The 57,671-nt window shown below is 59.5% G+C and carries 54 protein-coding genes and 2 pseudogenes; 18 read left to right on the top strand and 38 right to left on the bottom strand.

Features of this window, described 5'->3' with window-relative positions:
• The 5 genes from JKL45_RS18805 to JKL45_RS18785 form a co-directional block, all read right to left on the bottom strand.
• Positions 1-684 (bottom strand): DUF2848 domain-containing protein, encoded by a 684-nt coding sequence (locus JKL45_RS18805; protein ID WP_201863111.1) that lies wholly within the window; start codon positions 682-684, stop codon positions 1-3.
• Between the two features lie 47 nt (positions 685-731).
• Complete coding sequence (locus tag JKL45_RS18800; RefSeq protein ID WP_201863110.1) at positions 732-2,015, bottom strand: TRAP transporter large permease; 1,284 nt, start codon at positions 2,013-2,015, stop codon at positions 732-734.
• Between the two features lie 6 nt (positions 2,016-2,021).
• Entirely contained in the window at positions 2,022-2,633 is a 612-nt protein-coding gene (locus JKL45_RS18795; RefSeq protein ID WP_201863109.1) for a TRAP transporter small permease subunit, read from the bottom strand.
• Between the two features lie 111 nt (positions 2,634-2,744).
• Positions 2,745-3,794 carry a TRAP transporter substrate-binding protein gene (locus JKL45_RS18790; RefSeq protein WP_201863108.1) on the bottom strand — a complete coding sequence of 350 codons (1,050 nt, stop codon included), beginning with the start codon at positions 3,792-3,794 and terminating at the stop codon, positions 2,745-2,747.
• 234 nt (positions 3,795-4,028) lie between these two features.
• On the bottom strand, positions 4,029-4,964 hold the full coding sequence (locus JKL45_RS18785; RefSeq protein WP_312896988.1) for a LysR family transcriptional regulator: 936 nt from the start codon (positions 4,962-4,964) through the stop codon (positions 4,029-4,031).
• A gap of 257 nt (positions 4,965-5,221) precedes the next feature.
• Here JKL45_RS18785 and JKL45_RS18780 point away from each other — a divergent pair, with 257 nt between their 5' ends.
• Entirely contained in the window at positions 5,222-6,340 is a 1,119-nt protein-coding gene (locus tag JKL45_RS18780) for an NADH:flavin oxidoreductase/NADH oxidase (RefSeq protein ID WP_201863132.1), read from the top strand.
• A 39-nt stretch (positions 6,341-6,379) separates the two neighbouring features.
• Here JKL45_RS18780 and JKL45_RS18775 read toward each other — a convergent pair whose 3' ends face one another.
• The 6 genes and pseudogenes from JKL45_RS18775 to JKL45_RS18755 form a co-directional block, all read right to left on the bottom strand.
• Positions 6,380-7,192, bottom strand: coding sequence for a hypothetical protein (locus JKL45_RS18775; RefSeq protein ID WP_201863107.1), 813 nt, complete (start codon positions 7,190-7,192; stop codon positions 6,380-6,382).
• Positions 7,193-7,330: 138 nt separating this feature from the next.
• Complete coding sequence (locus tag JKL45_RS30025) at positions 7,331-7,798, bottom strand: ureidoglycolate lyase (protein WP_246498681.1); 468 nt, start codon at positions 7,796-7,798, stop codon at positions 7,331-7,333.
• Between the two features lie 258 nt (positions 7,799-8,056).
• Positions 8,057-8,743: pseudogene (locus tag JKL45_RS30020) on the bottom strand (IS6 family transposase); the annotation flags it as partial.
• 117 nt (positions 8,744-8,860) lie between these two features.
• A complete protein-coding gene (locus tag JKL45_RS18765) occupies positions 8,861-9,625 on the bottom strand; it encodes a creatininase family protein (RefSeq protein ID WP_201863105.1) in 765 nt (254 codons plus the stop codon).
• 102 nt (positions 9,626-9,727) lie between these two features.
• Positions 9,728-9,973, bottom strand: coding sequence for a pyridoxal-phosphate dependent enzyme (locus tag JKL45_RS18760; protein ID WP_201863104.1), 246 nt, complete (start codon positions 9,971-9,973; stop codon positions 9,728-9,730).
• Positions 9,974-10,074: 101 nt separating this feature from the next.
• Positions 10,075-11,484, bottom strand: a complete 1,410-nt coding sequence (locus JKL45_RS18755; protein ID WP_246498679.1) for an adenylate/guanylate cyclase domain-containing protein — start codon at positions 11,482-11,484, stop codon at positions 10,075-10,077.
• Positions 11,485-11,547: 63 nt separating this feature from the next.
• On the opposite strand from JKL45_RS18755, the gene JKL45_RS18750 reads away from it, so the two are divergent.
• Both JKL45_RS18750 and pcaD read left to right on the top strand, forming a co-directional pair.
• Positions 11,548-12,246: an IS6 family transposase gene (locus tag JKL45_RS18750; RefSeq protein WP_201863103.1), complete on the top strand. Its 699-nt coding sequence runs from the start codon at positions 11,548-11,550 to the stop codon at positions 12,244-12,246.
• A gap of 280 nt (positions 12,247-12,526) precedes the next feature.
• Positions 12,527-13,303, top strand: coding sequence for a 3-oxoadipate enol-lactonase (gene pcaD / locus JKL45_RS18745; RefSeq protein ID WP_201863102.1), 777 nt, complete (start codon positions 12,527-12,529; stop codon positions 13,301-13,303).
• An 81-nt stretch (positions 13,304-13,384) separates the two neighbouring features.
• Here pcaD and JKL45_RS18740 read toward each other — a convergent pair whose 3' ends face one another.
• The 16 genes from JKL45_RS18740 to JKL45_RS18665 all read right to left on the bottom strand — a co-directional run bounded on the left by JKL45_RS18740 (position 13,385) and on the right by JKL45_RS18665 (position 33,637).
• Complete coding sequence (locus tag JKL45_RS18740) at positions 13,385-14,095, bottom strand: ABC transporter ATP-binding protein (protein ID WP_201863101.1); 711 nt, start codon at positions 14,093-14,095, stop codon at positions 13,385-13,387.
• Entirely contained in the window at positions 14,092-14,850 is a 759-nt protein-coding gene (locus JKL45_RS18735; protein ID WP_201863100.1) for an ABC transporter ATP-binding protein, read from the bottom strand. Before JKL45_RS18735 ends, JKL45_RS18740 begins: the two co-directional genes overlap by 4 nt.
• Positions 14,847-15,731 (bottom strand): branched-chain amino acid ABC transporter permease, encoded by an 885-nt coding sequence (locus JKL45_RS18730; RefSeq protein WP_201863099.1) that lies wholly within the window; start codon positions 15,729-15,731, stop codon positions 14,847-14,849. Before JKL45_RS18730 ends, JKL45_RS18735 begins: the two co-directional genes overlap by 4 nt.
• Positions 15,731-16,594, bottom strand: a complete 864-nt coding sequence (locus JKL45_RS18725; RefSeq protein ID WP_201863130.1) for a branched-chain amino acid ABC transporter permease — start codon at positions 16,592-16,594, stop codon at positions 15,731-15,733. Before JKL45_RS18725 ends, JKL45_RS18730 begins: the two co-directional genes overlap by 1 nt.
• Positions 16,595-16,681: 87 nt before the next feature.
• Complete coding sequence (locus tag JKL45_RS18720; RefSeq protein WP_201863098.1) at positions 16,682-17,902, bottom strand: ABC transporter substrate-binding protein; 1,221 nt, start codon at positions 17,900-17,902, stop codon at positions 16,682-16,684.
• Between the two features lie 212 nt (positions 17,903-18,114).
• Complete coding sequence (locus tag JKL45_RS18715) at positions 18,115-18,834, bottom strand: haloacid dehalogenase type II (RefSeq protein WP_201863097.1); 720 nt, start codon at positions 18,832-18,834, stop codon at positions 18,115-18,117.
• A 139-nt stretch (positions 18,835-18,973) separates the two neighbouring features.
• A complete protein-coding gene (locus JKL45_RS18710; protein ID WP_201863096.1) occupies positions 18,974-20,212 on the bottom strand; it encodes a metal-dependent hydrolase family protein in 1,239 nt (412 codons plus the stop codon).
• Positions 20,213-20,238: 26 nt separating this feature from the next.
• A complete protein-coding gene (locus JKL45_RS18705; protein WP_246498678.1) occupies positions 20,239-20,733 on the bottom strand; it encodes a GAF domain-containing protein in 495 nt (164 codons plus the stop codon).
• Positions 20,730-21,629, bottom strand: a complete 900-nt coding sequence (locus JKL45_RS18700; RefSeq protein WP_201863095.1) for a branched-chain amino acid ABC transporter permease — start codon at positions 21,627-21,629, stop codon at positions 20,730-20,732. The genes JKL45_RS18705 and JKL45_RS18700 overlap by 4 nt, the downstream gene beginning before the upstream one ends.
• A 4-nt stretch (positions 21,630-21,633) precedes the next feature.
• Positions 21,634-22,500, bottom strand: a complete 867-nt coding sequence (locus JKL45_RS18695) for a branched-chain amino acid ABC transporter permease (RefSeq protein ID WP_201863094.1) — start codon at positions 22,498-22,500, stop codon at positions 21,634-21,636.
• Positions 22,500-23,696 (bottom strand): ABC transporter substrate-binding protein, encoded by a 1,197-nt coding sequence (locus JKL45_RS18690; protein ID WP_201863093.1) that lies wholly within the window; start codon positions 23,694-23,696, stop codon positions 22,500-22,502. Before JKL45_RS18690 ends, JKL45_RS18695 begins: the two co-directional genes overlap by 1 nt.
• A 13-nt stretch (positions 23,697-23,709) precedes the next feature.
• Entirely contained in the window at positions 23,710-24,468 is a 759-nt protein-coding gene (locus JKL45_RS18685; protein ID WP_201863092.1) for an ABC transporter ATP-binding protein, read from the bottom strand.
• Positions 24,465-25,250, bottom strand: a complete 786-nt coding sequence (locus JKL45_RS18680) for an ABC transporter ATP-binding protein (RefSeq protein WP_201863091.1) — start codon at positions 25,248-25,250, stop codon at positions 24,465-24,467. Before JKL45_RS18680 ends, JKL45_RS18685 begins: the two co-directional genes overlap by 4 nt.
• A gap of 26 nt (positions 25,251-25,276) precedes the next feature.
• The gene (locus JKL45_RS18675) at positions 25,277-25,990 is read right to left on the bottom strand and encodes a TetR/AcrR family transcriptional regulator (protein WP_201863090.1); all 714 of its coding nucleotides are present in this window, start codon (positions 25,988-25,990) and stop codon (positions 25,277-25,279) included.
• Positions 25,991-26,297: 307 nt separating this feature from the next.
• Entirely contained in the window at positions 26,298-28,400 is a 2,103-nt protein-coding gene (pbpC, locus tag JKL45_RS18670) for a penicillin-binding protein 1C (RefSeq protein ID WP_201863089.1), read from the bottom strand.
• Positions 28,397-33,637 carry an alpha-2-macroglobulin gene (locus JKL45_RS18665; RefSeq protein WP_201863088.1) on the bottom strand — a complete coding sequence of 1,747 codons (5,241 nt, stop codon included), beginning with the start codon at positions 33,635-33,637 and terminating at the stop codon, positions 28,397-28,399. Before JKL45_RS18665 ends, pbpC begins: the two co-directional genes overlap by 4 nt.
• Positions 33,638-33,758: 121 nt before the next feature.
• On the opposite strand from JKL45_RS18665, the gene JKL45_RS18660 reads away from it, so the two are divergent.
• Positions 33,759-35,147 carry a serine protease gene (locus JKL45_RS18660; RefSeq protein WP_201863087.1) on the top strand — a complete coding sequence of 463 codons (1,389 nt, stop codon included), beginning with the start codon at positions 33,759-33,761 and terminating at the stop codon, positions 35,145-35,147.
• A gap of 454 nt (positions 35,148-35,601) precedes the next feature.
• Here the strand turns inward: JKL45_RS18660 and JKL45_RS18655 are convergent.
• Positions 35,602-36,307 (bottom strand): annotated as a pseudogene (locus JKL45_RS18655) (IS6 family transposase).
• Positions 36,308-36,393: 86 nt separating this feature from the next.
• Between JKL45_RS18655 and JKL45_RS18650 the strand changes: the two are divergent.
• From JKL45_RS18650 to JKL45_RS18640, 3 genes are read left to right on the top strand one after another with little or no spacing between them, the layout of a single operon-like run.
• Positions 36,394-36,819: a hypothetical protein gene (locus JKL45_RS18650; protein ID WP_201863086.1), complete on the top strand. Its 426-nt coding sequence runs from the start codon at positions 36,394-36,396 to the stop codon at positions 36,817-36,819.
• Complete coding sequence (locus tag JKL45_RS18645) at positions 36,816-37,268, top strand: hypothetical protein (RefSeq protein ID WP_201863085.1); 453 nt, start codon at positions 36,816-36,818, stop codon at positions 37,266-37,268. The genes JKL45_RS18650 and JKL45_RS18645 overlap by 4 nt, the downstream gene beginning before the upstream one ends.
• Before the next feature lie 8 nt (positions 37,269-37,276).
• Positions 37,277-37,624: a hypothetical protein gene (locus tag JKL45_RS18640; RefSeq protein WP_201863084.1), complete on the top strand. Its 348-nt coding sequence runs from the start codon at positions 37,277-37,279 to the stop codon at positions 37,622-37,624.
• A gap of 45 nt (positions 37,625-37,669) precedes the next feature.
• Here JKL45_RS18640 and JKL45_RS18635 read toward each other — a convergent pair whose 3' ends face one another.
• Positions 37,670-38,152, bottom strand: coding sequence for a response regulator (locus JKL45_RS18635; protein ID WP_246498677.1), 483 nt, complete (start codon positions 38,150-38,152; stop codon positions 37,670-37,672).
• A 142-nt stretch (positions 38,153-38,294) separates the two neighbouring features.
• On the opposite strand from JKL45_RS18635, the gene JKL45_RS18630 reads away from it, so the two are divergent.
• From JKL45_RS18630 to JKL45_RS18600, 7 genes are all read left to right on the top strand, one after another.
• On the top strand, positions 38,295-38,669 hold the full coding sequence (locus tag JKL45_RS18630) for a hypothetical protein (protein ID WP_201863083.1): 375 nt from the start codon (positions 38,295-38,297) through the stop codon (positions 38,667-38,669).
• A 1-nt stretch (position 38,670) separates the two neighbouring features.
• Positions 38,671-39,162 (top strand): hypothetical protein, encoded by a 492-nt coding sequence (locus JKL45_RS18625; protein ID WP_201863082.1) that lies wholly within the window; start codon positions 38,671-38,673, stop codon positions 39,160-39,162.
• A 27-nt stretch (positions 39,163-39,189) separates the two neighbouring features.
• Positions 39,190-39,381: a hypothetical protein gene (locus JKL45_RS18620; protein ID WP_201863081.1), complete on the top strand. Its 192-nt coding sequence runs from the start codon at positions 39,190-39,192 to the stop codon at positions 39,379-39,381.
• A 121-nt stretch (positions 39,382-39,502) separates the two neighbouring features.
• Complete coding sequence (locus JKL45_RS18615; RefSeq protein ID WP_201863080.1) at positions 39,503-40,822, top strand: replication-associated recombination protein A; 1,320 nt, start codon at positions 39,503-39,505, stop codon at positions 40,820-40,822.
• Positions 40,823-40,949: 127 nt separating this feature from the next.
• Positions 40,950-41,159: a cold-shock protein gene (locus tag JKL45_RS18610; RefSeq protein ID WP_201863079.1), complete on the top strand. Its 210-nt coding sequence runs from the start codon at positions 40,950-40,952 to the stop codon at positions 41,157-41,159.
• 492 nt (positions 41,160-41,651) lie between these two features.
• The gene (locus JKL45_RS18605; protein WP_201863078.1) at positions 41,652-41,879 is read left to right on the top strand and encodes a hypothetical protein; all 228 of its coding nucleotides are present in this window, start codon (positions 41,652-41,654) and stop codon (positions 41,877-41,879) included.
• A gap of 123 nt (positions 41,880-42,002) precedes the next feature.
• Positions 42,003-42,794 carry a restriction endonuclease gene (locus JKL45_RS18600; RefSeq protein WP_201863077.1) on the top strand — a complete coding sequence of 264 codons (792 nt, stop codon included), beginning with the start codon at positions 42,003-42,005 and terminating at the stop codon, positions 42,792-42,794.
• A gap of 27 nt (positions 42,795-42,821) precedes the next feature.
• Here the strand turns inward: JKL45_RS18600 and JKL45_RS18595 are convergent, their stop codons facing one another.
• The 5 genes from JKL45_RS18595 to JKL45_RS18575 form a co-directional block, all read right to left on the bottom strand.
• Positions 42,822-43,280 carry a sigma factor-like helix-turn-helix DNA-binding protein gene (locus JKL45_RS18595; RefSeq protein ID WP_201863127.1) on the bottom strand — a complete coding sequence of 153 codons (459 nt, stop codon included), beginning with the start codon at positions 43,278-43,280 and terminating at the stop codon, positions 42,822-42,824.
• A gap of 450 nt (positions 43,281-43,730) precedes the next feature.
• Positions 43,731-46,172, bottom strand: coding sequence for a PAS domain S-box protein (locus JKL45_RS18590; protein WP_246498675.1), 2,442 nt, complete (start codon positions 46,170-46,172; stop codon positions 43,731-43,733).
• Between the two features lie 433 nt (positions 46,173-46,605).
• Complete coding sequence (locus JKL45_RS18585) at positions 46,606-46,902, bottom strand: integration host factor subunit alpha (RefSeq protein ID WP_201863076.1); 297 nt, start codon at positions 46,900-46,902, stop codon at positions 46,606-46,608.
• Positions 46,903-46,938: 36 nt separating this feature from the next.
• The gene (locus tag JKL45_RS18580) at positions 46,939-47,136 is read right to left on the bottom strand and encodes a NepR family anti-sigma factor (protein WP_201863075.1); all 198 of its coding nucleotides are present in this window, start codon (positions 47,134-47,136) and stop codon (positions 46,939-46,941) included.
• A 319-nt stretch (positions 47,137-47,455) separates the two neighbouring features.
• Entirely contained in the window at positions 47,456-48,169 is a 714-nt protein-coding gene (locus JKL45_RS18575) for a LuxR C-terminal-related transcriptional regulator (RefSeq protein ID WP_201863074.1), read from the bottom strand.
• A gap of 574 nt (positions 48,170-48,743) precedes the next feature.
• Here JKL45_RS18575 and JKL45_RS18570 point away from each other — a divergent pair.
• A complete protein-coding gene (locus JKL45_RS18570) occupies positions 48,744-49,070 on the top strand; it encodes a hypothetical protein (RefSeq protein WP_201863073.1) in 327 nt (108 codons plus the stop codon).
• Positions 49,071-49,078: 8 nt separating this feature from the next.
• Here JKL45_RS18570 and JKL45_RS18565 read toward each other — a convergent pair whose 3' ends face one another.
• Positions 49,079-49,930, bottom strand: a complete 852-nt coding sequence (locus JKL45_RS18565) for a GAF domain-containing protein (protein ID WP_201863072.1) — start codon at positions 49,928-49,930, stop codon at positions 49,079-49,081.
• Between the two features lie 348 nt (positions 49,931-50,278).
• Between JKL45_RS18565 and JKL45_RS18560 the strand changes: the two genes are divergently transcribed.
• On the top strand, positions 50,279-52,387 hold the full coding sequence (locus tag JKL45_RS18560) for an ATP-dependent helicase (RefSeq protein WP_201863071.1): 2,109 nt from the start codon (positions 50,279-50,281) through the stop codon (positions 52,385-52,387).
• Between the two features lie 124 nt (positions 52,388-52,511).
• Here JKL45_RS18560 and ligD read toward each other — a convergent pair whose 3' ends face one another.
• Both ligD and ku read right to left on the bottom strand, forming a co-directional pair.
• Entirely contained in the window at positions 52,512-55,094 is a 2,583-nt protein-coding gene (ligD, locus tag JKL45_RS18555) for a DNA ligase D (protein WP_201863070.1), read from the bottom strand.
• Between the two features lie 35 nt (positions 55,095-55,129).
• A complete protein-coding gene (gene ku, locus JKL45_RS18550) occupies positions 55,130-56,014 on the bottom strand; it encodes a non-homologous end joining protein Ku (RefSeq protein WP_201863069.1) in 885 nt (294 codons plus the stop codon).
• 196 nt (positions 56,015-56,210) lie between these two features.
• Here ku and JKL45_RS18545 point away from each other — a divergent pair, with 196 nt between their 5' ends.
• Both JKL45_RS18545 and JKL45_RS18540 read left to right on the top strand, forming a co-directional pair.
• Positions 56,211-56,399 (top strand): DUF3606 domain-containing protein, encoded by a 189-nt coding sequence (locus JKL45_RS18545; protein ID WP_201863068.1) that lies wholly within the window; start codon positions 56,211-56,213, stop codon positions 56,397-56,399.
• 52 nt (positions 56,400-56,451) lie between these two features.
• A complete protein-coding gene (locus JKL45_RS18540) occupies positions 56,452-57,186 on the top strand; it encodes a DUF72 domain-containing protein (protein ID WP_201863125.1) in 735 nt (244 codons plus the stop codon).
• A 112-nt stretch (positions 57,187-57,298) separates the two neighbouring features.
• On the opposite strand, the gene JKL45_RS18535 is transcribed toward JKL45_RS18540, so the two are convergent.
• On the bottom strand, positions 57,299-57,547 hold the full coding sequence (locus JKL45_RS18535; protein ID WP_201863067.1) for a hypothetical protein: 249 nt from the start codon (positions 57,545-57,547) through the stop codon (positions 57,299-57,301).
• Positions 57,548-57,671: the final 124 nt, after the last annotated feature.

Genomic DNA, 57,671 nt, shown 5'->3' with positions numbered 1-57,671 from the left:
TCAGGCAACCTCCGGCAAAATCTCGATGGCATAGCTATGGCTCAATGTACGCCCGCTCCGTGGGTCGAAGAGTTCCATCGTGAATGAGGGCGCAGGCCGGATGCCACCCTTTGCCCCAACCGTTCCGCAGATCATGCCTGTGCCTTCCGGGAGCTCGGCCTGTCCGGCGAACCCAGAGATCAACTCAGACGGCGGTCGGAGAGAGGCGAGCGTGCCCTCTTGATAGAGAACCCGTTCGCCGTCCTCCTGAATGTACGATCGGATGACAAGTTCATCCCAATATTCTGCAACGTCGGCGAAGAGCCATGCCTCGGCAGCGACCGGTTTTGCGCAGACCTGTTTCGATAGAGCGACACTGTGGGTCTCAAGCTTACGGTCGGTGTGGTCGGATGCGATGCTAACGTAGAGCTCACCGCCGGCCCGAAACACGAAGGTCTCCACCTCCCCCGATGACTGATCGCCCACAACCTGAATGCGCGAGGCCTGGGTCAGCTGATTTTCCGCAACACGATAGTAAAGTGGAACGGAACTCGGCCGTGGCACACCGATAGCGAAGAGTTCCTCAATGTGATGCTCGATGGCATGCTGATCGCGCCCAGCCCACCCGGCAACGACGAGCGAAGAGATATCAACGTCGATTGTGCGTGAACCTGAGAGGGCCTCTGCTTTGAAGGAAAGTTTCATTGTAGGAATCCATTTTAGAGTTGAACGAGGCCAGTTGATCCTAAGCCTTAGCTGAAGATGCTTGGGAGCCAGAGTGCGAGGCCTGGGAAGAACGCCAGAAGTGCTAGCAGAATGAACATTGCTAAGACGAAGGGCAGCGAACCAGTGATGACTGCACTCATCGACCCGCTCTTGCGAAGGCTTTGCACAACGAAGAGGTTAAGCCCTACAGGTGGCGTGATCAGAGCCGCTTCGACGAGAACGATAATAATGATGCCGAGCCAGATTGGGTCGTAACCGAGTGCGATCATGATTGGCGCAACGATCGGGATCGTGGTGATCATCATGGAGAGCGTCTCCATGAAGCAGCCGAGTACCAGATAGAAGAGGATGATGATCAGCAGCATCCATCCGGGCGAAAATCCGAGGCCTGTGATTGATCCGGTAATCGCGTCCGTCAGGCCCGTGGCCGACATGATGAAATTCAGGAAAGCCGCGCCGATCACGATCAGCATGATCATTGCGGTTGCCTTCATTGTGCCTTCGATAGATTCGCGCAGCATCGTCCAGGTTAGCCGGCGGAACCATGCTGCGAGGATAAAGGCGCCTGTCACGCCGAGAGCAGCAGCTTCCGTCGGAGTGGCAAGACCGGCATAGATCGAGCCTACAACGAGAAAGAAAATTCCAAGAGGTGGTGCAAGATGGATCAGGCTCTTGAAGCGCTCGCCCCAAGTGGCATGAATTTTGTGGCCGCCCCAGGATGGCTTCGCGATACAGCCGACCACAATCACCAGCATGAAGAGGCCAGCGAGCATAAAACCAGGGATGATCCCCGCGAGATAGAGCCTAGGAACGGAAGAGTTGGTGAGAACGCCGTAGATCACGAGATTGATTGACGGCGGAATGAGGATTCCGAGCGTACCGCCTGCTGCGAGACTGCCGAGGAAGAGCGGCTCATTGTAGCCATACCGCTTGATCTGCGGAATCGCGACGGTGCCAACCGTGGCTGCAGTAGCAACGCTCGATCCAGATGTTGCCGAAAACAAGGTTGAGGCGCCGATATTCGCATGCATGAGCCCGCCGGGCAGCCATGAGAGCCAGAGGCTCATGGCACTGTACATTCGCTCAGCAAATCCGGCCCGCAGCAGAATCTCTCCCAACAGAATGAAGAGAGGCACCGCTACCAACAAGAATTCATTGTTCGTGCTCCATGCCAACTCGCCAACAGCGCGTGTTAGGGGCAGCATGGAGTACAGTGGGTCTAGAACTAGCCCGAGCACGCCGAGCGCGGCACCGACAGGAATGCTCAGCCCGATCAGAACGAGGAGAAGGATGAGTGCAGTGGCAACCATATCGCCTTACCCCTTAACCATTCGCTCGCCCGCGGCGGCTTCTTCTTCGGCTTCTTCTTGGGTCGAGCGAACACCTGCGATGGCTTTAACGTCGTCAAATCTACCCGTGACGAGCGCAACAGACGACCGCACCAGCATGAGAGCCAGGACCAGGCACATCCAGATCAGACCCAATAGCCAGAGACCCTGCGGAATATAGAGAGGGGTTGCGAGGGGGGTATTAGCAGCGGAGTTCTGAGTCCACGAGGTGGCGGCAACGTCATAGGCATAATAGGTTAGCATCACCATAAAGACGCCAAGTGCCACGACGGAGAGCCAATCCAGCACGGCCGACAGCCGAACAGGCAGATACTGATAAAGCACGTCGACGCGCACATTTGCCCGTTGGAGGGTCGCAAAGGCGAATGCCCATGACGTGCTGATCGCGAAAGCATAGCTCGACAGCTCATCGGCGCCGCCGGTTGTGAAGCCAAAGAACTTACGAGCGAGAACGTCAAAGGTGATCAGCAGCACGCTGCCGATCGTGAGAGCACCGCCGAACCAGACGGCCCAGCGTGACAAATGCTCGGCTGCGCGGCTCAAGCTGCCCAAAAAAGAAGGGTATATGGTCGGCGCCATGAAAATACCTGTGTCGGCGCATGAGCGCACCGCATTGGATCAGAGGATGTTCGGCCAAAAGGCACGAAACGACGCGTCGGTCTCGCAACTGGTCCGACGCGTCGCATTAGACTATTTGGAGGCTGTGACGTTCACCGTCTTACCAATCGTGTCGTTGAAGCTCTTCACACAGTCAGCCGAGCAGCGCGCTGCCCATTTCGGCAGAACCGATTCCTGAAGAACCTTCTTCAGAAGTTCACGATCAGCAGCACTCGGTTCGACCAGCTTCATTTTTCCCTTCACAGGCAGCGTACAAGTTGCAGCGCCCGTGTTGCAGTCATACCCCTGCTTGGTCTGCTCGTCGGCGGCCTTCCAGATATCGTCCATCAAGGTCTTGATGTTGGTTTGGAGGAACTGTTGAACCTTTGGGTCGAGCTTGTCCCAAGTAGCCTGGTTGACGGCGTGGATCTGCTGGTTCCAGTTGATCGGGAGCGCGTAGAGGTGGGTCGAGACTTCGTACCACTTGGCGGAGTAGCCAGAGAGCGAGCCAGTGATGGCGCAATCAACGACCTTGTTCTGCAGGGCCGGAACCACCTCGCCGAATGCCATCGTTACGCTCGCGCCGCCGAAGGCTTCAACGAACTCGGCTTGGGTGCGGCTGCTGGTGCGGACTTTCTTGCCCTTCAAATCAGCAAGGCTATTCACCTCAGCATTGCAGAACAAAACCTGCGCTGGATAGGTGGAGATCCCCAGAAGCTTTACCTTTGAGCCTTCCCCGTAAAACTTGCCGTAAACCGGCTCAAAAGCCTCCGTAACCTTGCGGGCAGTCTGCACATCAGGCGCGAGACCGGCCAGATCGATCGCCTCGTTGATTGGATTGTCGCTGGCGAAGTAGGAAAGCGTCGCCGTACCGAACGGGATCACACCCTGCGACATGAGGCGGAGGATCTCAGGACCCTTGAGGCCCATCTCATTGAAGCCTTTGATTTCCGCAGTGACTTGCCCGTTTGAGCGCTCGGGGATCGTTTTTGTCCAGAACGGCTTCTCGAAGTCGTTGTAAGCGGTGAGATTGCTAAGACCTCCGACAATCTGGAGTTTGGTCTTTGGCAAATCCTGAGCCAGAGCTGCACCAGACAAGCTCAGCAGGGCTGCGGCTCCGAAGGCATAAGCGATTCTTTTCATGATGTGTCATCCTCTGGTTCAATCTTGAGGCTGAGTGAAGACACATTCAGGTCGGATCAAAGCGCCCTTGTCCGTTTTCCGGCTCCTAGGATCTCTCAGGCGATCACCAAAAGACCTACGGCGTTAAAGAGAGCTTTATATACGCTACCTAGCTGTCGTTCCTCAGTCTGGTCACATTGCATCCTAGGAACCTTTAGCTTGTCCATTCGTATGTTTTAATGGGGGATATAAAAACTATTTATATCCTCTGGGCGCTCTGCCCTTAGTTCGAAGAGCAACATCCTGGGCGAGTTCGGCAAGTGAACGCATCGGGCGACTGTCGAGACCATCGATCCAACTCGCGGTAAAACTGAGATCTGGAAGCGGATCGCTCTCCACATCAAGGATCTGCAGTTCGCCAGAAGCAAGCTCCCGGTCAAGGAACACCGGCGTGATTACAGCGGTTCCAATACCGTCCAGCGCCATACGCACGATCATCGATACCGAAGCGCTACCGTACATCCGTGGCGTCTTTACTCCAGCGCGCATGAGCATATCACGGACTACACGGTAAGGGCTGCTGTTGGAGGAATGAGTTATAATGGGCCGGTCCGCAACTTGTTTCAATGTTACAGAAGATTGTCCCAGTTTCAGTGTCGGTCTGGCAATCCAGGAAAGGGAGTAGGTGCACAGAGGGAGATTCTCGACCCGCTCCTCAAGAACAGGACCCATCAATAACGCGATGTCGATCTGCCGCGACATCAGGTGAGAACGAAGCACATGCGTACTGTCGACTTCAATCTCTAGGACAAGTGCCGGATAAGCACTGTGCACCTCCTCAATAAAAGTGGACAGCCAAGTCTGTACGATGGTTTCTGCGACACCAATTCGGATTGTGCCGCTCATTACGTTCTGATCCTGGGCGGCCTTCAGCATATCGCGCCGCGCCTGCATCATGCGCTCAGCATGCGAAAGCATTTCCTGCCCCTTAGCCGTAAGGGTCACGCCTCGCACGTCACGCTCGAACAAGCGCACGCCCAGCGCGGCCTCCAGCGAAGCGATACGCTGTGACACAGCAGGTTGCGTTGTCCCGAGCTTCTCAGACGCCGCCCTAAGGCTACCGAGTGCAGCAGCCCAAAAGAACGTTTCAATGTTTCTAAAGTCAATCATCAGGGTTGGTTCGGCAGTCACAGGCAGTTTGTTTCACGGTCACCATACCCGGAGTGACTGCGGTTCGCGATGTACTCTGTACCGGGTCCCGTAGGGCACCACAGGAGCTTTGTTCTCAATTGGGCAAAACAGTTTATATGGCTCAAGAGCAGAGTTCTGTCGGCCTACCACACTGTTTCCGCTCTTGCGGATTGGGATGGGCGGCTGCGTCCCCTTTTGAACACACCACAACGCCTGTCCCATTCCGATACATTCGCCATAACTGCCCAAAGGAGTGAATTGTGAGCCGCCTTTTCGAGCCCATACAGATCGGCAAACTTCACCTGGACAACAGAATTGCTATCGCACCTATGTGCCAGTACTCCGCAGAAGGAGGCCTCCCCAACGACTGGCACCTAATCCACCTTGGGCAACTTGCCCTATCGGGTGCAGGCCTGCTGATCCTTGAAGCCACGGCCGTCTCGCCGCAGGGCAGGATTTCACCATATGATCTTGGTCTCTATTCCGATGAAACAGAGGAGGCTTTTGCCCGTCTGCTCAAGGGAGTCAGGCTGCACTCCACTATTCCACTCACCCTTCAGCTGGCCCATGCAGGCCGAAAGGCCTCAAGCCGAGCCCCATGGGAGGGCGGCGCCCAAATCCATCCAGACGAGCCCCTCGGTTGGGAGACAGAGGCTCCATCGGCCATACCGCATGCTGAGGGCGAGAGTGTACCTGCAGCCCTCGACAGAGATGGGCTCAAGCGCGTCCGTGATGATTTCGTAAATGCCGCACGGCGGGCAGCACGACTAGGCTTCGATGCAATCGAGATCCATGCCGCCCACGGCTACCTACTCCACCAGTTCCTCTCGCCGATTGCTAACAACCGTGAGGACGAATACGGCGGCAGCCTCGAAAACCGGATGCGCTTCCCACTTGAGGTCTTCGATGCTGTCCGTGACGCTTTTCCTGCAGATCGGCCGGTCTGGGTACGGGTTTCTGCGACTGATTGGGTTCCTAAGGGTTGGGATATCGAGGGAACAATCGCCTTTGCGAAGGCTCTTGAGAGCCGAGGCTGCGCTGCCATCCACATATCCACCGGCGGGGTTTCGCCAGCACAGGCAATCACACTCGGACCAGGTTATCAGGTACCCTATGCAAAGCGAGTAAAGGCTGAGGTTGGTCTACCAACGATTGCCGTTGGGCTGATCACTGAACCTGAGCAAGCAGAAGGCATCATCGGGGACGAGGAAGCAGACATGGTCTCTCTCGGACGCGCCATGCTGTACAATCCGCGCTGGCCCTGGCACGCGGCCGCCAAACTCGGCGCCCAAGTTAATGCACCCAAGCAGTACTGGCGCTCGCAGCCCCGCGAGCAGAAAGATCTCTTCAAGAACACCCAATACGGACAGCGGTGAACAGCTTTCCAACAGGCAGATTAACGAAAGCTGGGATGATCAAATCCCGGCTCTCTCCCTCAAGCGCCAGCGTCGTAGTGCAATCAAGGAAGCGTTCCACCCGATGCTGACCGCCAAGGCTAAGATCAGCGCGAAGGCGGCTCCGAGGCGCACGGCGCATAAATGCAGCAGACTGAGCGCTCCTACGAAGCCGAGCATACCGGGCACGCCATTGGCAACCACGGATGCCGCTGCCGTGCCGCCCATACGTGGCTGCAGAATCAAAGCTACGCTGATGAGGACGACAGGAGCCAAAGCAGCCGCGGCAGCGATCGAGGGACCAAGCGTCCTCCCTACTACGAGCGTTACGCCGACAACAGTCATGACCAAGGCGGCACGGAAAGGAACGTCCCATGCACGCTTCTTTGGAGCAACGGGCACGGCAGCAGTGGAGAATTTGCGCGTGAGCGGTATGGCGAGAGCATATACCGCCATGTTCAGTGCAAGAGCACTCCCAAGAGACCATTGCCACTTGAGAATAGCCGCTATGGCGATGACCCAGACTCCTAATGCAGAGCCGACGCTCGGCAGAACTCCAAACCGTTGAGCAAGGGCAGCATAGACAACCATGTAGATGACCGTCGCTGCAGAGACGGGCAGGCCAGCCAAGGCGCTAGCTGCTATGAAACCAGAACCATGATCAAGAGCTAGAAACACATAGGCTGGTCCAGCCGAAATCGGCAGGGTCACAATCATAGCGCCTAAGAACGGCCCGCTTCGCTCCACCACCAGCGATGCTCCAACAACGATCGCCGCGCTGGTCAGCATCTTCATGACAAGAAGCGCCCAGAAAGAGAAGTCCAAGATTTTCAACCTTTGATGACTTGCTGTGAGGAGGCACCATATTGTCGGAGCACCAAGGTGCATGTGACAAACCTGCTTTCCTTATATTGGCATAGAACTAAATTCTACTGGCCGATTCCGACTGTGCTCCCGGCCTTTTTGCTGATCTCACCTTGTCATGTGTATCTGTTGTATGTCTCTGAGACTTGTCTCCCGCGCCGGATGAGCATTGGCAAGGTGACCGATAAGTTCAACCGTTGTTGATCGGCGGGTTAACATTAGGCATGTGGCTTCCGGCCCGATGGTTCGGGTCGCATGCCAAACGCCGGCATGCATGCAAGTTCCGACCCCAGGAGACAAGTGAAAGGCCCGGACAGTGGCGAGATCGGGAGCACCCTCTCCGTCACTCAAGGCTACGACTTGAATAATCTCCCCGATGAGCGGTACGACCGCTTGCTCGGTCAGATGATGAACCTCTAAGCGATCGATTGCCTGACTAGCATCGTTATAGGTCACCCAAAGGACCTCTACTTCCCCATCCAGTCCTGGATCGAACAGATGCTCCTGCCAAAAGGCAGTCGCAGTGCTCCGGTAGGCTGTGGCACCGGCTTCTGGTGGATATGGCTTACCAAGCATCCAGCCGAATGGAGCAACGGCAATCGAGTCGGGACGATGAATGCTCACCGCATTATTGATTGACATGCCCATTCCTTCCCCTTCGACGTGCCCGGCAAATCTGAGGTCGATGGATTCCGCCTCTTGCGGCTGCCGCAGCCCTTGGCACGAGCTGCATGAGTCGACCGGGCGAAAACGGCGGTTCGCGGTTCGTTCTAGCTTAGCGTGTGTTTGGAAGCAGTTCTTGTTCCGACCCCAGAATCCAGCCGCGGCACCTGTGATGTTCTTCCAGGTCATGATGGCCCAGGCTTGGGCTGTTCGATGATCAGCAGCGTTGGTGTTGGCAGGGCGGCGGAAGAGGTTCGCGACCTGATCATGAACCGAGAGGAAGCGTTGCGCCTGCCCGGCTGATTTGAAGCGCTTCATGATGCGCTCTCGCCGTCGGATCGGCTGATGACTGTTTTCTGCTCGGTTGTTCAAACCCCGATGCTTGCGATGCTCGACACCCGGCATGATCTCTCGCTTGGCCGCGCCGTAGCTGGCCAGTTTGTCGGTGATCATCACGCGCGGAGCGATGCCCTGCTTCTTCAGCAGCTTGCGCAGCAATCGCTTGGCTGCTTTGGCATTGCGCCGGCTCTGAACCAGAATATCAAGCACGAGCCCATGCTGGTCGACGGCGCGCCAGAGCCAATGCTTCCGGCCCGCGATAGTGATCAAGACCTCATCAAGGTGCCATTTGTCCCCGGTTGCCGGAAGACGCCTGCGGATCTGATTGGCAAAGCCCTGGCCGAACTTCAGCGCCCACTGCCGCACCGTCTCATAGCTCACCTCAATCCCTCGGGCGGCCAGCATCTCCTCGACCATGCGCAAGCTGAGCGGAAAGCGAAAGTACAGCCAGACGGCATGGCTGATCACTTCGGCTGGAAAGCGGTGGCGGGCGTAACGAGGGGCACGGGTCGGGGTCATGCCTCACGGATAGCCCGGTCCAGGTCACTCTTCGGTTAAATTGACGGTACCGGTGGAATTGATCTCGACCATCCATACTGATCCACTGTGAAGGGGCTGAGAGAAGTTAAGAGATATTCAGTTCCACGGTTTGCCGAGGGCCAGTTGGTCTGCAAGGGCGCTTGAGGCCGCCTCCAGGAGACGCTCGCCCTTGGCAGCCGAAGAGCGACGGGCATCACCGATCACCCCGGTCGGGGCGAACTCTTGAAATGATCGCCAGCGGTGCAATGGCGGACTCAGCACAGAACCCGCTCCGCTTGCCTGTGGCCCCAGGGCATTGGGTAGTTCTGCGACGTCGACCAGATCTGGCCGAACTGCCATCATCATCGAGGTCTCGGCCTCGCAGGCGTGCAGGACGGACTGCTGATCCTCAAGGATCTCTGCGAATGCTTCATCGGCGAGAAGCCAGTAGGATGTGGTGGCGATCGGCGCTGTCAGCTCCCGCGTGAGTTCAACCGTCAAGGCATTCAGGGCGCTCATGTTGCCGCCGTGCCCATTGACGATCAGTATCCTGCCAAACCCGGCTCGCAGGATGGAGCCGCATAGATCGCGCAGGAGCGCGTGGTACGTTGGCAGGGTAAGCGTGAGACTGCCGCCAAAAGCCATGTGGTGCTCGGCAAGGCCGATTCCAATTGTCGGTGCGACGACCGCTGGGGCGTTCTGGCCTGCAAGCTTCAGCGCAGCCCGGCGGCAAACCTCCGAGCAGAGGACATCGTCGACACCCGTGGCAAGATGCGGCCCGTGTTGCTCGGTGGATGCGACAGGCAGGAGCACGATGGCTCCGCGGCCGGCACGGTCGCGCAGCTCAGCGGCCGTAAGGTTTTGCCACAGGACTTGTGTCATCGATAACCCCTTACCTTCCTAGTCTCGTGAGCCATTCTCCCGCCGCCTGGCAGCATGCGGTCTCTAGATGCAACCCGCATGATGGTCTCATGCGGCTTCCATTTATGCCATCCCATCTGTTCCTGCGCCACAGATCAAGGCGCAAACGTGATCGTTTGCTGAACGCGGAACCTTCCCGGCCTTCAAGGCGGCGATCGATGCCGCTCCCGACAGATCGGCGGCAATGCCGAATTCAAACCAGAGCCAACGGGCCGCAGCCTGCATTTCATCGTCCGTGACAAGGACAATGTCGTCAACCTGGCGGATAACCGTTTGGAAGATCGCCTCGTCCGTTCGCCGGCAGGCCATGGGGCACCGTCAACTTAACTGAGTAGAGGCCGTTTTCCGCAGTTCTCCAGCTATTCCGCCATGGGTCTAAACTATTGAAAATGCGTGGCCCCGCTCCGGACCTAAACACTGGCAAGCGCAACTAAAAGCGTTAAGTTGACGATGCCGTAGTACCATCCCGCCGGATGTGGATTCAGGCGAAGCGCTTTCTGAACTCCTTCGATGGCAGCGGTGGACTGTCCATTGTACGTCAGAAGCTCAGACTGCATCGCCCAGGCGTCGGCATGGTTCGGATCGAGCTTCAGCGCGGTCGCATACTCTGCATCCGATTCTGACCAGCGTCCCTCATACGCCAACAGAAGGCCGAGAACCCAACGGCTACCCGCGTCATGCGGGTCGAACGCAACCGCTCTCTCTGCCAACTCAACAGCTCGATGCCGATTCGGCTCGATGGGACCACCACAGTGCACCCACGTTGTCCAAAGATTGAAGGCCAGCCATCGATATGCCTCGGCATAACCAGGATCGAGGGCAATGGCCTGTTCAAGCAATAGGGTGGCTTCGCGCTCTGCTTCTGGCGACCTTCCGACCAGTGCCCGCGCGCGCACGCACAGATCGTACGCCCTCAGGTCTGTGGGCCGGATCCGCGGAGGCGGTGCCACGAGCCGGCCAAGCAGAGCCTCCACAATCCGACCGATCACCTCATCCTGGACACGGAAGATATCTTCAAGTTCGCGGTCAAATCGCTCTGCCCACAGGTGCTCGCCACTGCTGACATCAACAAGCTGGGCGTTGATGCGCACCCGCTCAGCCGCCCGTCGGGCGCTGCCCTCAAGGAGGTAGCGCACCCCGAGATCGCGAGCGATCTGACGGACATCGGCGGCCTTGCCTTTATAGGCGAAGGTCGAGTGGCGTGCGATGACGAACAGTTCGGAATGGCGCGACAGATCCGTGATGAGATCCTCGGTCAGGCCATCGACGAAGGTCTCCTGTTCCGTGTCTTGGCTCATGTTCGTAAAGGGAAGGACCGCAATCGAGGGCTTGGCTGGGAGCGCCAAGGGCTCATCGACCTGGCTGGCTGTTACTGGCTTGGCCGAGTTGCCGAGCCTGATCCGGTAGACATGCACCGGCTCCGCAATGTTCTTGAGCATCTGCGGACCAAGGGCAGCAAAGTCGGTCGGGAGCTTGCGCTTGACCTGGTCGTAGACACTGCCGGACAGGCAGATTCCTCCTGGCTCGGCCAAGCTCTCCAAGCGGGCCGCCACATTGACGCCGTCGCCGAAGAGATCACCCTCCTCGATGATGACGTCTCCAAGATTGATGCCGATCCGCAATAAGATCCAGCTCGCTTCTGGAAGGCCCCCGTTGGCCTGTGCCATCTGCTCCTGCCATGTGATCGCACATTGGACGGCGTCGACAGCGCTGCCGAATTCGACGAGCACACCATCACCCATCAGTTTCACCAGACGGCCGTGATGCTCTGCGATGAGGGGGCGGACGATCTTGCCCCACCGGGCCTTGAGGGTTGCCAATGTCGGTTCCGTTGCATTAACCTTGGCAGTTTAACCGGGGCGGCTGTCTAAGGAGCCGCTCCATTGTCTCTGTTCAAGCGCCGCCGTTTTCCCGTCGAGATCATCCTGCTGTGCGTGCGCTGGTACTGCAAGTACGGGATCAGCTATCGCGATCTGTCTGAGATGATGCAGGAGCGCGGTGTCAAAGTAGACCCATCCACCCTCTTTCGTTGGGTACAGCGCTATGCCCCAGAGCTTGAAAAGCGAGTTCGCCAATATCAGGGCTATCGATCTGAATCGTGGCGGGTTGACGAGACCTATGTGCGGGTTGGCGGGAAATGGAAGTATCTGTTTCGTGCGGTCGACAAGCATGGGCAGTTGATCGACTTCATGTTGTCTGAACGGCGCGATACGGGAGCGGCTTATCGCTTCATGCGCAAAGCCCTGAAGGCGGTGAGCGACTATCCCCCATCCTCGATCACAACCGACAAACTGGCGTCCTATCCGAAGGCGATCCGGCGCCTGCAGTGCGAAGGCCTGCTGTCGAGGGATGTGGAACACCGCACCTCAAAATATCTCAACAACATCATCGAGGCGGATCACGGAGCGCTCAAGCGTCTTATCCGGCCGACGCGCGGCTTCCAGAGAATGAAAACCGCTTCTGCGACCCTGAAGGGCTTTGAGGTTATGCGCATGATCCGCCGCAGCCATTGCGTCCGGACACAGCCCGGCGTAACAGGCGAAATCCGTCTGGTGAACCAGCTCTTCGGCCTTTCGGCCTGAGTGCCTCAATCAACTGGGTCCGTCTTGCCCTTTCCGAGTTAATGCAACAAGGCCCAGGCGAAACAGCTCGTGACGGTGGTCGAGGATCTGGTCGAGGCGGCTGCGGTAGAGATCGCCGGAGCTCAGCATCGTCGGCTTGGGTCCCATGGCAAAACACCGGTTTTGATCGGGGCACTTCCCAGATGCCGGCATTCTACAATGCTTCGCAAAGGTGAAGAATCCTTCAACCTCAATCAGTTGTGGGTTATTCAGGGTCGACTAAACTAAGGGACCTGCGATCATGGCAGTTATCCGCGTAAATGGGGATAATTTTTCCGTGAAACTTGATGGACCTGCGACCGCGCCGGTTCTTCTTCTTTCAAATTCGCTCAGCTCCGACCTCTCCATGTGGGACGATCAGGTGTCGGTCTGGTCCCAGCGGTTTCGTGTAGTCCGCTACGATCAGCGCGGCCATGGCAGCAGTGTCGTCTCGGCAGAACCGTATTCCATAGAACAACTCGGCCGGGACGCCATCGGCGTCATGGATGCGCTCGGGATCAAGAGGGCGCACTGGTGCGGGCTGTCTCTCGGCGGAATGGTTGGCATGTGGATGCTGACACATGCGCCAGAGCGCATCGACAAAGCGGTGCTCGCCAACACGGCTGCCTACATGGGACCGGTCGAACTGTGGAACGGGCGTATTGAAACAGCACGGCGAGATGGAATAGAGGCACTCGTCGAGCCGACGATTGAACGCTGGTTTCCTGAGCATTTCCGACAAGTCGCGCCTGCCACCATGGATCGCATGCGCGCCATGATTCTGCGGACCTCGGTCGAGGGTTATACGGGATGTTGTGCAGCTATCCGCGACATGGATCAACGGACAGCAATCCGCAGCATCACCAACTCGGTTCTGGTTATCATCGGCTCGCGTGAGCCAGCAACTAAACCGGCGGACGGTCAGTTGATCGCATCATCGATCAGAAATTCCAACGCGGTATTCTTTGATGCGGCTCATATCTCGAACATTGAGCAGCCAGAAGCCTTTGCCTCGACGGTGATTGAGTTCCTGGCTTGACAGCGAGGGCGCGACAAGTTCGGCATATGAGCCGATGCGTTACCCTGATCCGCGATGCGCCGGCCTAGTCAGTTCTGTTCTTCATCCATGTGTAGCTCGTCCCAGATAGAGCTCGGCGGCTCGATCATCTGCCAGCAAGTTCGCCGCCTCGCCGGCAAGAGCAACCCGTCCTCCATCCAAGATGCAGCCTCGGTCGGAAATCGCAAGCGACTGGCGGGCCCGCTGCTCCACCACGAGCACCGAAACACCGAGGGTTGGCAGCCGGTGGATCAGCTCGAAGGCGTCCACGACCTTCGCCGGCGCAAGGGCTGCCGTGGGTTCGTCGAGGATCATCAGGCGGGGGCGCGTCATCAGCGCGCGTGCAAACGCCAGTTGCTGACGTTCGCCGCCGGAGAGACTGCCCGCCCGCGTGCGCTTGCGCTCGCCCAGGAGCGGGAACACCCCGAACAACTCAGCAATCCGCTTGCCCTGATCCTTTACCCCAACAACCACTTGGAGATTCTCAAGGATGCTCAGGGAGCCGAACACGTTCGCTACCTGCGGCACATAGCCGATGCCGCACGCGATGCGAGCCTCGGTCGGAAGCGACGCCAGGTCTGCTCCCTCAAAGACGATACGGCCCTGCACACGGGGCAACAGGCCGACGATCGCTTTTGCGAGCGTCGATTTTCCGGCGCCGTTCGTCCCGGCGACCGTCAGGATCTCCCCTTCTTGCAGCGAGAGCGAAATGCCGTTGAGAATATCCACCTCGGAATACCCGCCACGAACCTCATCGATTTCCAGCAGCGTCACGAGACACCTCCCAGATACGCTTCCCGGACGAGCGGATCGTCGAGCACCGCCTGCGGCGCACCCTGCGCAAGGACCTTGCCCCGATCCATGACCGCGAGCTGTGGCACAAGGCGGGTCAGTGCCTCGAGGTCGTGCTCGATTATGGCAAAGCCAATTCCGCGCGTGTTGAGTTCGGTAATCCGCTCCATGATTTCGCCGATCAGCACAGGGTTAACGCCGGCAAAGGGTTCGTCCAGCAGGATCAGGCGCGGCTCGACCATCAGCGCCCGGCCGAGTTCCAGCAGCTTCTTCTGACCTCCCGATAGCTTTCCGGAGGGCTGATCCGCCACTGCACTCAGTTTAAGAAAGCGGATCGTCTGATTGACACGTTCAGCGATCGCCCCCTCCTCCTCACGCACCCGGCCTGGACGAAAGAAAAGGCCCAACAGGCTTTCCCCCGTCTGCTTCGGCGCTGCCGCCATCAGGTTCTCACGAACGGTTAGATGCCGGAACTCGCGTGGTACCTGGAATGTTCGAACCATCCCGGCACGCGCACGCGCCGGAGGCGACAGGCTGTCGAGGGACTGTCCATCCAACCGGATCTGCCCCTCATCGGCACGAGCGAAACCCGATACGACCGAGAACAGGGTCGATTTCCCGGCCCCGTTAGGACCAATGATGCCGAACAGGCTGCCGGTCTCGATGGTCAGGCGGACGCCGTCGAGGGCGCGAAAGCCTCCGAAGGCTTTGCTGATGTCATGGATCTCAAGGCTCATCGCTTCGTATAATCCCCCATGAGACCCTGCGGGCGATACATGATGAACAACACCAAAAGCAGACCGACCGCCCCGATGCGCACCGAGGCCATATCGACTTCGGAAACTCCGGGAACGATGTCGCGCAGGAAGCGTGACCCCTCCAGGAAAAGCATTAGGATGGCGGTACCCACGATCGCACCGGAAACGCGCCCGACGCCGCCCATGATGATCGCCATCCAGACGTAGAACGTCACAAGCGGGATGAACTGATCGGGGACGATATAGGTGATGTAATGGGCGTAGAATGCGCCCGCGATCCCGGCGAGCGCGGCACCGACCACAAGCACCTGGACCTTGAACCGGGCCGGATCCTTTCCGAGTGCCTGCACGGCCTCTTCGTTGTCGCGGATGGCTTCGATGAGGCGCCCGAACGGCGAGCCCGCGATGCGACGGATGATCCATGCCCCCACGAGAGTTACGGCCAAGACCGTGACCAAGACGGCCAACTGAGCCGCAGATCCTCCCAAGCCTTCGTAGAGCCGCGGGATGCCGGGGAGGCCCTGAACGCCGTTTGTCAGCCACCTCTCACTCGTGATGACGATCCTGACCACTTCGGAGAACCCGAGCGTGACGATCGCGAAATAGTCGTCCCGCAGCCGAAGGGACACGAGGCCGAGCGGCCAGGCGGCGAGACCGGCCAGGGCGGCAGCGGCCGCGAAACTGAAAACCAGTGGCACGCCCTTCAGGGCCAGTAGGGCACTGGTATAGGCCCCGATCGCAAAGAAGCCGACGTGCCCGAAGTTGATCAAGCCTGTCAGGCCATATTGCAGGGTCAGGCCCAGGCTCAGGATCACATAGATGAGGGCAATGATACCGATCGCGATGAAATAGGCTTCCATCAGCGTGCTCCTTCCAGTCGGCCGAACAGGCCCCGCGGCCGTACGAGAAGCACGGCCAGCATGATGATGAAGGCTAAGGCGATCTTGTAGGTGAAGCCGACGAACGGGGTTGAAACCTCCTGCACCACGCCCAGGAGCAGGCCGGCAACAACGGCGCCGACCGGGGACCCGATGCCGCCTAGGATAGCCGCGGTGAAGGCAGGGAGCAGCATCTCCCAGCCGAATTCCGGTGTGACGATCGTCTTGATCCCCAGCATCATGCCGGCAACGCCCGCCACACTTCCCGCGAGCAGCCAGAGCGCGATCATCACGCGATCTGGCCGAATGCCGGAAACCCGCGCAAGGTCCCGGTTGTCCGCGACGGCCCGCATCTGACGTCCGATGGGCGTCAGGTACAGGATTGCAAAAACGAGCGCGAGAGCTGCGAGAGCAACGGCTGCCAGTTGCAGGTCAAGGGGCGTAATCCTGACACTGCCGAATACATAGGGACGCGAGAGCGGGACCTGAAAGACCTGTTGGCTGTGCCCGAAGGCAACGCCCAGGACCGCTCGGATGAAAAACGCGATGCCGATCGACGCCACCAGCAGTGCGACCACAGATCGCTCGGCTAGGCGACGGAACACGGCCAGATAGGCCAAGAGGGAGATCACGCCGGTCGCGATAATGGCAGCCAAGCCCCCCATCGCGATTGATCCGGTCGCTTTATGGGCGGATAGCGCCGCGTAGGCACCGAAGGTCATGAAGTCGCCGGTGGCTGCATTCGGAAACCGGGCGATGCCGAACACGAGCGTGATCGACAGGGCCGCCAAGCCGATGACGAGGCCTTGGACCAGACCGTTTACAAGGAGCTGGGCATAGAACATGGACAACCTATAAACGGGGTCCTCTCCGCAGAGGGACCCAGGACAGCACCCGGCCCAGTGGACTGAGCCGGGCGTTAGGAGCGGCCGCTAAATCTTGACGACATAGCGGCGGTTGAGCTGACCACCCTCGATGAAGAAGACGCCGAAGTCGGGCGTCACATCGCCGTATTGATCGAAATCCAGCACCGACGAGGCACCTTCGAAGTTGATCTTGCCCTTCTTTAGCGCCTCCTTGCCCTCCGCATAGGTATAAACCTGCTGCCCCGCGGGGTTGGAGACCTCACGGATCTTGGCGTTGATGGCAGCCATGTCCGTGCCATTGGCCGCCTCGATTGCCAGTGCCAGGACATGCACCATATCCCAGGTCATGGCCGCATACACGTTTGACTGCCCCGGCTGTCCCGTCGCCTTCCGGTAGGCTTCATCATAGGCCTTGTAGGACGGAGCATTCTCGTTCGAGACCGAGTCGACAGAGATGACCCCCTCGACGACGTCAGGGCCGACAGCCTTCACGAGATCGGGGCTGGCGGCCCAACCCGGCATGACCCACTTGACTGGCTGGCCGCTCTGATACCACTCGCGCATGATGATCGTGGTGTCGGCCAGGTATGAGCCCGTGACGATCACATCAGGGTTTGCTGCCAGGACTTTTTGCAGCTCTGAGCGATAAGTCGGCTGGTTTGGCTCGTACACGACGCTTTCGACGAGCTTGTGGCCCTTGGCCTCCCAGGCTTTGCGGAAGCCTTCCGTGTTGCCGACTCCGGAAGCATTGTTGAAGGCCATCGTCGCGGGCCGCTTGAACCCTTCCTTTTCGCAGATCTCCGCAAAGGCGCGACCGAATCGGTCGTTGGTTGCTTGGAACCGATAGGACAGTCCCTTGGCGTTTGCGGGAGGCATGGAGAGTGCCGGCGCGCCGGACGTGTTCATGAGGATGATGTTGGCGTCATTGGTCAACGGGACGACCGCGAGCGAAACTCCGGACGACCAAGTTCCGAGAACCGCCTGAACCTTGTTGACGTCGATGAGCTTCTTCGCCGCTAGCACTGCCGCCTGAGGGCTCGTCTGGGTATCTTCGGAAACGATCTCGATCTTGCGCCCGGCGGCGCCGCCGGCGGCGTTCACCGCCTCGGCTGCGGCGATGATCATCTTCTGCATACCGGAACCAAACGGGCTGCCGGATCCGGTGACTGGGCAGAGCGCTCCGATCCGGAATGTGCCTTGGGCCTGCGCACGAAGGATGGATGGGGCACCAATCAGCGCCGTAGCGGCGCCAATCGTGCCTATGAATTGCCGGCGGGTGTGGGTCATGTGGGTTCCCTTTCTGGTGCTCTAGGTGTGGAGCTCGTTCTCGTTGGAGTGACTGCGTTTCGATGCGGCCGGCATCCGGGAGCGTTCGTTGGTCGGAGATCCGGGGCGGAACCGCAGGTACATCCGATACCGGCAGTGATGTCCCGGCACGTGTCTGGCCGGAACGTTCCCATCTCCGTACTCAAGGGTCAATCGCGTTGCCGGCTTTGGCATTAGCTGACCTGCTCCTGATGCGCCTTTGCCAATTCGGCCATATTCGTGAACTGAAAGTCGTAACTCGGCGTTTCGCCTGGATCCATAGTGGCTCCGAAGCCCGTCTCCTGCTTGCGCCGGTAAATCCAACATGATGCAAGCCCCATATCGTTGGCCGGCTTGTGATCATGGAACAGACTTTCCGCCGTATGAAGGATATCGGCCCTGGCGAGCCCTATGCCCTGAAGCTTCTCGAGCATGTACTCAAAATTCCGCAGGTTCGGCTTGTACGATCCGATGTCTTCTGCGGTGAAGATGGCATCGAGTTCAACCTGAAGCCGCCGGTTGCTGTGGCTGAATGTCTCGTTGTCGACATTCGACAGGATCGCGAGCTTGTAGTGCTTTTTGAGGTACTGGAGCGCGTCGGCGGAGTCTGGGAAAGCGGGCCAGTTGGGAACGGAGCGGCCATAGGCGACGCATTGCTCGTGTGAGGCAGGGACGCCCCATTCCTCGGCGAGGCGTTTGTAGACAACGCTCAAGAGATCCCGGTAGAGCATCGACGGCGTCTGTCGCTGCTGCGATGACTCATGGCGCGCATGAGCCTCTAGAATTTCGTTCCGCGTGAGAGCCCGGTCCGTCGTGCTGGTGAGGGGCTTCAGGGCCTCGACCATGCCGCTTTCCCAGTCGATCAGAGTTCCGTAACAGTCGAAGGTCAGAACCTTGAAATCGGTTAGCCGCATCTCGGGTTTCTCCTATGTTGCGAGCCTGCCGGACGGCCGTTACCGCACGAGGCGTACTGTCGAAGCGGCCGGGCACGGGGCCAAGGGCGATCCAAGCCCGGCGGGCAGGCCGGACGGGCCGTCCGACCGGCTCCGTCGATCAGGCTGCCAGCTCATCCTTCACGAAACGTCCTGCCCTCATGATTGCCGGCATGTGCCGCCCTTGGCCAGTGAGAAGCGCGAGATCCTTCAAGGGATCGCCGTCGACGACGATGAGATCTGCATGGGCACCGGCCTCGACCACACCGAGCTTTCCCTCTTGTTTGACGACCTTGGCGGCGTTGACCGTGGCGGAGCGGATAACCTCAATCGCAGGCAGCACCTCACCACGCAGGAGGAACTCATCGGATTGATGCTGGTGCATCTCGCCGAGCAGATCCGAGCCGTAGGCCATCATGACCCCTGCATCGTGCAGCGTTCGAAGTGCAGCAAGGCCCTGGCTGCGCACGTCCTCGATCTTGGCCACCGATTCCGGCGGCAGCCCGAAGGAGGCGCCTTCCTTGGCAAGATAATCAAACGTCACGTTGGTCGGCACCACATAAGCGCCTTTTTCCTTCGCAAGCCGCGCTGTTTCGGCCGAGATCAGGTTGCCGTGCTCGATGGACTCGACCCCGAGCTCCACCGCCCTGCGGATGGCCTCATCCGTGTAAAGATGAGCGGCGACATAGGTTTGCGCGTTGCGCGCCTCCTCGACCGCAGCGCGGATCTCGTCCGCGGACAAGCCGAGGAATGCGATGGGGTCTGTCGGCGACGACACACCACCATTGGCCATGATCTTGATGAACTGGGCCCCGGCCTTGATCTCCTCGCGGGCAGCCCGGCGGACGTCGTCCACACCATCGACGACGCGACCGAGGCTGCCGGCCTTATCCGCGTAGTAGTCGACGTTGCGGGCGTGGTATCGGCCGCGGTAATCGGTGTGGCCCCCGGTTTGTGAGAGCGCCTTGCCGCAGATGACGAGTCGCGGAGCCTCGATAAGCCCCTCCTCGATCGCCATGACGAGGCCATGATCGGCGCCGCCCAGATCGCGGACGGTGGTGAAGCCGCGCATCAGCATCTCGCGCATGATCTTGGCGGAGCGCAGCGCCACGAGCGTGTTCGGCAACTCGGCGTTGGCGCCGAGATTGGCGACGGTGGCGATGACGTGAACGTGGCAATCGATCAGGCCGGGCATCAAGGTCTTGCCGGCGAGGTCGATCACGCGGGCGGACGAAGCTGTGATAGGGCCATCAGACACCTCCCGGATCTCGCCGTCCTCCACGAGAACGTTTTGATCTGCAAGAGCTTCGTTTCTCCGTCCGTCGAGGACGCTGGCGTTCTTGAACAGGATTGCGGACAATGCATGTCTCCTATGAGCAATGGCTTTTACTTGCGGGCTTTCGTCAGGGCGGAAATGAGCAACGGTGTGAAGGAGCGCACGATGGCAACCTGATCCTCGCTCGAATAGGCCCCCTCCTCATCCAGGACGTTTAGGGTTCCGAGGATCTCCCCGCCTTCCTGCACGGACACGTTGATGACGCAGCCGAGCCCGAGGCTCTCGATCAGCTCATGGTCGGGGAAAGCCCAGCGGATCGCTTCTTTGTCGCGACCGAGGAAGGTCTGCTTGCGCGTCAGCACGAGATCACCCCAGGGCGTCGGCCCCATGCGCTTGCGGCCTTGCACAGGGTAGGCTTCCGGCTGGGACGAGTAGACCCTCTCGACCTCCTCACCGCCCTCGCAACGCACGAGGATGGTGAAGAGACCGTGGCCTATCAGGTCGTTGATGGCCCTTTCGACGGCACGGTATGCCGCCTCAGGCGAGGCGTCCTGCGCGATTGCGTCGGTGACGGAGAGGTAGGCCTGAAGCAATTGGTTGTTCATGAGGCAGGAGCTTTCTGTGAACGTTCGGGAAGAAGGCCGTCGGGACGCAAGGTCAGCACGAAAACCAATCCGATACCGACGGCGATCTCGCGAAGGGCGGCGGCTTGCAGGGCCGTTACGCCAGGAGCGATTTCGGCCAGAAAACGTGTCGCCTCAAGAAAGGCGACGAGAAGATAGGCACCGAGCACTGCACCCGCCGGGCGAGCGTTTCCACCGGCTGTGACCGCAAGGAAAATATAGATCGTGATCAGTGGCTGGAATTGATCCGGCGCGACGTAGCTCGTGTAGTGGCCGTAGAGGGCACCCGCCAGACCTGCGATCGCAGCCGCGAGGGAGAAGGCTTGAGCCTTGAAGCGCACGATGCTTTTGCCTGCTACCGAGGCAACGGTTTGGTCCTCCCGGACAGCACGCAACGCCCGTCCCCAAGGAGACGCGAGGAGCCTGCGCTGAAGCACGTAGACTAGGATAACGGCCGCGACGGTGATCAACAGGGTCCCGAGATGGAACCAGATTCCCGTGTCACGGGCGATCATCACCGGAACGCCGGAGATGCCATCAGTGCCTCCGGTGAGCCAGACTTCGTTTGAGGCCACGATCCGCACGATCTCGGCAAAGCCGAGCGTCACGATCGCGAGATAGTCGTCCCGCAGGCGAAGGGTCGAGAAGCACACCAGCAGGCCTGCGAAGCCTCCAGCCAGCACAGCTGCGAAAACGCCGACCAGGATCGGTGCTTGTTCCCATGTGGTGAGCATGGCCGAAGCATAGGCGCCGACCGCAAAGAATCCGGCAAGGCCGAGATTGACGAGCCCCGCCAGTCCCCAGGACAGCATCAGGCTCTGCGCCAACAGCGCATAGATCGAGCCGACGACGAGCGTGAACAGGATATAGGTCAGCATGTTGTCAGCCCGCCTTGCTACCGAGGAGACCTGAAGGCCGGATCACGAGCACTACAAGGATGACGATGAAGCCGACGGCGAGGCGGTACGCGGGAGCCAGCGCAAGCACCGTGATCTCTTCTACCATACCGATGACAAAGGCACCCGCCACAGCGCCGGGAATGCTTCCGAGGCCGCCCAGAACCGCGGCCGCGAATACCGAAAGGAGCACGCGTCCTCCCAGAAGAGGATCGATGGACGTATCCAAGCCGATGAGCGTGCCCCCGACGCCGCATAAGCCGCTCCCGACTGCGACAGTTACCAGCGCTATCAAGCGGGGGTTGATGCCTTTTAACCGCGCCAGGTCGGCATTGTCCGCAACCGCCCGCATTGAGCGTCCGAGCGACGAGAACGACAGAAAGGCCCAGATCGCAACCATGATGGCAAGAGCGAAGATGAAGTTGGTGATCTGCTGCGGCCCGATCCGGATCGGGCCGAAGACAAGATCGCGGGCCAATGGAAGGTCGAACGCCCGCAAATCGTTGCCAAAGAAAAAGCGAACTATGTTCTCGATCACCATCGACATGGCAAGCGACCCGATGGCTTTCATCAGCGCTCCGCCCCGTCCAAGACGCTCCAGCGCACCGTACTCAAGCGCTGCCCCGAAGATCGCCGCGCTCACGAAGGCAATGACAATCGCCGCGACGATGGGAAGACCGAAGTTGACGTTCGCGATCCAGGCGATGTATGCGCCGGCCGTGGCCAACGCACCAATCGCGAAATTCGGGAACCGCAACACCGCGAAGATGGCGCTGAAGCCGAGCGCCGGAATCGCCAGGAGCGCTCCGGCGATCACGCCATTGACAAGAGCTTGAAGGACCGCGTCGAACATCACGCAATCTTCAGCAGGATGATCTTACCGCCCTTGACCTGCTCGTAGCGGAACTTAGCATCGGTGATGTCGCCGATGTCGGTGAAGTCGCAGGGGCCGGAAGCGCCGTCATAGTCGACCTTCTTGCCGTCGGCGATCAGCTTGAGCCCATCGACTGCGGTTTCGACGCGCTCACCGCCGCCTTGCGATACCTTGCGCACGTTGTCCTTGATAATGGTGCCGGTGTCACCCTTGCCAACCGCCATGGCCATGGCGATCAGGTTGAGGTGGTCGTAGACTTGGCAACTATACGTATCGGGCGAGTCGACGCCGAGGAGGCGCGCCACGTTCTTGTAGGCGTTGCTGCCTTCGGCAGGAGACGGAGACAGGGTGTAGATGCCTTCGCTCACATCTGCCGGAAGCGCGTCCACAAGCTGCTTGTTCACGGAATAACCGAAGCCGAACAGGCTGCCGCGATAGTTGGCGCGGTAGAGATCGCGGACGAGCACGGCAGTATCGTTGGTATAGCCGCCCATCACGATCGCATCAGGCTTGCCGCGCAGCACCTGATCGACCTCGGTGCGCAGGGTCGTCTTCTTGTCGTCGTAGATCAGTGAGGTGGTCTTTCCGCCAGCCGCTGTGACGGTCTTGGTCAGTGCCGCATATTGCGACTCGGTGAAGGGCGTCTGCGGCGAGACGAACGCCACTGTCTTGGCGTTGGCGCCGAGGGCAAACTCTCCAAACTTAGTTCCTTGCAGGGTCGTGGTCGGCTGCGTCCGGATCAGAAAACCCTGGTGGGGGAGGAGAGTGATCGGCTCGGCACCGGAAACAGTTGAGAGGAACACGCCGGACTGCGAACACACCGGCACAACCGCCGTGGTAACCGCGGAGGCCCAGGTGCCGATGATGGCGGAGACCTTGTCGATATCGATGAGCTTGCGGGCGGCGCGCAGACCCGCTTCAGGGCTGGTCTGATCGTCTTCCGAGATGATGAGCAGTTGACGTCCGAGAATGCCGCCTGCCTTGTTGATCTCGTCAGCGGCCTTCTTCACAGTATCCGCCATGGCCGGGCCATAGGAGCCTCCCGAGCCGGTGAGCGGGGTCAGCGTTCCGAGCTTGATGGGACCTGTCTGGGCCCGCAAGATCGCCGGCATTGCCACTGTGCTGGCAAAGGCAATGCCAGTGCCGAGAATATGTCTGCGCGTGATATCTGTCATGATACTGTCCTCTTCAGTGCCGCGGGGGATTGGCCTGCTGGTCCACCCCGGTCGGTTTGGTCGCGCGTCCGCCCAGGAAAAGACGGCGGATATCGGGATCGTTAGCGACGGTTTCGGCTGGCCCATCGAGGTGATTTCGTCCATCGACGAGTACATAGGCGCGGTCGGAGACCTCGAGAGACTCAAGCGCATTCTGCTCAACCATGAGGATCGCTATGCCTTCTTTAGCGATACTGCGGATGTATTCGAAGAGCTCGTGCGCTGCCTTCGGGCTGAGACCCGCCGTAGGCTCGTCGAGCAGAAGTGCGCGAGGCTTGCCCATAAGAGCCATCGCCATAGCGAGGATTTGACGCTGTCCGCCTGACAGACTCTTGGCCGAGACACGTCGTTTGTCGGACAGCATCGGAAATCGTCCATAAGCCTCTTCCATCCGCTTTTTTGCCGCGCTGCGCTCGAAGAGGCAGCTGACTTCGAGGTTCTCCGCGACTGTAAGCGAACCGAATACATTGCGCTCCTGCGGCACGAAGCCGAGGCCCGCCTTTGCAATGGCCTGCGGCGACTGACCCGTGATGTCCTCGCCGCCGATCAAAACCCTCCCTTGTGACGGGGACAGCAATCCGGAGATCAGCTTCAGCGCGGTCGACTTGCCGGCACCATTTGGCCCGATGATGGTAACGACTTCGTCCGCATCCGCGCTCAGGGCCACACCCTTTACGATATGCTCGGCTGAGGCATAGCCGCCAACGATACCTTCGACATCCAGCAATCTCATCTGCGTCCTCCAAGGTACGCATCCTGAACGTCGCGGTTTTCTCGTACGTCGTCGAAGGTTCCTTCAGCGAGCGTCCGGCCCTGCGCCATCACGATGACGCGCTTGCAGATGCGCTCGATCAGCGCCATGTCGTGCTCGATGAGCAGCACCGTCATGCCCTCGGATACGAGCGCGAGCAAATGGTCGCCGATTTCCTCCGCGAGCGTGGGGTTCACGCCGGCTGCCGGCTCGTCAAACAGGATCATGCGAGGCTCGGCCATCAGGACTCGCCCAATCTCCAAGAGCTTCTTCTGCCCCCCAGAGAGAGCTGTCACCTTGTTGTCAATGACGTGGGAAAGCCGCAGGCGCGCAGCGATGGACAAGGCCTTCTCCGCTAATTCCGCCTCACGCTGTCGCGCGCTCGCCGATCCGGCCAGGGCGGTACCGATGCCTTCGCCAGGCTGTTGCGCACCATAGACCATCAGGTGCTCAAAGACGGTGAGCTTGGGAAAGCCGCGCGCAATCTGAAACGTTCGAACAAGCCCGAGCCGGGTGATCTTATGAGGGCTCAAGCGCTCAATGGAATGGCCCATGAATCTAATGGATCCGGAATTTGCCCTGTAAAGGCCGGATATGACGTTGAACATCGTCGTCTTTCCGGCACCGTTAGGCCCGATCAGTCCGGTCACCACCCCTGGCTCGACATGGAACGACGCCCCGTCCAACGCCTTCAGTCCTCCGAAAGCCAGACGAACCCTTTCAACGGCCAAGGGATATGTAGATGTATCGTGGGTTGCTACCATGGGTGTCTTCGCGTGTGCATGCACGTTTATCGCCCTTTCGTCGCTCCCTGATGCCGTAACCTCGCCGCCGAGATCTCAAGGGCAGCCAGGCTCTGCTTCGGTTCGCCCGCACCTGTGGGGTATTCGTCATTCCTCAGCATGAACTCACGGCGCATCTGCTCCTTCCAGAAATCGAGCAGCGCATCGAAGTAAGCCGGATCGTCTCTCGTGGCGGATTGAGCGATCATCCCGCGGATCAGGCACATCGTCGCATTCATCAGGACGAGCGCATGCTCGACCTCGACGCCAACCTGCCCGGCGAGCTCCGCCCATACGGAATTGAGACCTGCATGAAATTCCTTGACGACCGGAATGATAGCCGTGCGAAACTCTGCATTGTGCCTTGCCTCAGGCAAATACTCCATTGTCACGTAGAACAGGCGGTCCTTCATCATCCGCCACAGGTAGTCGACGATCTCGTCGGACGTCCCTCCAGACTGACGTATCCCCTCGGCCATCTTGTGAAGGCCGGCCGTCGCATTGCGCAGTTGATGGGATACTGCCGCCGCGATGATTTCCTCTTTCGAGCTGAAGTGATGCGTCAATGCACCTCGCGACACTCCAGCAGCCTCTGCGATGTCGGACGTCGACATGCGGTAGAGCCCACGGTCATGCAGCAGAGCGATAGTCGCGTTGAGCAGCTTGAGCGTTGTGTCAGCGGTACGCTCCTGCTGTGTTTTCCTACGGCCGCGGGGCTTCATTCTGTTTCTCCCGTGGCATTGAAGAGTGGCAGGCAAATTACAAACAAACAAGCCTGTTTGTTTATCAGTTATGCAGAACTTTCGTATTACTTGCCTTAGTAATAGGCATGTCGTCCCCTCTTGGAGAGCATAAGGAATTGTGGGGCAACAGTACCGCCTACCATCTTGGTCCTCATTGTACTGCCACTGATCGGGCCTGACCGTCGGGTGTCCGGAGGAGATTCTCACGGGTTGCCCCACAGAACCTTATGCTCTCCGAGTATACGATCCAGTTGCCCTAGGCCTCCCTGTCGAGGCCATACTTGGCCTACTCCAGCCGCACCACGACACTGTCCGTGGCGCCTCTTGCGTCTATTACGGAAAGGCGAACGAAGCCGGCCCCCTCCGGTTGCCAGAATGCCTCGCGTCGCAGGGTGCTGATCTCCACGGGAGCCCCGTCCACCATCCAGGTTAGAGGGGGAACCCCGCCTGACACCTTGAGGACTAGGCTGCCCCTCTCATCTGACGGATGCGAGAGGCCAAGATCGACCCGCGATCCGTCAAGTGGGAACGCAATTTTGAGAGGCGCCTGTACGGTCGAGGCGATCGTCTTCGGCACATCTTGGCGGATATGGCGCAGGGGCGGCGGCAGGGTGGCGGTCGTGGCCTGCAAGGCGTAGGGAGGTACCGCCAAGGCTTCCGGCTCGACACCGAGACGGGGATAGGCATCGAACAGGATTGGCGCCGCGATCAAACGGCCGACGAGGCCAGGTACAGCCGTGCCGTCTGGCCGGCCAACCCAAACTCCTACCGTAAACCGCCGTTCATATCCGACGGCCCAAGCATCGCGATAGCCGTACGACGTGCCAGTCTTGAAGGCAATTCGTCCGGCAAGCGCGTTGTCCGGTGGTGGAGCTCCTCGCAGGATATCGAAGACGTACCACGCTGAGACAGGGTCGACGATGCGTCGCCCCTGCGTCGATGCCGCTAGCTCACCGGTGTAGCGCACGAGATGTGGCATCTCCCCGCCTCTCGCGAGGCCACTATAGAGTCGTGTCAGGTCAGTTAGCGTAATGCCGAGGCCGCCGAGGCCGACAGCAAGGCCGGGGGCTGCCTCTTTCGGTATCACAATAGCGGTCTCCGTATCCCGCAGACGCGCCAACAAACGGGCCGGCCCGAGTTCGTTTAGGAGTTCGACCGCAGGCAGGTTGAGGGACATCTGCAGAGCCTTGCGTGCTGTCACCGTGCCCTGGAAGGCAAGATCGAAGTTCTCTGGCTGGTAGATCCCATATCGGGAGGGCCTGTCGTCGAGAAGTGTCTCTGGATGGGCCAGACCACCTTCAAAGGCGAGCGCATAAATGAAAGGCTTCAAAGCTGAGCCAGGCGAACGCATTGCGAGCGTCATGTCGATGGCGCCCGCCCGTTCCTTACTCATGTAATCGGGACTGCCGACTTGGGCACGCACTTCGCCCGTCGCATTGTCGAGCACCAAGATGGCGATGGACAGCTTGGAATCGAGCCTTTCGACCCGCTCTCGCGCCAGTTGCTCAAGGTTTGCTTGCAATCGGGCATCGATGGCGAGTAGATGCGTATTTGGATCTGGCCGTTCCGCGACAGCAGCCGCTGCCGCATGGGCTGCCAGCATCGGGAAAGGTCGACGGGCGTCAGGTATAGGCGCGGCCTTCGCGGCCTCAGCCTCCGCCGTTGAAATGACGCCACGCTCTCGAGCCCGGTCAAGAACCCGGTTACGGGCAATCAATGCTGCTTGGGCAAAGCGATCCGGACGGCGCGTCTCCGGCGATTGTGGCAGAGCGACGAGAAGGGCAGCCTCACTGAACGATAGGCGCTTCGGCTCGCGTCCAAAATAGGATAGGCTTGCAGCCCGCATGCCCTCGAGATTGCCGCCATACGGTGCCAGCGTGAGGTAAAGACGCAGGATCTCGTTCTTCGAAAGGCGGCTCTCCAGCTGGACCGCCCGGATTATCTGGCGAAGTTTTGCAGAGAGCGTACGCTCATCCCTGGGCTCCAAGAGGCGTGCCACCTGCATGGTCAATGTAGACCCACCGGACACAACCCTGCCGTTGGCGACGAATTGCCCTGCCGCTCTCAGGAGCGCTAGGGGATCGATGCCAGAATGGCGGTCAAACCGCCCATCCTCGTATGCTTTGAGCATGGCGAGATAGCGTAGATCGACATCATCTGTCTCGATCGGAAGGCGCCAGCGGCCCCCTTTCATCGCGAAGGGACGCAGTAACTGTCCATGGCGATCAAGGACCACTGTTGAGCGGTTCTCTACAACGGTCAGATCAAGCGGCCCCAAGCTCTCAGTAAAGTGCCGCAGGGCGAGAGCCGGAATGGAAACGACAAGCGCAAGAGTAGTGGCAAGGATAAGTCCCCACTTTGCTTGCTGGCGTTGTCGCTTATTCGTCACTGTTGGCGCACCTGCACGACCCCGACGGAACCGAAGCCCGTTCGGCCGTAGCGTTCGGGCCGGTACATGTCCTCAACCTGTGCCGATGGGTGAACATAGGTTCCAGGCGACACGGCACGGACCATGTAGGCGACCGTGAAGAAAGCGGGCTGATCCGGCTTGCGGTCAAAGGCCACGACAAAGCGGTCGTCGCGGTATTCCGTATGCGCCGGCTCCACATCCCGCTTGAGCCAGGAAAGGTTTGCCACCGTATCGCTGTCCACAAGCTTCGGATTATCGATCTCAAACCCTGCAGGCAAACGGTCGACCAACAGCAAGCGTGCCTCCTTTGCCTCTGCTTCAGTGACTTTCAGTACCACCACGAGGCGCTCGTTCTGCGGCACGGAAGTGAGCTGGACCTCACTGCCGTCGAGCCTGTAATAGCTCCGTTCCACCGCATAACCGTGTGACAGAGCGGGCTCAGGCTCAACGGGATTGCCGGCCACAGTCACAACCGCTTGGACCGGGGTGCGTCCGGCATTGGCGAGGCTAATTGAGGCGCTATCGAGCACGGCATCCTTGTAGGTGCGGTAAAACGCTCCGCGATGCCCGGCGCCATCGACCGTAAGGACGACATTTTCCGCACCGCGATCCATCGCCTGCGCGGCCATGACCAGCCAAGCGTCCTCCTGCGTGCTGGTCCGCCGGGTGCCCCGTTCCTCCTCGATCACTCGTGCGACCGGCTGCATGATCGCCGGCAAGTTACTCGCCTCCGAGGCAAGGGCCAGGAGCCCTGCCCCATCCCGCAAGCGTGAGCCATAATCTGGACGGTAACTCCCGGCATCTTGAGAACTCTGCAAGAGATCAACAGCAGCCAAGAAAGCCTTCTGAGCTCTGGCACCATCGCCAAGCAAAGCGAGCGCCGCACCAATCTGACCACGTGAGAGGGGTGACGCAAACTCATCGATCTTCGTATCGGCGAGATAACGTAGATCTCCCATGACCGGGCGGCCGTTACGGGCCAGCACATAAGCCGCATAGGCGAGACTGGCTGCATTTTCCTCCACCTGGGTCGTGTTGGCGACGAAATTACGCAACCTGTCGAGGGCGAGGTTGAACGCCACTTGCGGCACCGTGAAGCCCCGCTCCCGCGCTCGGGTCAGGAAGTCGCTGGTGTAGGCATCCAGCCACAGATCGTCACCGCCAACGGACCAGAGGCCGAATGACCCGTTGGAGGCCTGCCGCGCCAGAACGCGTTCGATCGCCTGCCGAACCCTTTCATCGGCTGTAGCATCGAGAGAGAGGTTCTCCTCCTCGGCAAGTCGATTGACATAGAGCAGCGGCAAGGCCTGGCTCACGACCTGCTCCGTGCAGCCGTAAGGATAGCGGTCGAGGGCTTTGAGAAGGCCCGGCACGTCGAGGCTCGCAAGCGGCGAGACTGAGACCGAGACTGTTCCGGTGCCTGCGAGGATATCAGCGACGAGATCCTTCGAGATAGTGAGTTTCCCTCCCGGTGCCATCGTCTGCACAGTTCGCCTTGCAAGGGCTCCGGTCCCGGGCTGCATAGAAATAGCAAAGCTCTGCCTCAGCTCCTGGATATCTGGGCCCTTGAGGACGATGTCGATTTCCGCCGTTCCCTGACCGCCTGCAGTGACCGGAATGATGAGGCTGCCCTTTGCCTTTGCTTCTAACTTGATGGTGGAGCTCAGGGCATCCGCCGCTACGATGATCGGGCCGCGGATGTCGAGATCGACCGTGTAATCTCCAGTAGGCCCCTCCACGTTGTCGATCTGCATGAAGAAGCGAGAGCGGTCGCCGACGGACAGGAAACGGGGGAGCGTACCTGTCAGCACGACGGGGTCGCGGACGATCACGTCGGCGCTCGAACTGCCAACGCGGTCCTTCGTCCAGGCGACAGCCATGACCCGCACGGAACCGTTGAAGGCAGGGAGATCGAAATTGATGTTGGCGGAGCCATCTGGCTCCACCATCACCACACCTGAGAAGCGTGCCAGCGGCTCCTGAGTCGGCGGGATGCCGTCGAGGGCCTTCGGGTCCATGTCGCCGCCCGAACGGATGGCCCCGCGAGTGCCTTGCATGCCGTCAATAAGATAGCCGTAGAGATCCCGGATCTCAGAGGAGAGTTGTTTCTGACCGAAGAAATAGGTCGTTGGGTTCGGCGCCTCATAACGCGTGAGGTTGAGGATTCCCACGTCGACTGCCGCGACGGTGATCCGCGCTTCCTCGCCTGGTGCCAGCCCGGCAACCTTGATCGGCATGGTCAAACTTCCCCGAGGTCGGGCACTACTCGGGGCGTTCAGGCTCACTTGGAGGTTTCGAGCGTCACGGTCGACTTCGAACCAGGCTGTCCCCAACGACCGTCCGGGCATCCGCTTCGCTGTCTGATCAAGGGGGCGATGTGCTATGGCAATGACGTAAGCCCCCGAACCCCAAGAGGGCTGTACAGGCAGGCTGACATTCGTGCCTTCCGCTGCCACATCGACCACGCGGATGTCGTGCACCCGGTTGCTGACGACAGCCAGCGTCGCTTTGCCCTTGTAACGCGGGTTGAGGCGCAGCTGCATGGGTTCGCCGGCGCGATAGCTCGCCTTGTCGAGGCTCATATCGAGAAGGTCTGGCGTGTCGGCCGTCTGGTCTCCGGACCAGCCCACCGTGAAGGACAGACTGGTCTGCCCTGTTTCGCCGAGGTCGGGGGCACTCACGTCGAGCCTGTAGGTGCCCCACTCTACGGGAACCGAAATACGCCCTGACGTATCGGCGGTTACATTGATGCGCCCATCTGTCACGCGGCGTGTTGCTTTGACCGGCTCGTAACCCCAGCGCCCATCGGAATTGTACCACTGATAGCGTCGTTCGATCTTATAAAGGCTCCAGGTGACGTTGCCGCTGGCAAGTCGCTTGCCCGTCGGATCTGCAAGAACGACATCGAAGGTGGCGTTCGCCCCCTCCCCGAGTTGTCCGGCAAAATTCTTACGTACGGCCACCACCGGACCCTTCGGCAGGATCGGCAGCGTCAGGCTGCGCTCCACTGCCCGTCCGCCAGCCTCAGCCACACGTAAGGTGAACCTCGCCTCGGTCGGGCGCGGTGCCGCCATGTCCTGCACAGGGATCTGAAGATTGGCACGTCCCTGTGCATCCGTCGTGGCACTCTGCTCAATCTCTGCCGTGGAAGCATCGACCGTCTCGTCGTCAAGGCCGGTCGTGTAACCCTCGAGCCCCTTGATGCCGCTCGCGGTTGCCGCCGCGACCGTGACCTCGCCGCTAACCGAGAGTCCTGCCCCGGGAGCGCCGTAGAGATATCGCGCCGCCAAATCAATGGGAGCCGGCTGTCCCGGCCGCAGAGCATCCACCTTCGGCGTAAGGGTCAGTTCCAGCCGTTCGGGCACGTAATCTTCGACCAGGAAACTTGCGTCACCAACCGATGAACCCTTGGGATCGGTATAGGCGGCGATCCGCCAAGTGCCACGTAAGGATCCCGGCAGGATGGGGATTGATAAGGCGCGGCCGCCAAGGCCTTGGTCCTCGACCAGAGCTCGACGGTACTCGACGCCGTCGGGTCGCCGCACGACGATAGTCAGCGGCACTCCTGGGACTGCGGCGCCCTTCGCGTCCCGCAGGAGCGCTGACAGCGCCACAGTTTCGCCGGTCCGGTAAACGCCGCGCTCCGTATAGAGGTAGGCATCGACAGCGCCGGACGCAGTCCGTCCCTTCACACCCCGGTCGGTCAGATCAAACGCCGCGGTACCGAGGTCGAGGAAACCATAATCGACCCCCTCCGTCGCTACCACGAGGCCCGGCGCAAGCCCGCCCTCGCCTCTGGCGAGACCCGGATCGAAGACGGCGACTCCCATGGCGTCGGTCTTCTTCGTCGACAAAACCTCGTTGTTGCGGGCGACCAGCCTCACCTCCACGTTGGCACGTGGTTCGGCGCCAGCGAGCGAGCGCACGAAGACCTGCACGCCACCCTTGCCGGTGAAGGCCGTCAGACCGAGGTCGGACACCACGAACCATTGCGTGGCGATACTCTCGTAGTCCTCGGCGCTTTCGTTATCTGTCGCCGTGCCGTCATGAGGCTTCACGGTCATCACGTAGACGCCAGTCTCGAGCTTGCCGACCGCCTCCATGACAGGGAAGGCCGTGACCACGTCCCGATTGAGAGCGGAGCCCGTATCGAGCGTGCCGTTCCAGATCTTTAAGCCCTTGTCGCGAGCAATTTCGGCGGCGGAGTAGCGGGTGAGCTGTCCAAGAAAATCGTAGGACCGCACGGTCGGCAGAAGGTTGCGGTCGCCAATCCGATAGACCTCGACATCGACTTTTGACGTGTTCACCGACACGACCGGGATGCCTTCCTGCCCCGTGCTCGGCAGCACGTAATTGCGACCGGTAAAACGGACTTGGGGTGCACGGTCCCGAACATAGACCTCGTAATCCGCCGCCTTGATCAGGCTTTCTCCCACAGCCGACGGCAGTCCTTGCCGGAGGACGATGGCGTAGCGCTCACTGTGTTTCAGACCATCGACGCAGAGCTGTTGTCCCTCGGCTGATACTGCCGCATTGGCGTTGCCAGAGACAGCCACGTAGGGAGCGAAATCCACCTTGCCGGCCGTCAGCGGATCGGAGAACTGGAAGCAAACACGGGGCGAAGCCGAGTCGGAGTCCACCTTGAAGTCAGTCACCCTGAAGCCGTGCTCCTCGCGGAGTTGCTCGTAGGTCGAGCGTACATCAGGATTATCTTGAAGTTTTAAGCTCGCCGCATAGGCGTTGAGAGATGGACGCCACGCCTGCTGGGCCGCATAGACCTCGCCAAGAAGCGCAAGCGACATAGCCTCGTCGTTAGGCGTGCTTGCGCGTTGGTAAGCTGCATATGCCGCCGTGGCCTGACGCTCCTGCAGCTTGTAGCGCTCATCCCAGTTATTGCCTGGATTGATCGCGAGCGCCGCTCTGGCATAGCTGTACCAGCCCGCTGCATTGTCAGGCTCCACAGCAATGGTGGCAGCGAAGAGATCCAATGCCTGACGTGGATTACCTCGAGCCAGACTTGCCTCTCCCGCCTGCTGCAGCTGCTGAGCTGGCTTGCCGCCTGTCAGCCGTCCACCTTCGATCCTAAGGGCCTGCTCCAGCCGTACGGCCTGACTGGCTAGGTCGCCGTGTATGAAGCTTTTCTGCGCCTGTGCAGAATATCCGCCTGCCATCAAACCCACGGCGACCAAGACCGTGCGCAACAGAGATCGGGCCATGAGAAGTTCCTTATACTCAGCTATCAGCAGGTCCGCCGACCTTAGCACCAGGGCACTTTCTCGGCACTAGCTTCCGACGTCAGAGTTTGGGAAAATGGTCAAGCTTTTGAGGATATAAACGATGGATTTCTCCAACCCGCGAGCATTCATGAAATGTTATTTTGTGATAGTCGCTCTCATGGCTTTCTATCCTCAATCTGTCCAAGCACAATCGCCGTCTCCCAATCCGAGAACTGCCGCCTCCGACACTGCTCTCGATGACGCCCGAGTTGCCTTCGAGGCTTTGTCCGAAACCGATCGGAAGTCGATTCAAGGCGCCCTGATATGGACAGGTGACTACAACGGCGTGGCGGACGGAACGTTTGGGCGTCAGACCTATGCTGCCATTGCCGCTTATCAGATCAGATCGCGGCAACAACCGAATGGCATACTCATTCCCCGAGCTCGATCGGGCCTGCTTGCCGCTGCCCAGCAGGCCCGATCGGCAGCCGGCTTTACGCTGGTTGACGATCCAAAGACCGGGATCCGCATTGGCATCCCTACAAAGATCCTTTCTAAACAGGCCACGAGTCCCAGCGGCGGAAGCCGGTGGCAGAGCGCGGACGACAGGATAACACTCGATACCCGCTTGGCGCCGCCGGATGCGACCCTGCAGTCGCTCTATGACCGCAACCTCTCGATCCAGACTCCTGGGCGAGCAGTGAACTATAAAGTGCTTCGCCCGGACTTCTTTGTCATCGCCGGCGAAACATCAATCGGGAAATTCTATACCCGCTACAGCCGCGGCACAGGAGGCCTGCGCGGTTTTTCAATTGGCTATGACAAGACTTTGGCGCCTCAGTTCGATCGGTTTGCCGTCGCAGTCGCCAACAGCTTCACACCGTTCCCTGAACAGCTGGCTCCGGCAGCCGTTGCTGTGGCTCCAGTCCCCAAACTGGAGCCTCAGGCACCGAACCTCATCGGCACCGGCATTGTTATTGGCCGCCGGCAAGTCATTACGACGGCTCCCATCGCTTCCTGTAGAGATGTACAGGTATCCGGACTCAAGCCACGTCAGATCAACGGCCGAAGTCCCTTCGTGCTGGAGTTCGCCGATGATTTGAACGCGCAACCGCTCAAAGCGGCTCAAGGGGTTCTCGTGGAAGACTCGCCCCTCTTGGTCATCGGCTTTGCCGAAGAAGGCGGGAAGATGAATCTCTCCGCTATGCCGGCAAAGGCCTTGAAAGCCGGCATGATCTCCGCTCCTTTGCAGCCTGGAATGAGCGGAGCTCTTGTTATAGATATGCATGGCACTCTTGTTGGATTGGCCGGTATCCTTACCTCAAAGCCCCAAAGGATTGCTGGCATAGTCCCGACTGCAAACCATCCAGTCGTCCCAGTATCCGAACTTTTTGGGACCGCTCCAGTACTTGCTGATCAATGGAATGAAACGATGGCGCAGAGCCGCACCGCTGCTGATATCGTAGGGTCTCTGCGGCCGTCTTTAGTGCCGATCATATGCGGTCCTTGACTGCGCGGGGGTGAGACGGCAAGAAAAATCGATGGCAACGTGCTTCAGTACGCGGCAGCTGCGAATGTTTTAGTCCCTCTGGATTAGAGTGAAGTCACCAAATCGAAGTCCCTGCTGGAACGCCGATCGGGTGTTATTCAGGTCGATATCGATCTGCATGTCCCGCGACTCAGTCGATTACCCCCACAGATTGCCGGGGACTTCCCCATGGAATCTGTTGCATCGGTGGGTGAAGGTCCCGAAACCTTTGAAAAACAAGGCACTCAGGATCGGGTAAGTCAGGTGATTTCCTCACCTGATCTCTGCCAGCGACGCAACTTCCCCCAAACGGGCGTGTCGATGGTTACGCAGGCGTCGTCACGTTAACCCAGACATGAGATCGAGCGGTGTAGATGGTCCGGGGCATCGTCAACTTAACGACTTGAGACAGGTCCAGCCCTTCAGGAACATCAGATCAGGCGCTCGCGACATCGGTCACCTCGGCCCAGACCCGAAAAGCCTGAGCGCGGACACTGCGATGATCTACGGCATTGGTGTTTGCGGGACGGCGGAAGAGGTTCGCGACCTGATCATGGGTGGATAGGAACCGTTGGGCCTGCCCAGCCGACTTGAAGCACTTCATGATGCGCTCCCGTTGTCGGGTGGGCTGATGGCTGTTCTCCGCGCGATTGTTCAATCCTCGATGCTGCCGGTGTTCGACACCTGGCATGATCTCTCGCTTGGCTGCACCGTAGCTGGCCAGTTTGTCGGTGATCATCACGCGTGGAGCCATGCCCTGCTTCTTGAGCAGCTTGCGCAGCAGGCGTTTGGCCGCTTTCGCATTGCGGCGGCTCTGAACCAGGATGTCGAGCACAACCCCGTGCTGGTCGACCGCTCGCCAGAGCCAGTGCTTCCGCCGCGATGCTGATCACAACCTCATCAAGGTGCCACTTGTCACCTGGCGCAGGAAGGCGCCTGCGGATCTGATGAGCAAACCCCTGGCCGAACTTCATCGCCCATTGCCGAACGGTCTCATAACTGACCTGGATACCTCGGGCCGCGAGCATTTCCTCCACCATCCGCAGGCTCAAAGGAAAGCGGAAGTACAGCCACACGGCGTAGCTAATTACTTCTGCCGGAAAGCGGTGGCGGGCGTAACGAGGGTGACAGGCATTCTTCATCCCTCCCTTATGCCTCTATCCGGTCACTCTCCCGTTAACCTGACGGTGCCCTCCTAGCTGAACGTCGCAAGCAGAACCGAGGCAAATTGCCCATCCCGGCGACCACCTATCGTCTACCTGAGCCAGGGGAAGACGGTCCGCAGGCTGCCAGCGGCGCCCTCCTAGCGCTTAAGCAGCTCAAGACCGACCCATACAATGCCGCCCTCCTCATCGCAGCGAACGGTCAGTGGGGGGACGGCACCTGCTCAGAGCACGGTAAGCCGGAGCGGCTGAAGGAATGCACCAGGCAACTCCTCCCAGCGAGCTTCGATGTTGAAGTTGACGCTAAGGGTCACGGCTTTGCCGTCATCGCGCCGAACGGGCGCAGGTGGCCGGAATCAGGGGCCTACTTCCCGGCTCTTCACAACATTTCCTGCGCCGTCACCCGCCAAGCCCGTGACGATGCCGAGACCAACGCCCCCTTCTTCTACGCACCGGTTCCCCAAGCCGATCAAACGACAGTTCAATCATGACGACAGAAACGACACTCGACCTCGCAACCGTCCCTGCCTGGCATGCGCTTCCTGACATGACACAGGCGGAGTCCGAGGGCTGGAGGATTTCGGACTGCAGCGGACTCGAAACCGAGACTGCCCGGCTAGAGCGCGATGACGCCACAGCGATCTTCTCCGGCGACGCAGCCGCCTGGGTTCATGTGTGCACCCATGCCGAGAACGGCAGCGCCTATCATCAATCCGTACTCGACTGGCTGAAACAGAACGCACCGGTCGAGTTCAAGCGGATTTCCGACCACCAGGAAGCTCTCACTGACAAGACCACCTGGGCCATTGTCAACCAGGCCGGTGAGTTCTGGTCGAATGAGGATGGCTGGGGCGATCAGGAATCCAAAACTCTGTTCTACGCCCACGAAAAACTGGTTCTGAATCTGCCGATCGGCGGCACGTGGGCTCTGATCGGTTAGGAGGAATAGTGATGATCAACGCAACACTCCGCAGCCAGGACGGCATCCTCAAACTCTGCTTCGATGCTACGCCGTGGTTCGCTAAAGCCTCGGATGACGAGATCCTTGCTCTGGCTACGACAGGCTGGGGCTCCTCACCGGCCGTCGACGGGCTAGTCCGCGATATTGGTTCTTGCAGCTCCCAAGTGGCTTCATTCCTTGCGGAGATGGAGCTTCCTAAGCTGCCAAATAGCACCGGGGCCACGATCAAGGTGCAAGTCGAGGAAGTTGCCGCAGGTGGGTGGCTGGTGGAAAACCGCCCTGCCCTTGCCGCGAGGATCTTAGCCGAGATCGTAGAAGAGGACGACCATTCCTAAAGCTCGAGGCGGCGTCCGGGAAGGGATGACCCGCCTCCCCGGTGGTTACTGGGTAGGATCCCGGTCGAGAACCCTCTCAATCGTCTCAACCAGCTCCGGCAGCCGGTAGGGCTTTGCCAGGAACGGGACACCCACAGACGAACACATCCCATGGCAGGTCCTCGACCGCCCTGATGTGAACACGACCGACAGCAGCGGCTGAAGGAAAAGCGCCGATTGGGCGAGGTCAAAGCCATCTCGGCCGCCCAGATCGACATCGGTAAACAACACATCGATCGATACATCGGCCAGAATGACCTCTGCCTCCTCGGCGCTCGATGCGGTGAAAACCTCAAAGCCCGCGTCCGTCAAAGCCTCGGCGGCAATTTCGCCGATGATCAACTCGTCCTCAACGACCAGAACACGCTGGCGAAGAGACTTCGGGGTGGCTTTTTCTACTATGGCCTGGCGGTTCAAAACGGATTGGGTTTGGGTCATGTACGCAACCTCACTGAACGCATCGGTGTGGTTAATGACCGATTGTGGCATCCGTTCAAATCCCGACCCAACAAGTGTCAGGCATGGTAAGCCAATGGTTAAATCCCCCGAACGGGCCGTCATCTCCAGGTGGCGGCCCATTTGCTGTGGGCATACCCCGCTCCTTCAATCCCCTAAGAAATGAGACGAAACCATGGATGCGATTGACGTTGTGGTCGAAAATCAGGGCTGGACGCTGGACGTCACTCTCGGGCTCCTGCGCCGCTTCATCAATGGAAGTGGCCTCAGCACTGAATGCGCCCAGTTCCTTCAAAATATCGCTGATGCTGAAAACGGCGGTGAGCCAATCGCCGATATCCAGGTCGAGCCGAAATCAGCAGGACAAACACTCCGCCTTGCCGTCGACCTCTCATTCGGGGAAGGTACCGTCGACGGGCATCATATCCGGATGAGCGTGCACAACGCGATCTCCCACTTTTCAGCCGAGGGGGCGATCACTCCGGATGACGACGACCATGCCATGCTTGAACGCTGGTCGGTCACGGTCTCCCCTGCAGAGGGGGCCTGATATGAACTCAGAACTGCAGGAGGCCTTCGGCTTCAAGGCCGGAGATGTCGTACAGATGCTTGTCGAAACGAGCGGCCTCGATGCCGACGACAACGAGCTCACCTTCCCGGTCGGCGCCCTCGCCATCATCGATCGCATCGAGCGCCTGGGGGACACACAGGGGATCGCCTTCACCCTCGCCATCGAAGGGAAGATCGTCAACGTGTTCGACGAGGGAGACGGTCTGCCGGCCAAGGCATTCTTTGAGCAGGTCATGACCGCCAAAGATGACACAAATCGCCCCTTCACTCTCTCCGATGTTGGGAACGTGGATACCTATACCCACGCGGCGTTCGTCCATGGAGAAGAGTCTGAAGGCGATCACGAGGTCGGCGACCTGCAGGATCTGCTGCGCGCAGCTTGGGCCCTGATGACCGAGGAGCAGAGGGTCGAATTCCTCTTCACAGACGAGGCCAAGGCTATCCTGTCCGCCGCCAACATCCTCAAAGATTGATCAGACCTTTATTTCGAGGAGCAAATCATGAATCGCGCTCGCCCCACCCGCGCCCAGATCAAGTCTATGCATGAGCTGTTCCGGCGCTCTCCGGACGGAAGCCCAACCTATCGGGATTTTCGAAAGAGGTTCCGGCTCCTATCGCTCGACAACGTCCTCGGCGGCACCTGGCACGGGATGTTCATCGGCATCGAGACCGACGGCTATCGGCATTCCTAAACAATGCTGGGGAGGCCTCATGCGAGAGTGCCGCAGAGCCTTGGATCGAGGATGAATTCACGGCATCCAATCACCATATCTCGTCCTTCCCCGCAGTGCTAAGGCATCCCGTAGGTTTTCAATGAGCGATCTCTTCCAGACGGCCACGGCGCGCAACCGCCCCAAGCCCCTTGCCGCTCAGATCCGGCCCACGCGCCTCGATGACATCGTGGGGCAACGCCATCTGCTTGCGCCCGGCACGGTGCTTCGGAACATCGTGGCCTCCGGGCGTATAGGTGCTTTGCTGATGTGGGGCCCTCCGGGCACCGGCAAGACGACGGTCGCCAGGGCCATTGGGAACGAGATCGGAAAGGAGTTACGGGAACTCCATCCCGCGCACAACAACGTTTCCGACATCAAGGAACTCGGCAAAGAAGCCCAGGTCCGTGACCTCCTGGTCTTCGCCGATGAGGTGCACCGCTTCAGCAGCAGCCAGAGCGACTATCTTCTCGGCCTCGTCGAGGACGGTATCTTCGACCTGATCGGTGCCACGACTGGAAATCCGAGTTTTGTCCTGACTCCTGCTCTCGTGTCGCGGATGACAGTCTTCCGGCTTGAGCCGCTGACGATCGACGACATGAAGGACGTCGTGGCTCGCGCTGTAGCTCACTTCAGAGACAAGGGGATCTCGGTCAACGTTGAGGAAGCGGCTCTCGCACAACTCGCCGCCCATGCTGGTGGCGACGCCAGGCGCACTCTCACGGCAATAGACCGGCTAACGGCGCACGCGACTGTCGGCTCGACGCTCGCGATCACCGGAGTGATGGTCGCAGACCTACTTCAGGCTTCACCAGTTCTGTATGACCGGAACGCCGATCAGCGTTACGACTCGATCAGCGCCTTCATCAAATCGATGCGTGGGTCTGATCCCGATGCGACCCTCTACTGGCTCGCAAAACTGATCCACGCAGGCGAAGATCCAAGGTTCATCGCCCGGCGGATCATGATCCATGCGTCGGAGGACATAGGCCTTGCCGATAACACTGCGTTGCAGACGGCCGTCGCGGCGCTGCAGGCCGTGCAGCACATCGGCTATCCTGAGGCTCAGATCGTGCTGGCCCACGCCGCACTGCATATCTGCCGGGCTCCCAAATCCAATTCGGTCTGCCGCGGCATCGGTCAAGCCATGGCTTATGTCCAATCAGCCCCAGCGATCCCCGTGCCGTTGCATCTCCGCGATACCCATTATGCCAGCGCCAAGTCGCTTCATGGCTACGGCGGGTATGTCTTCCCCCACGATGATGTGAGGGGATGGGTGGAGCAAGAATATGCTCCTGGGGTTGCCCCCGGACAGTTCTATCAGAGCGACAGCAGGGGGCCGAACACGTTCGAGGGACGTGCCGACCAGTTCTGGGCAGACGTGACAGGGCGGGAGCAACCCCGGCATCCGAAGAAAAGTTAATCCTGATTCCGTCACGTTATTGCCATGGTTGCCTTGCCCAACTAGCCTCCTTCGCGTGACGGACCTGTCACCGAGGGGCGGACCATGACGTTCCGCCGGACGAAACGAATAGGGACTTGGGACGAGAATGGCGACTGGCACGGTAAAGTGGTTTAACGAAACCAAGGGTTATGGCTTCATCCAGCCGGATAATGGCGGCAAGGACGTCTTTGTCCACGTGAGCGCAGTCGAGCGTGCGGGGCTTAGAGGGCTGAACGAAGGGCAGAAGATCTCTTACGAGGTTGAGCAGGACCGGCGTTCGGGGAAAGAATCCGCCACGAACCTGCAGCAGGTCTAAGACCTCTCACATTTGCGGGTTGCTCCGCCGTCACAACAAGCCGCTCCGTTTCGGGGCGGCTTTTTTCATTGTGCCTGCCGCAATGGAGACCCCTTTTGTCAGAATCTTCACCCCCCGCATTTCTCAGCGACGAGCGTTTCATCACCGAACACCGAAAGGTATTCGTAATGTTCATGGGCCGTGACGGCTACTCAGAACAGATGTCGACCGAGAGTTCCCTCGCCTGCAGCAGACCGTCAAACTCGACGCCTGCCCGATCGCCTACCTTCGCCTGCAGCGCACCGGCTCCCGCTTTGCCCTCGACCGGCGCAAGAAGATGGAGATCGCAGAGATCTACCATAAAGCAGGGGAACATGCGTATTACGGCTACTGCCTTGCGCTTGGCATCAGGCCAGAATAATCGGCCCTTCCTGCACTTGACTCTACCATTAGGCCTCGGGAGCGGCCTATTCTAGGGGGGCCCCGCACCAATCGCTGTCGGAAGGAGACGCAGTGACCACCCGTCTTATGGAAATCCTGGACCGAGACGCAGCGATCATCAGAGCTAAGATGGCTGAGGTCATGCCAGCGGGAAGCAGCGAGGAACGGCAAGCCCGGGAGATGATGATCCTGCTCCACACAGGTCTGTTTGTCATTCAGCGTGATGAAACCAGCACGGCTGAGGAACTGCGGGAGTTCGCCGGTCAGATTCTCCTCAGGACCAGCATCACCAAACAGTAGCGCCGAAATATTCCTGTGGGTCCCGCTCGATGTGGCTCGGAGGGAAGCGGCTGGTAACTGTGCTCATCTATCGAGAACACCTGGTGATCATGGCGATGACCGGCATTTGGCGCGGCGAAGGCAATGTTTCGTTACCTCTGGAGGCATAAGGCGTTCAGCACTGTGCTGCTGCTCCTATTCGGCGTGGGTTTCTATCTAAACTCACTTGCTGCCTGGGCCGGGCTCGCGCTGCTCCTGTTCCTGCGGCTGACGAAGGTTCACTCGACCCTTCTGATCTATGATCTCACCGACCGGGCGGCGCTGAAGCACGTCCGAACTCTGGCGACGAAACGGGCCCACATGCTCTCCCCTGATGAGTATGGGAATGTGTCCGATGAAGCGTGGGACAAGCACCTTAGCGCCTTTATCAAGAAGACGCTCCTGCCGGAGTTCCAGCGCAGGAAGATCGATCATCTCCTCGCTAAGGATCCTAAACGATCCGCGGCCCGTCTAAGGACACGCATCAACCGGATCATTGACCGGCATCAGCCTGCCGGGGCGGCTGACGGGTTCAACGACACGATGACCGGCAGGGAATTCGAGCTCTATTGCCGGGACATTCTGCAGGAAGCAGGATGGCAAGCCGCCCTCACCCCGGGTTCAGGCGATCAGGGTGCAGACATCATCGCAGAGAAGGATGGCAGACGGGTGGTCATCCAGTGCATGTTCTACAACGGCACTGTCGGCAACAAGTCCGTCCAGGAAGCCTATGCGGCCGCCGCCTTTCAGGATGCACCGTACGCGGTGGTGGTTACGAACTCGGTCTACACGAAATCCGCCCACCAGCTCGCGCACAAGAATGGCGTTCTGCTGATGCACCATTCCGATTTGGAACGGCTCGATCTGATTGTCACCAGCGGAGCGGGCACCCGCTGATACAAGATTCCATTCAGCCCTTCAGGCTCACAGGAAATCCTCGATCGACAGCTGTGCTGTGTTGCGCGGCTTGGGCTTCGGCTTCTTTGCCGCTTCCTCGACACCCGTCGCAACAGGCTGTTTGCGCGGGATCGGTGTATCCTCCGACTGAATACGCTTCATCCGAGCCTTCGCCTTGTCACGGGCCTGTGCTTCCTCAGATTGCGGATCCTCGGTGAGCCACTTCCCACGCTTGACCACTTCATTCACGCGACCCTGGTTGATCCCCAGTTGGAAAGCGATTTCCTGCTGGGTCATATCGGTCGTGGTGTGCAGCTCGAGGATCTTGCGTGCAAGCTCCGGCGTCATCTTCCGCCCGGCTACCCTACGGGCTGGCGTGATCGACCGCGTCTTCTTCTCCTCCTTGCGCATCTTTTCCAGGATCGCCAAGGCCATATTCATGCCTTGGGCGCGCAGGGCTTCTTCGAATTGCTTCAGCGTGGCCAAAAGAGAGACTCCTGAACTCCTGCCCCGACGTACATGCACCGGCTCAGACTGACTTTTGAACGACGAAGAGGTGATGACACGATCCAGAAGCCCCGCACGGCAACTGGGAGAGGTCAGCCGAATTACGGCGACCCGGAACAGAATAGAGCCCATGATTCGTCTTTTTCAAGCCATGAAACGCGACTTTGTTGTTGATTCGTTCCGCTGCCCTCGGGCGGCTGGTATCAGCGGCCTTTTGTCTGCATGGGATAGGTGACGCCGATCGACCGGGTCACCTTAAGCGAGTCGCTCGCATCGTGCCTAAGGGACGGCCGCACCGATCGGCGTCGCGGCCTCGGGGTACTGTGTCAGTGCGAGCTGTCACAGGGCAAGGCCGTACAACGAAGCCTACTCAGGTTTGTGACCCTTTCAGGGACGTCGCAGTGCTGCCGGGCTTTGTGCTCAAAATACTCAGATCTCGTGATGCACTTCCTCAAGCTCGTCGTCTTTGACTGCCTTCAGAGTGAACGAAAACGTCGTTCCCTCCCCTGGGGACGACTCCGCCCAAATCTTGCCGCCGTGCGCCTCGACGATCGTCCGGCAGATCGACAGGCCGACACCCATGCCATTCCGCTTCGTGGTGGTGAACGGGGTGAACAGCTTCTCCTGAACCGACGGTGCCAGGCCGGTCCCGGTATCTTTGACGCTCAGGCGGACTATCGTTCCCTTGTCTTCCGCCTGTGCCATGATGGTCAGCCGACGCTCACTGACGTCCTGCATGGCTTCCATGGCATTCCGGACGAGGTTTAAGAGAACCTGCTGGATCTGAACCCGGCTCACGAGCACCTTGGGGCTCTCATGCGGCAGGTCGAAGTCGATCTTGATGCCCTTGTCCTTGGCTCCAGCCAAAGCAAGGGCGCTCGCCTCCTCGATCAGCTTGCGCAGGTCCTCGATTTCCTGGTCCGTCTCGCCACGGGCCACAAACGCCCGCAGCTGCCGGATGACCTCACCGGCCCGCAATGCCTCCTCCGCCGCGCATTGGATGCCATGCTGAAGCATCGGCACATGTTCACCGTCCATCCGCTCCAGGATCATGCCGCAGCCCTTCAGGTAGCCAGCAATGGCGGTCAGCGGTTGATTGACTTCATGCGCCAAGGTCGAGCCCATCTCACCCATGGCGGTCAGACGGGACATGTAGGCGAGCTCGGTCTGCAGTTCCTGCATGCGCTTCTCCGTATACTGCCGGTCCGTGAGATCGCGGATGAAGGCGGTGAAGAAGCGCTGTCCTCCCGACTCCATCTCGCCCAGATGCACTTCCATCGGGAAGGTCGAGCCGTCCTTGCGCTGGGCCACTGCCACCCGGCCACTTTCGGTAATCCGGCGCTCGCCTGTCCGCCGGTAGCGGTGCATGAAGCCCTCGTGGTTGTCCCGGTACGGAACCGGCATCAGGAACTTGACGCTCGTGCCGACAATCTCCTCGGGCTGGTAACCGAACATCTTCACAGCCGTCGCGCTGAACGACGTGATGATCCCGTTCTCATTCGACACCACCATCGCGTCCGGCACCGTCGCCAGAATAGATTGCAGATGAGCGGTCTGCCTGAGCAGGATGTCCTGGCTGGCGCGCAGGGCTTCTTCCGCCACAACATGGTCGGTCACGTCCTGCGCGATGCCAAGCCGACGGGTTGGCCGCCCGTCCTTGTCCACGAGGGTGTGCCCGACGGACCTGATCCAGCGCTCCTCGCCATTGTCAGCCCGGGTGATCCTGAACGTGTTGGTGAAGGTCAGCGTCTCGCCCGGTTGATCCGTGTAAGCTGTCTGTAAGATTTGCTCCCGGTCTTCTGGATGGATGCGCCCGAGGATCATCTCCTGAGTGATCGTGGTATCCAGCGCAAAGCCGAACAACGCCCGGGCCTCAGCACTCCACTGCCGCTCGCCTGTGAGCGTGTTCAAGTCCCAGATGCCGAGGCCGGTGGTCTCGATCGCCAGGCGCAATCGCTCCTCACTCTGACGCAAACTCTCCTCAACCTGATGCAGGCCTGAGATGTCGCGCGAGATCGCCAGCAACCCATCCGGCTTGTTGTCGCTGCCCAGGATTGGGGTGACCATCACGTCCCACCACTTCGGGGTGCCGGCGAGCGTCGGGCAGAAACCGCGGAAGCGCCCGGTCTCTCCCAGTTTGGCCCGCAGCACCGCTCTGCGAGCATCGTCCGCTGTCGGTCCTGTCCAGAAGTCGAGCCAGTCGCAGCCCTCGATGTCAGCGAAGGTCTCCACCTCCATGGCGCGGCAGCCGCCCTCGCTCATGAAGCGCAGGCGGCCCTCAAGATCGAGAACCTTGATGCAGTCCTCGGAACTGGCATGCAGCCGGTCGAGCAACTCGCTCTTCTGGGCCAACTCGCGCTCTGCTTTCCGTAGCTTCATCTCGCGTTCGATGGAGCGGGCGAGCGCTAACAGCGTGCGCTCCTGCACCTCGGACAGGCCGTTCGGGCGTGGCTCGCAATCGACAACGGTCAGGGTGCCCACCGGAACACCGTTCCCATCGCGCAGGGCGATGCCGGCGTAGAAGCGCAGCCTCGGCTCTCCGGTCACGAAGGGGTTGTGTCGAAACTCCGGATGCTCCCGAAGATCGGAGATGATGGTCAGGCCCGGTTGTTGGATCGTGTAAGCACAGATCGACAGGTCCGCCGGAATCTCAGGAGCCTCGAAGCCGATCCTGGCCTTGAACCAGTGGCGACCCTCAGCCAGGAACCCAACAGATGCCATCGGGGTCTGACAGGCCTGGGCGGCGATGAGAATGGCATCGTCGAATGCAGCTTCAGGAGGCGTATCGAGAATACTCAGATCCTGGAGGGCAGCCAGCCGCTTTGAAGCGGCGGGTCCGGGGATGCTGCTGCTGAAACTGCTGATCGCCATGTTTGGAACGCTGCCCCCCGTTACAACCATTCTAACCTTTGGAGGTAACGCGTTGGAGCCGTTAGCAAAGGGGCCTGCATTTCGCAACGTAAACGCCAATACAGTTTCTTGCCAAGCTTAGTACAAAATGCCTATCTTGCTTCTACAAAGAAGTCTGGAACTTTGTTCTTGCTCTGTTTACGGCAGCAATCTCACTTCATACTAAAGCATTACGTAGGCTGACTACGGCCAAGCTTTCGGTTTTCCCTTATTGCGCGAAGTAATCGCTTGGTTCATCTTCCGACGCATTGAAGCACGGCACATTTTCAAGCATCGATTGCAAAAACAACAACAGTTTTACGTACTTACTGTAGGGGCAACTGCGGGGCAGACAGGGTCGCGAACACGGTCAAAAGACCGGGCGCGGCCCTTTTCTTTTGGGATCTGGGCTGGCTCAGGAAGTTCCGTTGACGTGATCTTTCAGAACGTGGGACGGGCTGAATGTGAGCGCCCGCCGAGGCTCGATCGGCACCTCGACTCCCGTTTTGGGATTGCGGCCCACGCGCTCAGCTTTATTCCGGACCGTGAAGATGCCGAACCCGGAAAGCTTCACGACTTCACCTCTGATAAGGGTGTCGCTGATCTCCGACAGCACCTGCTCTACCAAGGTGGCGGCTTCCTGCCGGGGCAGGCCCGTGGCTGTATAGACTGCATCGCACAGGTCTGCTCGCTTAACCGTCCTGCCGGTCATTCACTTCATTCCACTGTTGTTGAGGAGCCTAGCTTATTAGGCGTTGGAGGCCGGTGTCTGCTTGTTCTCAAGCTCTTGCACAAGAGCTTGCAGCCGGTCGGGCAGGTCCGCTGTGACAACGTCGTCATACAGGCTGCGCAGGGAATGCCCCAAAATGAAGGTCACCTGTTCCTGCGAGAAATTCAGGCTGTTCGGGATCTGTCTTGCCCACTGCTGTCGGTTGCTCTGCTGCATGGCATCATTCTCATGGATTTGCCCTGCATTGCCCCTGTTTACATATGCAAGTGGGAACTCACGGATCCGTGATCGGTTTCAGCGGGACTGTACATCTTTGCTGGTCCCACCGGCTCCTCACTGGAGAATGCGAAGTCCGATCATCGGGCACGATCTTTCTTTGCGGCCACGGTGGAATAGGCCGCAGCATCTGTCGTTTGACTGACTGACGATCGTGCGCTCCTGTTCGACCGTCTAAAAAAGGATCGCCGGTCCTCTCTCAACAACGCCGGCGTCGATCTTAGGGCCCCTCCCCCACGGAGGGGCCCCTTTTCAAGTGTCAGCTTGCCAATTCGGCGATTTGGGAATTCGTCTGAAAGCCAAGGTACTGGGTCGCCCACATGGCGGCTTGGGTGCGGTTGGCAGCCTTGGCCTTCCGCAGGATCGCCTTGATGTGCACCTTCACTGTGGCCTCAGCCAGACCGAGATCCCGCGCGATGAGCTTGTTGGAAGCACCTGTCGTCAAGAGCCGTAGAATCTGAGCCTCGCGGTCCGAGAACTTGGTTGAAGGCGCTGCAAGGTCATTTGCAGCCATCATCATCGGCGACTGGGGATCCCGGGCTTGATCCAGCATAGCGAGGCTCACCGAGATCGGCAGGAACATCTCACCCAGCATCACCAGCTCCAAAGCTTTGACCAAAGCTGCCTGGGACATACCGGTCGGGCATAGCCCATCGAGCCCAAGGGTGCAGAGTTCCCGAACGGTCCAAGGATCGAGGTTGTCACCGAGAACCACCAAGCGAGCTCCGGGATACTGCTCTTTAACTTGGCTGATCGTTTCAACAGCGCCGTCCTGTTGGAGGCCGTCGCAGAGAAGAACCAGGGCTGGCATCTCCTCATCAGACCCTCCCACCGCAAACCGCGTGCCTTCCAGAATGTAAGTGATTCCAGTCCGAAGCAGCGTGTTTTGGGAGACCAGGTGGGTGGTCACCCGATCCTGGGCCCTCATAGGTAGGGAGAGGTGCTGTGCCTTGTAGCCGACATCCTGGTCCATGTTCAGGGTATCCCTTGTATTTGCCTGATTGACGCCAAAGCATGTCCTCGTCCGCCTGCAGGATGCAGGCAGGTCCTTCTGGCATGAGGCCAGCCGGTCTGGGGAGATGCCGAAGCGTGGGTGTGTCGTGGCAATAACGAGGCTAAACCATGGCGGTTCCCAGAAGGGTATGCCCCTTCGGGCTAGGCCAATGGAGGCAGATGCCACTTCCCCTGAAATTACTGGATTAAGCTGAGACCCTCCTACCTCATGATGATTAGTGGGTTGAAAGTTCTGTACAGCGGCACCTTCCACTTGGACCGTCAATCGTCTGTTCGGAGGGTCTTCTGTTTGGATTTTGCTCTCCGCTGAAGATGCCAATTCAGATCCCATGAAACGCTAGGCCGAGTTTCCGGTTGTCGGAGCGAGGGCAGCGACTGCCTTCAAGGCCAGGAGGCCTCCTCATCTACCTGGCAACGGCGGGGGAGGAGGCCTTTTCGCTTGCCTCAAGCTTCGGAGGCCTTGGGCCGCAATGTGCTTTGGCGCCGAACGTGCCATAACATCCGACAGTCCTTGATCGAGAGCCGGAACCCTCATGAGTAGCCTGCACCAATACCCCGCGATATCGGCTCACAACGAAGAGACCGAGCTGGATCGGATCTCGCGCCTGCACGAGGCGTTTGGGGTCATGAGCGCCATTGCCCGCATGATCTGGCGCGAGGAAACCGGGTACAGCACCGAGCCGGGGTTGATCCACACCCGCTGGGATGGTGCGGTCATCGCCTTGCGGGACACCAGTGGGCAACTCGAGGTGATCTGGGCCTCGGCCGATCACCGGGAGCGCTTTGGCGTCTTGGCCGAACTCGGATGGGAAGCCATGTCAGAGTCGCGAACGAATGTCGTTCACCGCCTCCCAACGTAACGCCCGCTCTATCTGTAGGACGAGCGGTCTCTCGCCTCGTCTGAGGCTGTGGCTCTTCTCCTGGACGATGTCTGGGTCACTCCAAGCGTACCATCAGGCGCACGGGTGAATTTCACGCCCTGCTCCCGGAATGCCAGCACAATCGCATCCAGGCTGTCGCGGCGGACCGAGCTTTCCCCGTGGATCTCCACGCGCTTGACCGATGTCGGGGAGATGTTGGCGGCATCCGCCAGTTCTCGCGTCGACCAGTTCAGAAGCCCCCGGGCCGCTCGGATTTGAGCACTGGTGGGTGCAACCCACGTGTCAAAATCGAGCGATGGCTCCTTCAGGTCCAATGGGAGCGGTTGCGTGTCAGCCTGACCCGAGACATCCAGATGGTGCAACCAGAGCTCATCCACGACGAGCCGTCCGAGACTCCGAAGCAGGGTCATCTGGTGCTGACTGAACGTCCGCGGCTTCACGTCGGAGACACACAGGGCTCCGAGCCGAATTCCCGGTCGGATCGTCAACGGCGCTCCGGCATAGAACCTGAGGCAAGGCGGTCCCGCAACATAGGGGTTCTTCGCAAAGGTCCGATCCGCCGAGGCATCCTGCACGACGAAAACCTCATCGTGCAAAATCGTGTAATTGCAGAAGGCGTACTCTCGGGGCACCTCGGAAACCGTCATTCCCTCCGGCTTTGCCTTGAGGAAGTAGCGATGTGCATCAGCCAAGGTCACATGAACCATCGGTACATCGAATAGCTGCTGCGCGATCTTGCAGATACGATCAATGGCTGGCGAAGACGGGGTGTCGAGCACGGCCAGGCTGTGAAGGGCGGCGAGACGCTCGGCCTCATTTGGGGACTGGCGGGAAAGCATTTCGTTTGAGAAACTCTAATAAAACAAAATAACGTTTAAGTCTGCGACTCAATAGGTAGTCTTCGAACATCGGGGCATAGGACATTAAGCTTATCCCAAGCTAGAACCTGTGCGTTAGGTGCCCAACAGGTGCCGGTAGCTTCTTAGATCTCATCGTGAGTTCGGGTCTCGCAGAGAAACCGCTGTCCGGCACCTTCAGCTCACTGTCAGCCCGACCCAGCTCGACACGCTTCGTTAGCTTCGGCTGCCCTGCCACTTGTTCGCTCTTCGAAAGGTCAGCCCTGGCTAGCAAAGCAGAGCGGATCCCGGACATTCACCGCTTGCGAACAAAACGAGAAACAGGGTTTTATGCTCTCCTACAAAGGGGACGATTCGCCGGTGACCATCGCTGCCGCCTATCTCGAAAAGCTCAATCCAGAACAACGGCGAGCCGTTGAGTTCGGAGTGTCCGCCGGGGTTTCAGTCTCGCCTCGTCCGCTGCTGGTGATCGCTGGAGCGGGATCGGGCAAGACCAACACACTTGCACATCGTGTCGCCCATCTCATCGTCAACGGAGCTGATCCACGCCGCATCCTTTTGTTGACCTTCTCGCGCCGGGCGGCGGCCGAGATGGCGCGTCGGGTTGAGCGCATCGCCGGGCAGGTCTTGGGCCAGAGCGCCAGCGTGATGACTGACGCTCTCACCTGGGCTGGCACGTTCCACGGCATTGGCGCCAGACTTCTTCGCGACTATGCCCTTGAAATAGGCCTTGATCCAACCTTCTCGATCCATGACCGGGAGGACTCTGCCGACCTCATGAACCTCATCCGGCATGAACTCGGGTTCTCCCAGACGGAGAGCCGCTTTCCCACGAAGGGAACGTGCCTGACGATCTACTCCCGCTGTGTGAATGCAGAGATGCCCATCGATGAGGTATTGAGGGCATCCTACCCATGGTGCGTGGGATGGGCCGCGGAGTTGCGGCAGCTGTTTGCTGCCTATGTAGAGGCCAAGCAGCGTCAGAACGTCCTCGATTACGATGATCTTCTGCTCTACTGGGCTCAGATGGCGGCCGAGCCCACTATTGCAGCCGAACTCGGTGGGCGCTTTGATCATGTCCTCATCGACGAATACCAGGATACGAACCGGCTTCAATCCTCAATCCTGCTTGCGTTGAAGCCACACGGAGATGGTCTCACCGTCGTAGGGGACGATGCTCAGTCAATCTACTCGTTTCGAGCCGCGACGGTTCGCAACATCCTGGATTTTCCGGCGCAGTTCAGCCCGGCGGCTGAAATTGTCACCCTAGACCGCAACTACCGCTCAACCCAGCCCATTCTGGCCGCGGCCAATGCCGTGATCGAGCTTGCCTCCGAGCGGTTTACCAAAAACCTCTGGACCGACCGGACCTCGGCCGAGCGACCGCAACTCGTTGCCGTCCGTGACGAGGGCGACCAAGCCCGATACGTCGTGGAGCGGGTGCTGGCAAACCGCGAATGCGGGATGAGCCTTAAACAGCAGGCCGTCCTGTTTCGGACCTCCCATCACAGCGGGCCGCTGGAGGTCGAGCTTACCCGCCGGAACATCCCGTTCGTGAAGTTCGGGGGCCTCAAGTTCCTCGATGCCTCTCACATCAAGGATCTGCTCGCATTGCTGCGGTTCGTTCAGAACCCGCGGGATCGTGTTGCCGGCTTCCGGCTGATGCAGCTGCTGCCCGGGGTTGGACCAACCTCCGCTCAGCGGGTGCTAGATCGCATGCATGATGCTGCCGATCCGATCGCAGCGCTGATGGAAGCCCCTGCCCCGCCCCGTGCTGGAGACGGGTGGCAAGCCTTTGTTACCGCGATCACGCAGCTTCGCTCGGGGTCTGCTGGATGGCCGGCTGAACTTGAGCAGGCCCGGATCTGGTACGAGCCTCACTTGGAGCGCATGCATGAAGATGCCTCGACCCGAAAGGCCGACCTCATCCAGTTGGAACAGATTGCTACCGGTTATCCCTCCCGAGAGCGTTTTCTCACAGAGCTCACTCTCGATCCACCGGATGCTACGAGCGATCAGGCTGGAGTACCCTTGCTTGACGAGGATTACCTGATCCTGTCGACCATACATTCTGCGAAGGGGCAGGAGTGGAAGTCAGTGTTCGTTCTGAATGTGGTTGATGGCTGTATTCCGTCGGACCTCGGCACAGGTACCACGGCCGAGATTGAGGAGGAGCGGAGACTGCTATACGTCGCTATGACCCGAGCCAAGGACAACCTGGACCTCGTGGTGCCGCAGCGGTTCTTCACCCACCAGCAGTCTGCCACAGGCGATCGCCACGTGTATGCGGCTCGCACCCGCTTCATTCCCAGTTCCCTTCTGAAGCTATTCGAAAGAGCGTCATGGCCTAAAGCCGTTCCCGATCCTGCGCCTGGCGCTCCACTGACCAGCGGGGTTAGAATTGACCTCGGCGCGAAGATGCGAGGCATGTGGCGCTAAACGTCGCTTGAAAGTAGGATCCAAAGTAGATCCCGGTCCTATCCTCCTCGTCCAGGTCACTCCGCCATGGAAGCAGTGAGTGGGCACGTGAGAACCTGAAGCAACCCTACTAGGCGGATCGGTGCTATCGCCGCCGTTTTCCTGCCTTTGGTATCACCTGATCGACCTTCCCAAAGTCGACCCATGGGTCAAAATTTAGATGTGACAGGCGAGCTGCGAGGTTCCCGAGCCGGTACTGGTTACCGCTGCGGATCGCCGGCAACTCCTCCCATGTAATCGGGGTTGACACCGGAGCACCAGCGCGGGCTCGCGTCGAATAGGCTGCCACAGCTGTCGCCCCTCTCCCGTTTCGCAGATAGTCAATGAAGATACGACCAGTCCTGGCGCGCTTCGCCATCGTGTCGGTGTAGAGAGCCGGGCTCGCCTTTGCCAAAGCGGCGGCGACATCGGCCGCGAAGGTTTTGACCTCGTCCCAACACGCACTCGGGCGAACTGGCACGACCACGTGCAGGCCCTTACCGCCGGAGGTCTTGACGAAGCTTTCGAGGCCGACCCCCTGCAGGTGATCACGTACATCGACCGCACCTTGGACAACAGCATCCCAGCCGACGCCATCGCCTGGATCCAAGTCGAAGACGATGCGATCGGGCTTCTCAGGGTTCTTCAAGGTGGAACCCCATGGATGGATCTCGAGCACGCCGGCCTGAACGAGAGCGAGAAGACCTGCCAGGTCCTGGATCGCCACAGCCTCATCATCGCCGACCATGACACGACGGACCAGATGGTCATCAAGCCCGGCCCATGCGTGTTTCTGGAAGAAACATTCCTTCTGCGTTCCTCCCGGGCACCGCACGAGGGACAAAGGCCGGTTCACGATATGCGGCAGGATGTTCTCGGCAATGTCAGCATAGAACTCTGCAAGCCCTAGCTTTGTGATGCCCTCGTCGTCCCACAGCACCCGATCATTATGCGTCAACCGGGCTCCCGTGAGGGTCGCAGCGTTTCGGGCATAGCCAGACGGCGCTTCGACTGCGGTTTCCCGCACCACCTCACGGGGATCCTTATCCTCCCGCAGGCCTTGAAAGGACGCTTGCCGGATCATGCCGTCATGGGTCCAGCCCCGGAGCTCAACCTCAGCCACCAGCTCGGGCTTGACCCACTTTACGCCGCGGCTGGCCATCGCCGGGATTTTGTCGGTGAATGATGACGCAGCGACCTCGATCGGTGACAGCGTTTTATAAAGAAAGGCCGCTGTCTCGGCGTTGAAGCCGGTTCCGACGCGCCCGACATGAACAAGCTTACCGGCGTCATAAACCCCCATGACCAGTGAGCCCACGGCCTTTTTGCTCGTGCTGGAAGGCAGGTAGCCGACAATCACCAGCTCCTGTCTCAGGGTGCATTTTGATTTAACCCAGTCATTGCCCCGGCCGGACCGATAGGGCTGATTGGCACGTTTCGAGATGATGCCTTCAAGGCCCATGCGGCAGGCATGTTTGACGAGAGTGGCGCCATCCTCTTCGAGATGGTCGCTGAACCGAATGACGCCACCCTGAGGCAAGTCATCGAATAAAAGCCGCAAGGCAGCCTTTCGGTCGGTCAGTGTGGCCTTCCGGAGGTCATCGCCATCGAGATAGAGCAAGTCGAAGACATAGTAGACAAAGCTCTGACCTTTGCCCTTCAACTCCTGCTGGAGCGCCGAGAAGCTTGAGACGCCTGTCTCATCCTCAACGACGATCTCGCCGTCCAGCAAGGCGGAGGGAACCTTCAGGTCCTTAAGGGCATTCGCAACAGGTTTGAATTTAGCTGTCCAGTCGAGACCCTTTCGCGTCAGCAGTTGGATCTTGCCTCCGTCGATGCGGGCCTGCATGCGGTAGCCATCGAACTTGATCTCGTGCAACCACTCGCTTCCTGTGGGAGCGCTCTCGACCAACTTCGCCAGGGCCGGCTCGACAAAGGCGGGAAGGATGGCCTTCTTGGCTCCGTCGATCTTGGCAGGGCGTCGCACTTTCTTTGGCCGGGACCGAGCCACCTTGTCGCGGGCAGCATGATCGACGCGGATGTCGCCTTCGGCTGCAAGTTCCTCGATCGTCCGGCCTGATTTGAGCGAAGTCGTCTCCTCCTCGAGGATGTCCGGATCATCAGAGGTCCGGGCAGCCTCGTCGTCGGACTTGAGTAACAGCCATTGCTCGTTCTTCTGACCCGGCTTGCCACCCGTTCGTACCAGGTGCCACTTGCCTTGGAGACGTTCGCCTTCAAGCGTGAAGGTCAGTCGGCCGCGCTCATAGTTGGCGCGGGAATCGCCTTCCGGAATCCAGCGGCCCTGATCCCAGACGATCATCGTCCCGCCGCCATATTGCCCCGCCGGGATGACGCCTTCGAAGTCGATGTACTGGAGCGGGTGGTCCTCAGTATGGACCGAGAGGCGCTTCTCGCCCGGAACCAGGCTCGGGCCGCGAGTGACCGCCCAACTTTTGAGAACCCCATCCATCTCAAGCCGCAGATCATAGTGCAATCGGCGAGCATCATGCTTCTGGACCACGAAGCGGTTGCCCTGCGCTTTCGTACGCTTTGCTTTCGGCTCGCTTGTGACAGAGAAATCTCGCTTCGCCTGGTATGCTGTCAGAGAACCGGTGGTCTTCGGCTTTGTGGTAGCCCGACCCCGGGACAGAGGTTTTCTCGCTTTCAGACTGGATGATCCCGCGACCATGACACTCTCCTACGCAACACAAACGATCAGGGGATTCAACCGGCCTTGCGCACCTTCGACTTCGGGGCGGGATTTTTCGCGGACTTGGACTTCGGTGCTGCCTTCTTTGGCGGAGCGGTCTTTTTGTCCGCCGAGCCAGCCTTTTCCGCCGAGACGCTGCGCTTGAGCGCATCCATCAGGTTGACGACGTTGGAAGTCTTTGGCTGTTGTTCGTCGTTCTTGACCGATTTCCCAGTTTGCTTCGACTTCAGGAGGTCTGCAACGGCCTCTTCGTAGCGGTCATCGAACTGTTTCGGGTCGAAGTGCGCGGCCTTGCTCTCGATGATGTGGGCGGCAAGATCCTTCATCTCCTTGGGATACTTCACCTCACTGATCTCGTCGAAAACCTTGTCCTCGTCGCGCACTTCATCGGCGGCATGCAGTGTCGTGCCGACAAGCCCCTCGTCGAGAGGCTCCAACAAGATCATGCGTTCGCGCCGGGCCAGCACGATGCGGGCGATGCCCGCCATGCCTTTGTCGCGGATCGCATCGCGGATCACGCAGAAAGCTTCATTGGACACTTTATCGGTTGGGGCGATGTAGTACGCCGTATCCAGGAAGCGCTCGTCGACCTCCTCGCGCGGCACAAAGCTCTCAATGTCGATCGTATGGGTGCTTTCCACCTTTAGGGCATTGAGCTCCTCATCTTCGACCTGGATGTAGCTGCCCTTGCCGACGAGGTAGCCTTTGACCTGATCATCGCTCTCGACAACTTCTTCCGTCTCACTGTCGATGAACTGGCGCTTCACCCGGTTACCCGTTTTGCGGTTAAGGGTATTGAACCGGATCTTGCCGCCCGATGATGTGGACGGGTACAGGCCGACCGCACAGGACACGAGAGAGAGCTTGATATGACCTTTCCAGACCGTCCGCTCAGCCATGGCAGAACTCCAGCAATACGCTACCCCGTGAGGCACCCCGGCAACCTTGGCCGGTGACCACTCGATTAAGCAACGTCGCCCCGGAATGACTCGTTCCGAGTTCTCCACAGACATCTCCAACGCGGTTAATGCAGCATGAAACCGCCCCGCACCCGGCGCATTTCCAAAAGGTGTTTCTAGTTAAAGGAGTAGCAGAATGTCTGATGACAAAGCTAATCGCGGCGGCGCTGATCGTAGTCGGGTTGCCGGCGGAGAAGGATACGAAGTTGGCTACTTTGCCCGGAAACATGGGATCAGCGTCGCACAGGCTGAGGAGTTAATCAGAGAGCACGGGAATAGCCGCGAGAAGCTCGATGCAGCTGCAGGAAAGCTCACCCGAGGCTAGTCGCTTGACCTCTGTGGATTCCGCTCAACTGGTTAACGGCTACTCTTCGAACATGCATGGGCAGTGCATTTTTGTTGGGACGGCCAGTTGGGCGATCCCAAAGGCATACCAAGAGGTCTTCCCGACTGAGGGCAGCCATCTGGTCCGATACGCAAGCCTATTTGATGGCGTCGAGATCAATTCCTCGTTTTACCGTCCTCATCGGTTGTCGACCTATCAGCGCTGGGCGGATGACGTCCCTGACCACTTTCGCTTCGCCGTGAAGATGCCGAAGACGATCACCCATGAAGGTCGGCTCCGTGATGCCGCGGAGCCCTTGCAGCGGTTTCTGGGCGAAATCGCGGGATTGGGCCGCAAGCTTGGACCCGTTCTCATCCAACTCCCCCCGAGCCTGAAGTTTGATGACGTTTTAGTTGAAACGTTCTTTCAGGACCTGCGATCCTCCTTTGACGGGGAACTTGTCTGTGAGCCCCGGCATGCGACCTGGTTCACTCCCGATGTCGATGCCTTGCTTGTCGAGCACCGTGTTGCACGAGTAGCTGCTGACCCGAAGCCTCATCCAGATGCCAGGAAACCAGGTGGGTGGCCGGGCCTGGTCTATTATCGCCTGCACGGTTCGCCAAAAATGTACTACTCGGCATACCCGCCTGAGATCATAGCTGACACTGCCCGGGCGCTCTGCGACCACGCCCAGGCCGGAACATCAGCGTGGTGCATCTTTGACAATACGGCAGCGTTCGCTGCAACCGGCGATGCGCTTAGCACAGTAAAGTTGCTTCAGTCCTAGCTGCCCAAGCGGTCGTTGTGGGGTTTCTCAGCCGGCTGGGTTTGAGCGGTCATTGTTGTTGCTGCTGGATTCCAGGCGGCTCTTCCTATAGAGGCCGGCCGGCAAGAGCAATTCACACAGCCGCCTCGGCCAGCATGAGGACGATGCCCAGCGCGACCAGGGCGATGCTGGGCCAGTGATGTTTGGGATGCAGGGCGCGCGCCCTCCCCCGTGGCTCCAGCGTTGCACCGGTTCCCCCTGTCGAGCCCATGCGATGCGGATCGCTCAAGCGCCCTTTCCAGAGAACCTGGCCTGCCGCGAGCACGATCCCGCCGATGATGAGCAGCGCGCCAACCCAGATGAGGACCATACCCGATTGCATGAAACCTTCTCCGATGAGGTCCAGCTCCCGGGAGCATAACACAGCGCGGCTCTGTTGCATTAACCTGTCAAGCTACAGGATCTGGTAGGTGGCCAGCCCAGTAAACACGCTATGGCTTGTGCCT

Source organism: Microvirga soli (genome assembly GCF_016734765.1).
GTDB classification, from domain to species: domain Bacteria; phylum Pseudomonadota; class Alphaproteobacteria; order Rhizobiales; family Beijerinckiaceae; genus Microvirga; species Microvirga soli.
This window is presented reverse-complemented; position numbering and strand designations above follow the sequence as displayed.

Coding starts and splice junctions, on each gene's coding strand:
- JKL45_RS18805 (WP_201863111.1), bottom strand. CDS start 684: ATGAAACTTTCCTTCAAAGCAGAGGCCCTCTCAGGTTCACGCACAATC.
- JKL45_RS18800 (WP_201863110.1), bottom strand. CDS start 2,015: ATGGTTGCCACTGCACTCATCCTTCTCCTCGTTCTGATCGGGCTGAGC.
- JKL45_RS18795 (WP_201863109.1), bottom strand. CDS start 2,633: ATGGCGCCGACCATATACCCTTCTTTTTTGGGCAGCTTGAGCCGCGCA.
- JKL45_RS18790 (WP_201863108.1), bottom strand. CDS start 3,794: ATGAAAAGAATCGCTTATGCCTTCGGAGCCGCAGCCCTGCTGAGCTTG.
- JKL45_RS30025 (WP_246498681.1), bottom strand. CDS start 7,798: ATGCTTGGTAAGCCATATCCACCAGAAGCCGGTGCCACAGCCTACCGG.
- JKL45_RS18765 (WP_201863105.1), bottom strand. CDS start 9,625: ATGACACAAGTCCTGTGGCAAAACCTTACGGCCGCTGAGCTGCGCGAC.
- JKL45_RS18760 (WP_201863104.1), bottom strand. CDS start 9,973: ATGGCCTGCCGGCGAACGGACGAGGCGATCTTCCAAACGGTTATCCGC.
- pcaD (WP_201863102.1), top strand. CDS start 12,527: ATGGCAGTTATCCGCGTAAATGGGGATAATTTTTCCGTGAAACTTGAT.
- JKL45_RS18735 (WP_201863100.1), bottom strand. CDS start 14,850: ATGAGCCTTGAGATCCATGACATCAGCAAAGCCTTCGGAGGCTTTCGC.
- JKL45_RS18730 (WP_201863099.1), bottom strand. CDS start 15,731: ATGGAAGCCTATTTCATCGCGATCGGTATCATTGCCCTCATCTATGTG.
- JKL45_RS18725 (WP_201863130.1), bottom strand. CDS start 16,594: ATGTTCTATGCCCAGCTCCTTGTAAACGGTCTGGTCCAAGGCCTCGTC.
- JKL45_RS18720 (WP_201863098.1), bottom strand. CDS start 17,902: ATGACCCACACCCGCCGGCAATTCATAGGCACGATTGGCGCCGCTACG.
- JKL45_RS18715 (WP_201863097.1), bottom strand. CDS start 18,834: ATGCGGCTAACCGATTTCAAGGTTCTGACCTTCGACTGTTACGGAACT.
- JKL45_RS18705 (WP_246498678.1), bottom strand. CDS start 20,733: ATGAACAACCAATTGCTTCAGGCCTACCTCTCCGTCACCGACGCAATC.
- JKL45_RS18700 (WP_201863095.1), bottom strand. CDS start 21,629: ATGCTGACCTATATCCTGTTCACGCTCGTCGTCGGCTCGATCTATGCG.
- JKL45_RS18695 (WP_201863094.1), bottom strand. CDS start 22,500: ATGTTCGACGCGGTCCTTCAAGCTCTTGTCAATGGCGTGATCGCCGGA.
- JKL45_RS18690 (WP_201863093.1), bottom strand. CDS start 23,696: ATGACAGATATCACGCGCAGACATATTCTCGGCACTGGCATTGCCTTT.
- JKL45_RS18685 (WP_201863092.1), bottom strand. CDS start 24,468: ATGAGATTGCTGGATGTCGAAGGTATCGTTGGCGGCTATGCCTCAGCC.
- JKL45_RS18680 (WP_201863091.1), bottom strand. CDS start 25,250: ATGGTAGCAACCCACGATACATCTACATATCCCTTGGCCGTTGAAAGG.
- JKL45_RS18675 (WP_201863090.1), bottom strand. CDS start 25,990: ATGAAGCCCCGCGGCCGTAGGAAAACACAGCAGGAGCGTACCGCTGAC.
- JKL45_RS18665 (WP_201863088.1), bottom strand. CDS start 33,637: ATGGCCCGATCTCTGTTGCGCACGGTCTTGGTCGCCGTGGGTTTGATG.
- JKL45_RS18660 (WP_201863087.1), top strand. CDS start 33,759: ATGGATTTCTCCAACCCGCGAGCATTCATGAAATGTTATTTTGTGATA.
- JKL45_RS18645 (WP_201863085.1), top strand. CDS start 36,816: ATGACGACAGAAACGACACTCGACCTCGCAACCGTCCCTGCCTGGCAT.
- JKL45_RS18635 (WP_246498677.1), bottom strand. CDS start 38,152: ATGCCACAATCGGTCATTAACCACACCGATGCGTTCAGTGAGGTTGCG.
- JKL45_RS18630 (WP_201863083.1), top strand. CDS start 38,295: ATGGATGCGATTGACGTTGTGGTCGAAAATCAGGGCTGGACGCTGGAC.
- JKL45_RS18625 (WP_201863082.1), top strand. CDS start 38,671: ATGAACTCAGAACTGCAGGAGGCCTTCGGCTTCAAGGCCGGAGATGTC.
- JKL45_RS18620 (WP_201863081.1), top strand. CDS start 39,190: ATGAATCGCGCTCGCCCCACCCGCGCCCAGATCAAGTCTATGCATGAG.
- JKL45_RS18615 (WP_201863080.1), top strand. CDS start 39,503: ATGAGCGATCTCTTCCAGACGGCCACGGCGCGCAACCGCCCCAAGCCC.
- JKL45_RS18610 (WP_201863079.1), top strand. CDS start 40,950: ATGGCGACTGGCACGGTAAAGTGGTTTAACGAAACCAAGGGTTATGGC.
- JKL45_RS18600 (WP_201863077.1), top strand. CDS start 42,003: ATGTTTCGTTACCTCTGGAGGCATAAGGCGTTCAGCACTGTGCTGCTG.
- JKL45_RS18590 (WP_246498675.1), bottom strand. CDS start 46,172: ATGGCGATCAGCAGTTTCAGCAGCAGCATCCCCGGACCCGCCGCTTCA.
- JKL45_RS18585 (WP_201863076.1), bottom strand. CDS start 46,902: ATGACCGGCAGGACGGTTAAGCGAGCAGACCTGTGCGATGCAGTCTAT.
- JKL45_RS18580 (WP_201863075.1), bottom strand. CDS start 47,136: ATGCAGCAGAGCAACCGACAGCAGTGGGCAAGACAGATCCCGAACAGC.
- JKL45_RS18575 (WP_201863074.1), bottom strand. CDS start 48,169: ATGGACCAGGATGTCGGCTACAAGGCACAGCACCTCTCCCTACCTATG.
- JKL45_RS18570 (WP_201863073.1), top strand. CDS start 48,744: ATGAGTAGCCTGCACCAATACCCCGCGATATCGGCTCACAACGAAGAG.
- JKL45_RS18565 (WP_201863072.1), bottom strand. CDS start 49,930: ATGCTTTCCCGCCAGTCCCCAAATGAGGCCGAGCGTCTCGCCGCCCTT.
- JKL45_RS18560 (WP_201863071.1), top strand. CDS start 50,279: ATGCTCTCCTACAAAGGGGACGATTCGCCGGTGACCATCGCTGCCGCC.
- ligD (WP_201863070.1), bottom strand. CDS start 55,094: ATGGTCGCGGGATCATCCAGTCTGAAAGCGAGAAAACCTCTGTCCCGG.
- ku (WP_201863069.1), bottom strand. CDS start 56,014: ATGGCTGAGCGGACGGTCTGGAAAGGTCATATCAAGCTCTCTCTCGTG.
- JKL45_RS18545 (WP_201863068.1), top strand. CDS start 56,211: ATGTCTGATGACAAAGCTAATCGCGGCGGCGCTGATCGTAGTCGGGTT.
- JKL45_RS18540 (WP_201863125.1), top strand. CDS start 56,452: ATGCATGGGCAGTGCATTTTTGTTGGGACGGCCAGTTGGGCGATCCCA.
- JKL45_RS18535 (WP_201863067.1), bottom strand. CDS start 57,547: ATGCAATCGGGTATGGTCCTCATCTGGGTTGGCGCGCTGCTCATCATC.